Source organism: Micromonospora sp. NPDC005171 (assembly GCF_040608575.1).
Taxonomy (GTDB): domain Bacteria; phylum Actinomycetota; class Actinomycetes; order Mycobacteriales; family Micromonosporaceae; genus Micromonospora.
Map to the genome: position 1 here is coordinate 1 of NZ_JBEXIM010000024.1, position 54,630 is coordinate 54,630.

General features: G+C 72.1%; 60 protein-coding genes, 1 tRNA gene and 1 pseudogene (1 of these 62 only partly in view). 25 read left to right on the forward strand and 37 right to left on the reverse strand.

Going from position 1 to position 54,630, the window contains the following annotated elements:
• Positions 1–85 precede the first annotated feature (85 nt).
• The 5 genes from ABZU74_RS23695 to ABZU74_RS23715 all read right to left on the reverse strand — a co-directional run bounded on the left by ABZU74_RS23695 (position 86) and on the right by ABZU74_RS23715 (position 5,417).
• Complete coding sequence (locus tag ABZU74_RS23695) at positions 86–541, reverse strand: DUF4383 domain-containing protein (protein WP_355427696.1); 456 nt, start codon at positions 539–541, stop codon at positions 86–88.
• A 100-nt stretch (positions 542–641) separates the two neighbouring features.
• Entirely contained in the window at positions 642–2,447 is a 1,806-nt protein-coding gene (locus ABZU74_RS23700; protein WP_355427699.1) for an ABC-F family ATP-binding cassette domain-containing protein, read from the reverse strand.
• Positions 2,448–2,567: 120 nt separating this feature from the next.
• On the reverse strand, positions 2,568–3,515 hold the full coding sequence (locus tag ABZU74_RS23705; protein ID WP_355427702.1) for a 4-(cytidine 5'-diphospho)-2-C-methyl-D-erythritol kinase: 948 nt from the start codon (positions 3,513–3,515) through the stop codon (positions 2,568–2,570).
• 86 nt (positions 3,516–3,601) lie between these two features.
• On the reverse strand, positions 3,602–4,471 hold the full coding sequence (gene rsmA / locus ABZU74_RS23710; RefSeq protein WP_355427705.1) for a 16S rRNA (adenine(1518)-N(6)/adenine(1519)-N(6))-dimethyltransferase RsmA: 870 nt from the start codon (positions 4,469–4,471) through the stop codon (positions 3,602–3,604).
• Positions 4,472–4,517: 46 nt separating this feature from the next.
• Positions 4,518–5,417: a TatD family hydrolase gene (locus ABZU74_RS23715; protein WP_355427708.1), complete on the reverse strand. Its 900-nt coding sequence runs from the start codon at positions 5,415–5,417 to the stop codon at positions 4,518–4,520.
• Positions 5,418–5,650: 233 nt separating this feature from the next.
• Here ABZU74_RS23715 and ABZU74_RS23720 point away from each other — a divergent pair, with 233 nt between their 5' ends.
• Entirely contained in the window at positions 5,651–6,898 is a 1,248-nt protein-coding gene (locus ABZU74_RS23720; protein ID WP_355427711.1) for a hypothetical protein, read from the forward strand.
• 43 nt (positions 6,899–6,941) lie between these two features.
• On the opposite strand, the gene metG is transcribed toward ABZU74_RS23720, so the two are convergent.
• Positions 6,942–8,744, reverse strand: a complete 1,803-nt coding sequence (gene metG / locus ABZU74_RS23725; RefSeq protein WP_355427714.1) for a methionine--tRNA ligase — start codon at positions 8,742–8,744, stop codon at positions 6,942–6,944.
• 158 nt (positions 8,745–8,902) lie between these two features.
• Between metG and ABZU74_RS23730 the strand changes: the two genes are divergently transcribed.
• Entirely contained in the window at positions 8,903–9,952 is a 1,050-nt protein-coding gene (locus tag ABZU74_RS23730; protein WP_355427717.1) for a hypothetical protein, read from the forward strand.
• 31 nt (positions 9,953–9,983) lie between these two features.
• Here the strand turns inward: ABZU74_RS23730 and rsmI are convergent, their stop codons facing one another.
• Positions 9,984–10,832, reverse strand: a complete 849-nt coding sequence (gene rsmI / locus ABZU74_RS23735; RefSeq protein ID WP_355427720.1) for a 16S rRNA (cytidine(1402)-2'-O)-methyltransferase — start codon at positions 10,830–10,832, stop codon at positions 9,984–9,986.
• An 84-nt stretch (positions 10,833–10,916) separates the two neighbouring features.
• Between rsmI and ABZU74_RS23740 the strand changes: the two genes are divergently transcribed.
• The 3 genes from ABZU74_RS23740 to ABZU74_RS23750 all read left to right on the forward strand — a co-directional run bounded on the left by ABZU74_RS23740 (position 10,917) and on the right by ABZU74_RS23750 (position 15,053).
• Positions 10,917–12,626 (forward strand): phospholipid carrier-dependent glycosyltransferase, encoded by a 1,710-nt coding sequence (locus ABZU74_RS23740; RefSeq protein ID WP_355427723.1) that lies wholly within the window; start codon positions 10,917–10,919, stop codon positions 12,624–12,626.
• A gap of 367 nt (positions 12,627–12,993) precedes the next feature.
• Positions 12,994–14,271, forward strand: a complete 1,278-nt coding sequence (locus ABZU74_RS23745; RefSeq protein ID WP_355427725.1) for a VWA domain-containing protein — start codon at positions 12,994–12,996, stop codon at positions 14,269–14,271.
• Positions 14,271–15,053, forward strand: a complete 783-nt coding sequence (locus ABZU74_RS23750) for a peptidase (protein WP_355427728.1) — start codon at positions 14,271–14,273, stop codon at positions 15,051–15,053. The genes ABZU74_RS23745 and ABZU74_RS23750 overlap by 1 nt, the downstream gene beginning before the upstream one ends.
• A 44-nt stretch (positions 15,054–15,097) precedes the next feature.
• On the opposite strand, the gene ABZU74_RS23755 is transcribed toward ABZU74_RS23750, so the two are convergent.
• Complete coding sequence (locus tag ABZU74_RS23755) at positions 15,098–15,367, reverse strand: hypothetical protein (RefSeq protein WP_355427731.1); 270 nt, start codon at positions 15,365–15,367, stop codon at positions 15,098–15,100.
• Between the two features lie 198 nt (positions 15,368–15,565).
• Between ABZU74_RS23755 and ABZU74_RS23760 the strand changes: the two genes are divergently transcribed.
• Both ABZU74_RS23760 and ABZU74_RS23765 read left to right on the forward strand, forming a co-directional pair.
• Positions 15,566–16,222 carry a 4'-phosphopantetheinyl transferase superfamily protein gene (locus ABZU74_RS23760; protein ID WP_355427734.1) on the forward strand — a complete coding sequence of 219 codons (657 nt, stop codon included), beginning with the start codon at positions 15,566–15,568 and terminating at the stop codon, positions 16,220–16,222.
• Positions 16,223–16,424: 202 nt separating this feature from the next.
• Positions 16,425–17,195, forward strand: coding sequence for a DUF4352 domain-containing protein (locus ABZU74_RS23765; protein ID WP_355427737.1), 771 nt, complete (start codon positions 16,425–16,427; stop codon positions 17,193–17,195).
• A 54-nt stretch (positions 17,196–17,249) separates the two neighbouring features.
• Here the strand turns inward: ABZU74_RS23765 and ABZU74_RS23770 are convergent, their stop codons facing one another.
• Positions 17,250–17,627 (reverse strand): hypothetical protein, encoded by a 378-nt coding sequence (locus ABZU74_RS23770; RefSeq protein WP_355427740.1) that lies wholly within the window; start codon positions 17,625–17,627, stop codon positions 17,250–17,252.
• 29 nt (positions 17,628–17,656) lie between these two features.
• The gene (locus ABZU74_RS23775) at positions 17,657–18,742 is read right to left on the reverse strand and encodes a Gfo/Idh/MocA family oxidoreductase (protein ID WP_355427743.1); all 1,086 of its coding nucleotides are present in this window, start codon (positions 18,740–18,742) and stop codon (positions 17,657–17,659) included.
• Positions 18,743–18,801: 59 nt separating this feature from the next.
• On the opposite strand from ABZU74_RS23775, the gene ABZU74_RS23780 reads away from it, so the two are divergent.
• Positions 18,802–19,530, forward strand: coding sequence for a hypothetical protein (locus tag ABZU74_RS23780; RefSeq protein WP_355427746.1), 729 nt, complete (start codon positions 18,802–18,804; stop codon positions 19,528–19,530).
• Between the two features lie 57 nt (positions 19,531–19,587).
• Here the strand turns inward: ABZU74_RS23780 and ABZU74_RS23785 are convergent.
• From ABZU74_RS23785 to ABZU74_RS23810, 6 genes are all read right to left on the reverse strand, one after another.
• Positions 19,588–19,661 (reverse strand) — tRNA-Ala (locus ABZU74_RS23785).
• 253 nt (positions 19,662–19,914) lie between these two features.
• Positions 19,915–20,697 carry a hypothetical protein gene (locus tag ABZU74_RS23790; protein ID WP_355427749.1) on the reverse strand — a complete coding sequence of 261 codons (783 nt, stop codon included), beginning with the start codon at positions 20,695–20,697 and terminating at the stop codon, positions 19,915–19,917.
• Between the two features lie 201 nt (positions 20,698–20,898).
• Entirely contained in the window at positions 20,899–21,549 is a 651-nt protein-coding gene (locus ABZU74_RS23795) for a GNAT family protein (RefSeq protein WP_355427752.1), read from the reverse strand.
• A 112-nt stretch (positions 21,550–21,661) separates the two neighbouring features.
• Positions 21,662–22,975: a gephyrin-like molybdotransferase Glp gene (gene glp / locus ABZU74_RS23800; protein ID WP_030329151.1), complete on the reverse strand. Its 1,314-nt coding sequence runs from the start codon at positions 22,973–22,975 to the stop codon at positions 21,662–21,664.
• Positions 22,972–23,934 (reverse strand): UTP--glucose-1-phosphate uridylyltransferase, encoded by a 963-nt coding sequence (locus ABZU74_RS23805; protein ID WP_355427755.1) that lies wholly within the window; start codon positions 23,932–23,934, stop codon positions 22,972–22,974. The genes glp and ABZU74_RS23805 overlap by 4 nt, the downstream gene beginning before the upstream one ends.
• A gap of 9 nt (positions 23,935–23,943) precedes the next feature.
• Positions 23,944–26,286, reverse strand: coding sequence for a diguanylate cyclase (locus tag ABZU74_RS23810; RefSeq protein WP_355427758.1), 2,343 nt, complete (start codon positions 26,284–26,286; stop codon positions 23,944–23,946).
• 85 nt (positions 26,287–26,371) lie between these two features.
• Between ABZU74_RS23810 and ABZU74_RS23815 the strand changes: the two genes are divergently transcribed.
• Positions 26,372–27,049: a 5-formyltetrahydrofolate cyclo-ligase gene (locus ABZU74_RS23815; protein WP_355427761.1), complete on the forward strand. Its 678-nt coding sequence runs from the start codon at positions 26,372–26,374 to the stop codon at positions 27,047–27,049.
• A pseudogene (locus ABZU74_RS23820) lies at positions 27,046–27,252 on the forward strand (FmdB family zinc ribbon protein); the annotation flags it as partial. The gene ABZU74_RS23815 and the pseudogene ABZU74_RS23820, both read left to right, overlap by 4 nt.
• Positions 27,253–27,266: 14 nt before the next feature.
• Here ABZU74_RS23820 and ABZU74_RS23825 read toward each other — a convergent pair.
• Positions 27,267–27,470 (reverse strand): hypothetical protein, encoded by a 204-nt coding sequence (locus tag ABZU74_RS23825; RefSeq protein WP_355427926.1) that lies wholly within the window; start codon positions 27,468–27,470, stop codon positions 27,267–27,269.
• Positions 27,471–27,787: 317 nt separating this feature from the next.
• Between ABZU74_RS23825 and ABZU74_RS23830 the strand changes: the two genes are divergently transcribed.
• Positions 27,788–28,108 (forward strand): hypothetical protein, encoded by a 321-nt coding sequence (locus ABZU74_RS23830; protein WP_355427763.1) that lies wholly within the window; start codon positions 27,788–27,790, stop codon positions 28,106–28,108.
• Positions 28,109–28,238: 130 nt separating this feature from the next.
• Here the strand turns inward: ABZU74_RS23830 and ABZU74_RS23835 are convergent, their stop codons facing one another.
• Positions 28,239–28,421, reverse strand: a complete 183-nt coding sequence (locus tag ABZU74_RS23835) for a hypothetical protein (RefSeq protein WP_112581848.1) — start codon at positions 28,419–28,421, stop codon at positions 28,239–28,241.
• A 105-nt stretch (positions 28,422–28,526) separates the two neighbouring features.
• On the opposite strand from ABZU74_RS23835, the gene ABZU74_RS23840 reads away from it, so the two are divergent.
• Entirely contained in the window at positions 28,527–29,033 is a 507-nt protein-coding gene (locus tag ABZU74_RS23840; protein WP_355427766.1) for a hypothetical protein, read from the forward strand.
• 80 nt (positions 29,034–29,113) lie between these two features.
• Here the strand turns inward: ABZU74_RS23840 and ABZU74_RS23845 are convergent, their stop codons facing one another.
• Complete coding sequence (locus tag ABZU74_RS23845) at positions 29,114–29,596, reverse strand: DUF2231 domain-containing protein (RefSeq protein WP_355427912.1); 483 nt, start codon at positions 29,594–29,596, stop codon at positions 29,114–29,116.
• A 202-nt stretch (positions 29,597–29,798) separates the two neighbouring features.
• On the opposite strand from ABZU74_RS23845, the gene ABZU74_RS23850 reads away from it, so the two are divergent.
• Both ABZU74_RS23850 and ABZU74_RS23855 read left to right on the forward strand, forming a co-directional pair.
• Positions 29,799–30,227 (forward strand): Fur family transcriptional regulator, encoded by a 429-nt coding sequence (locus ABZU74_RS23850; RefSeq protein ID WP_196920954.1) that lies wholly within the window; start codon positions 29,799–29,801, stop codon positions 30,225–30,227.
• Between the two features lie 77 nt (positions 30,228–30,304).
• Positions 30,305–31,162, forward strand: coding sequence for an oxygenase MpaB family protein (locus ABZU74_RS23855; protein ID WP_355427769.1), 858 nt, complete (start codon positions 30,305–30,307; stop codon positions 31,160–31,162).
• A gap of 21 nt (positions 31,163–31,183) precedes the next feature.
• Here ABZU74_RS23855 and ABZU74_RS23860 read toward each other — a convergent pair whose 3' ends face one another.
• From ABZU74_RS23860 to ABZU74_RS23910, 11 genes are all read right to left on the reverse strand, one after another.
• Entirely contained in the window at positions 31,184–32,104 is a 921-nt protein-coding gene (locus ABZU74_RS23860; RefSeq protein ID WP_355427772.1) for a PD-(D/E)XK nuclease family protein, read from the reverse strand.
• Positions 32,105–32,147: 43 nt separating this feature from the next.
• A complete protein-coding gene (locus ABZU74_RS23865; protein ID WP_091394729.1) occupies positions 32,148–32,762 on the reverse strand; it encodes a MarC family protein in 615 nt (204 codons plus the stop codon).
• 41 nt (positions 32,763–32,803) lie between these two features.
• Positions 32,804–33,676: a PHP domain-containing protein gene (locus ABZU74_RS23870; RefSeq protein WP_355427775.1), complete on the reverse strand. Its 873-nt coding sequence runs from the start codon at positions 33,674–33,676 to the stop codon at positions 32,804–32,806.
• Positions 33,677–33,730: 54 nt separating this feature from the next.
• Positions 33,731–34,993 carry a hypothetical protein gene (locus ABZU74_RS23875; RefSeq protein ID WP_355427778.1) on the reverse strand — a complete coding sequence of 421 codons (1,263 nt, stop codon included), beginning with the start codon at positions 34,991–34,993 and terminating at the stop codon, positions 33,731–33,733.
• Positions 34,990–35,772 carry a SigE family RNA polymerase sigma factor gene (locus tag ABZU74_RS23880; RefSeq protein WP_355427781.1) on the reverse strand — a complete coding sequence of 261 codons (783 nt, stop codon included), beginning with the start codon at positions 35,770–35,772 and terminating at the stop codon, positions 34,990–34,992. The genes ABZU74_RS23875 and ABZU74_RS23880 overlap by 4 nt, the downstream gene beginning before the upstream one ends.
• Before the next feature lie 103 nt (positions 35,773–35,875).
• Complete coding sequence (locus ABZU74_RS23885; protein ID WP_355427784.1) at positions 35,876–36,751, reverse strand: PH domain-containing protein; 876 nt, start codon at positions 36,749–36,751, stop codon at positions 35,876–35,878.
• 6 nt (positions 36,752–36,757) lie between these two features.
• Positions 36,758–36,916, reverse strand: a complete 159-nt coding sequence (locus tag ABZU74_RS23890) for a hypothetical protein (protein WP_007455302.1) — start codon at positions 36,914–36,916, stop codon at positions 36,758–36,760.
• Between the two features lie 116 nt (positions 36,917–37,032).
• Positions 37,033–37,779: a DUF6758 family protein gene (locus ABZU74_RS23895; protein ID WP_355427787.1), complete on the reverse strand. Its 747-nt coding sequence runs from the start codon at positions 37,777–37,779 to the stop codon at positions 37,033–37,035.
• Positions 37,754–38,413, reverse strand: a complete 660-nt coding sequence (locus tag ABZU74_RS23900) for an RNA methyltransferase (RefSeq protein WP_355427915.1) — start codon at positions 38,411–38,413, stop codon at positions 37,754–37,756. Before ABZU74_RS23900 ends, ABZU74_RS23895 begins: the two co-directional genes overlap by 26 nt.
• Before the next feature lie 51 nt (positions 38,414–38,464).
• Positions 38,465–39,001, reverse strand: coding sequence for a hypothetical protein (locus tag ABZU74_RS23905; RefSeq protein ID WP_355427790.1), 537 nt, complete (start codon positions 38,999–39,001; stop codon positions 38,465–38,467).
• A gap of 94 nt (positions 39,002–39,095) precedes the next feature.
• On the reverse strand, positions 39,096–39,611 hold the full coding sequence (locus ABZU74_RS23910) for a MaoC family dehydratase (RefSeq protein ID WP_355427793.1): 516 nt from the start codon (positions 39,609–39,611) through the stop codon (positions 39,096–39,098).
• Positions 39,612–40,159: 548 nt separating this feature from the next.
• Here ABZU74_RS23910 and trxA point away from each other — a divergent pair.
• From trxA to ABZU74_RS23925, 3 genes are all read left to right on the forward strand, one after another.
• A complete protein-coding gene (gene trxA / locus ABZU74_RS23915; RefSeq protein ID WP_007455291.1) occupies positions 40,160–40,522 on the forward strand; it encodes a thioredoxin in 363 nt (120 codons plus the stop codon).
• Between the two features lie 154 nt (positions 40,523–40,676).
• The gene (locus ABZU74_RS23920) at positions 40,677–41,117 is read left to right on the forward strand and encodes a hypothetical protein (RefSeq protein ID WP_112673919.1); all 441 of its coding nucleotides are present in this window, start codon (positions 40,677–40,679) and stop codon (positions 41,115–41,117) included.
• The gene (locus tag ABZU74_RS23925; RefSeq protein ID WP_355427797.1) at positions 41,114–42,091 is read left to right on the forward strand and encodes an HTTM domain-containing protein; all 978 of its coding nucleotides are present in this window, start codon (positions 41,114–41,116) and stop codon (positions 42,089–42,091) included. Before ABZU74_RS23920 ends, ABZU74_RS23925 begins: the two co-directional genes overlap by 4 nt.
• Here the strand turns inward: ABZU74_RS23925 and ABZU74_RS23930 are convergent.
• Positions 42,055–42,474, reverse strand: coding sequence for a DUF393 domain-containing protein (locus ABZU74_RS23930; RefSeq protein WP_355427800.1), 420 nt, complete (start codon positions 42,472–42,474; stop codon positions 42,055–42,057). The genes ABZU74_RS23925 and ABZU74_RS23930 overlap by 37 nt on opposite strands.
• Before the next feature lie 93 nt (positions 42,475–42,567).
• Between ABZU74_RS23930 and ABZU74_RS23935 the strand changes: the two genes are divergently transcribed.
• On the forward strand, positions 42,568–44,634 hold the full coding sequence (locus tag ABZU74_RS23935; protein ID WP_355427802.1) for an intein-containing Rv2578c family radical SAM protein: 2,067 nt from the start codon (positions 42,568–42,570) through the stop codon (positions 44,632–44,634).
• A 19-nt stretch (positions 44,635–44,653) separates the two neighbouring features.
• A complete protein-coding gene (locus tag ABZU74_RS23940) occupies positions 44,654–45,061 on the forward strand; it encodes a CoA-binding protein (protein WP_355427805.1) in 408 nt (135 codons plus the stop codon).
• 121 nt (positions 45,062–45,182) lie between these two features.
• Here ABZU74_RS23940 and ABZU74_RS23945 read toward each other — a convergent pair whose 3' ends face one another.
• Positions 45,183–46,379 carry an acyl-CoA dehydrogenase family protein gene (locus ABZU74_RS23945; protein ID WP_355427807.1) on the reverse strand — a complete coding sequence of 399 codons (1,197 nt, stop codon included), beginning with the start codon at positions 46,377–46,379 and terminating at the stop codon, positions 45,183–45,185.
• Between the two features lie 177 nt (positions 46,380–46,556).
• On the opposite strand from ABZU74_RS23945, the gene ABZU74_RS23950 reads away from it, so the two are divergent.
• A complete protein-coding gene (locus ABZU74_RS23950; protein ID WP_355427810.1) occupies positions 46,557–47,096 on the forward strand; it encodes a DUF4190 domain-containing protein in 540 nt (179 codons plus the stop codon).
• A gap of 17 nt (positions 47,097–47,113) precedes the next feature.
• Here the strand turns inward: ABZU74_RS23950 and ABZU74_RS23955 are convergent, their stop codons facing one another.
• Entirely contained in the window at positions 47,114–48,019 is a 906-nt protein-coding gene (locus ABZU74_RS23955) for an SDR family NAD(P)-dependent oxidoreductase (RefSeq protein ID WP_196920937.1), read from the reverse strand.
• 118 nt (positions 48,020–48,137) lie between these two features.
• On the opposite strand from ABZU74_RS23955, the gene ABZU74_RS23960 reads away from it, so the two are divergent.
• Positions 48,138–48,668, forward strand: coding sequence for a DUF4190 domain-containing protein (locus ABZU74_RS23960; RefSeq protein WP_355427813.1), 531 nt, complete (start codon positions 48,138–48,140; stop codon positions 48,666–48,668).
• 75 nt (positions 48,669–48,743) lie between these two features.
• Here the strand turns inward: ABZU74_RS23960 and ABZU74_RS23965 are convergent, their stop codons facing one another.
• Positions 48,744–49,700 (reverse strand): CoA ester lyase, encoded by a 957-nt coding sequence (locus ABZU74_RS23965; RefSeq protein ID WP_355427816.1) that lies wholly within the window; start codon positions 49,698–49,700, stop codon positions 48,744–48,746.
• 125 nt (positions 49,701–49,825) lie between these two features.
• Here ABZU74_RS23965 and ABZU74_RS23970 point away from each other — a divergent pair, with 125 nt between their 5' ends.
• Together ABZU74_RS23970 and ABZU74_RS23975 are read left to right on the forward strand one after the other, a co-directional pair.
• Complete coding sequence (locus ABZU74_RS23970) at positions 49,826–50,650, forward strand: SDR family NAD(P)-dependent oxidoreductase (RefSeq protein WP_355427918.1); 825 nt, start codon at positions 49,826–49,828, stop codon at positions 50,648–50,650.
• Entirely contained in the window at positions 50,643–50,930 is a 288-nt protein-coding gene (locus tag ABZU74_RS23975; protein ID WP_355427819.1) for a hypothetical protein, read from the forward strand. Before ABZU74_RS23970 ends, ABZU74_RS23975 begins: the two co-directional genes overlap by 8 nt.
• A 148-nt stretch (positions 50,931–51,078) precedes the next feature.
• Here the strand turns inward: ABZU74_RS23975 and ABZU74_RS23980 are convergent, their stop codons facing one another.
• Positions 51,079–52,035 carry a DMT family transporter gene (locus ABZU74_RS23980; protein WP_355427821.1) on the reverse strand — a complete coding sequence of 319 codons (957 nt, stop codon included), beginning with the start codon at positions 52,033–52,035 and terminating at the stop codon, positions 51,079–51,081.
• Positions 52,036–52,144: 109 nt separating this feature from the next.
• On the opposite strand from ABZU74_RS23980, the gene ABZU74_RS23985 reads away from it, so the two are divergent.
• Entirely contained in the window at positions 52,145–52,864 is a 720-nt protein-coding gene (locus ABZU74_RS23985) for an HAD family hydrolase (protein WP_355427824.1), read from the forward strand.
• 8 nt (positions 52,865–52,872) lie between these two features.
• On the opposite strand, the gene ABZU74_RS23990 is transcribed toward ABZU74_RS23985, so the two are convergent.
• Both ABZU74_RS23990 and ABZU74_RS23995 read right to left on the reverse strand, forming a co-directional pair.
• A complete protein-coding gene (locus ABZU74_RS23990) occupies positions 52,873–53,403 on the reverse strand; it encodes a hypothetical protein (RefSeq protein WP_355427827.1) in 531 nt (176 codons plus the stop codon).
• Positions 53,404–53,415: 12 nt separating this feature from the next.
• Positions 53,416–54,285, reverse strand: coding sequence for a PhzF family phenazine biosynthesis protein (locus tag ABZU74_RS23995; protein ID WP_355427830.1), 870 nt, complete (start codon positions 54,283–54,285; stop codon positions 53,416–53,418).
• Between the two features lie 33 nt (positions 54,286–54,318).
• Here ABZU74_RS23995 and ABZU74_RS24000 point away from each other — a divergent pair, with 33 nt between their 5' ends.
• A protein-coding gene (locus ABZU74_RS24000; RefSeq protein ID WP_355427833.1) for a CBS domain-containing protein crosses the window boundary here: on the forward strand, positions 54,319–54,630 show its start. The gene runs 975 nt beyond the window's last position; 312 of the gene's 1,287 nt are visible here — the first part of the coding sequence; its start codon is at positions 54,319–54,321; its stop codon lies beyond the right edge, outside the window.

Consider the following 54,630-nt stretch of genomic DNA (forward strand, 5'->3'; position numbering starts at 1 on the left):
GCCCGAGCTGCGCAGGGATCAAGCCTGACCGCCCGGAGCAGCTCGGGCTCCGGCGAAAACCCACGGCCGCAACCAGAGAAAAAGCTCAGAGAACGAGCCGAGCCTTCTGGAACGCCTCCGCCTCGTCCTCCGTGCCGACCTTGCCGTACATGCCGACCATCAGCAGCACCAGGGCGGCCGTCATCACCACGATCACGGTGGTGATGCTGAAGTTGAAGATGTTGGCGTCGGTCCGGATGAACGCGAGACCGGCCAGGCTGACCACCATGAGGCCGTACGCCAACCACTGGTTGATCGCCACGTCGATGTTGCGGCCGAGCGCGGTGCCGACCAGCACGACGATCCCGAGCAGCACGCTGAGCAGCGAGAAGCCCAGGTTCGTGCCCTGGCCGAGGACCCGGGTGTCGTCCTGGGCGAGGATCTCGTTGCCGGTGCTCGCGATGATGCCGAGCACACCGAAGACGACCAGGTACAGACCGGTCAGCCCGCCGATCGCCCGGTAGATCGGCCGCGCGGGGTGGTTGACGGGGGTGTGTGCCATGTCTGTGTCTCCAACGCCGTGGGGTAGGTGTCGCCGACGATTGTCTCGCACGTGGTGATGTGACGCCGCACACGGGGCCTGGGCCGGCGCGCCCGGCCGGTCAGCTCTCGGGCAGGTCCTCGGCGAGGGTCATCCAGCTCTCCTCGATCCGCTCCCGTTCGGCGCGCAGATCCTTGAGCTGGGTGTCCAACTCGGCGACCCGGGCGTAGTCGGTGGCGTCCGCCGCGAGCTGATCGAGCAGCGTGGTCTCGCGCTGGTCGAGCTTGCCGAGTTGCCGCTCCAGCCGGGTCAGCTCCTTGCGGGCCTGGCGCACCTCGGCGGCGGACATGCCGCCTCCCGAGGGGGCAGCGGGCGCGGAGGTCGAGGTGACGCCCGCCCGGGAAGAGCCGGCCCGCTCGGCGGTCCGCGCGAGGTATTCGTCCACGCCGCCCGGCAGGTGCACCAGCCGACCGTCGCCGAACATCCCGTACGCCGTGTCGGTGACCCGCTCGATCAGGTACCGGTCGTGGCTCGCCACGATGATCGTGCCGGGCCACGAGTCGAGCAGGTCTTCCAGCGAGGCGAGAGTGTCCGTGTCCAGGTCGTTTGTGGGCTCGTCGAAGAGCAGCACGTTGGGCTCGCCCGCCAGCAGCCGCAGCATCTGCAACCGGCGGCGTTCCCCACCGGAGAGGTCACTGACCGGGGTCCAGAGTCGGCGGTCGTCGAAGCCGAACACCTCGGCGAGCTGCGAGGCGGAGACCTCCCGGTCCCCGAGCTGAACCCGCCGGGCGACCTCCTCCACCGCTTCCAGCACCCGCAGGTGCCCGGGCAGCTCGGTGAGCTCCTGGGAGAGGAACGCCGGCCGCACGGTGGAGCCGGTGTTGAGGCGGCCACCAGCGGGGCGGGTGATGCCTGCGAGCATCCGCAGCAGGGTGGTCTTGCCGGCGCCGTTGGCCCCGAGAATGGCGATCCGGTCGCCCGGGCCGACCAGCCAGGTGACGTCGCGCAGGATCTCCTTCGGCCCGGCGTGCAGCTCGACGTTCTCCAGCTCGTACACCTGCTTGCCGAGGCGCGAAACCGCCATCCGCTGCAACGACATGGTGTCGCGCGCCGGCGGCACGTCGGCGATCAACGCGTTCGCGGCGTCGATGCGGAACTGCGGCTTGGAGGTCCGGGCGGGCGGACCACGGCGCAGCCAGGCGATCTCCTTGCGGAGCAGGTTCTGCCGGCGGGCCTCGGTGGCGGCGGCGACCCGCTCGCGCTCGGCGCGGGCGAGGGTCCAGGCGGCGAAGCCACCCTCGTAGGCGCGGACGGCCTGGTCGGCGACCTCCCAGGTGGTGGTGCAGACAGCATCCAGGAACCACCGGTCGTGGGTGACCACGACCAGGGAGCCCTTGCGCCCGACCAGGTGCCGGGCCAGCCAGTCGACACCGCCGACGTCCAGGTGGTTGGTGGGCTCGTCGAGGATGAGCAGGTCGGAGTCGCGCACGAGCAGCGCGGCGAGCGCCACCCGCCGTCGTTCGCCACCGGACATCGGGCCGACCGGCTGGTCAAGGCCGAGGTGCGGCATGCCGAGGCCGTCGAGGATGGCGCGAACGCCTGCGTCGCCGGCCCACTCGTGCTCGGCGCCCATGCCCTCACCGAGCCAGGCGGTGCCGAGCACCACGTCCCGGACGGTCGCCTCGGGGGCGAGGGTGAGCTGCTGCGGCAACCAGAGCACGCGCAGGTCACGGCGGTGGGTGACCCGGCCGTCGTCGGGGTCCTCCTGCTTGGTGAGCAGCCGCAGCAGGGTGGACTTGCCGGCGCCGTTGAGGCCGACCACGCCGATCCGGTCGGCGTCGTCCAGGCCGAGCGAGACGTCCGTGAGCAGCCGCCCGGCGGCGCCGTACCCCTTGGACACCCGGTCCAGATTGACGATGTTCGCCACGTTCCACCCTTCATGATCAAAGCGTCCGGGTGCCGGCGGGCACCTGGACGCCTCTCCCAAGGGTACGCGGACGCCCCGAACGCCCGCGCCGCGTGCCAGCAGCCCCGGTGGGACGCGTCGTCAGCCGATGCGGGCGCCGGCGACCGGGCCGTGCGCGACCCGCGCCTCCCGGCAGACACCAGCGGCGGTCAGCTCGGCGGCGATCCGCTCCGCGGCGGCCGCGTCCGCGGCGAGGAACACGCAGGTGGGTCCGGAGCCGGAGACGATGCCGGTGAGCGCGCCGGCCGCCTCGCCGGCCTTCAACGTGTCGGCCAGCGCCGGGCGCATGGCCAGCGCGGCGTCCTGGAGGTCGTTGCCGAGCGTACCGGCGAGCACCCGGGGGTCACGCTGACGCAACGCGCCGAGCAGGGCATCGGTGCTGCCCAGCGGGGCGCCCGCGGCACCGGAGTCGCGGAGCCGGTCCAGCTCCCGGTACGCGGTCGGGGTGGACAGGCCGACGTCGGCGATCGCCACCACCCAGTGCCAGGTGGTGGGGCGGGCCAGCACGGGGCTGATCGCCTCACCCCGGCCGGTGCCCAGCGCGGTGCCACCGTAGATCAGGAACGGCACGTCGGAGCCGAGGTCGGCGGCGATGCCGGCCAGCTCGTCGCGGGACAGCCCGGTGCCCCAGAGCGCGTCGCAGGCCACCAGCGCGGCGGCCGCGTCGGCGCTGCCACCGGCCAACCCACCGGCGAGCGGGATCTGCTTGCGCAGGTGCAGTCGGGCGTGCGGCAGCACCCCCGCGTAACCGGCGAGGGCGTGCGCGGCGCGGATCACCAGGTTGGTGTCGTCCAGGGCCAGCTCGCCGGTGCCTTCACCCTCCATCGTCAGGGCGAGGGTGTCGCCCCGGCGGGCGGTCAGCTCGTCGTAGATCGAGATGGCGTGGTAGACGGTGTTCAGCTCGTGGTAGCCGTCCCGGCGCAGCGGGCCCACCCCGAGGTGCAGGTTGACCTTCGCGGGCACCCGCACCCGCACCGGGCCGGCGGCCCCACGTCGCTCGTCGTCGTCCGGTCGCCAGGCCTCGGTCACCGGGTGATGTCCCACAGGTGCAGGCGGATGTCGAACGGCTTGGCCACGATCAGCTCCTCGGCGTCCTGGGCGGGCACGGCGTCAGCCTACTTTGCGGCCGGCGTACCGACCGGAGCCGACGCGGCGATGGCGGCGAACTGCTCGACGGTCAGTGACTCGCCACGGGCGCCGGGATCGACGCCGGCCGCGGTGAGCGCCGCGGCGGCCCGGTCCGCGCCGCCGGCCCAGCCGGCCAGGGCGGCGCGCAGCGTCTTACGGCGCTGCGCGAACGCCGCGTCCACAACGGCGAAGACCCGCTCCCGGGGTACGTCGGCGCGGGGCGGCTGGTGGCAGGTGAAGGCGACCAGGCCGGAGTCGACGTTTGGCACCGGCCAGAACACGTTCGGCGGCACCTTGCCGGCGCCCCGGGCCTGGGCGTACCAGGCGAGCTTCACCGACGGGATGCCGTACACCTTGGATCCGGGACCGGCGACGAGCCGGTCGGCGACCTCCTTCTGCACCATCACCAGGCCGTGTCGCAGGGTGGGCAGCACGGCGAGCAGGTGCAGCACCACGGGCACGGCGACGTTGTAGGGCAGGTTCGCCACCAGCGCGGTCGGTGGCGGGTCGGCCAACTCGGCGGGGGCGATGCGCAGCGCGTCCGCGCGGTGCACGGTGAGCCGGGCGGCATCGGCCCCGGCGTGCCGCGCGACGGTCTCCGGCAACGCCCCGGCGAGCACCGGGTCGATCTCCACGGCGTGCACGTGCCCGGCGACCGGCAGCAGCCCCAGGGTCAGCGAGCCGAGCCCGGGCCCCACCTCCAGGGCCACGTCGTCGGGGGTCAGGCCGGCGGCGGTGACGATCCGACGCACGGTGTTCGGGTCGTGCACGAAGTTCTGGCCCAGCTTCTTGGTGGGCGCGACGCCCAGCCGGGCGGCGAGTTCCCGGATCTCCGCCGGGCCGAGGAGACCGGTCATGGCTGGCAGCGTAGCGACGACGCCGGAACCGACCGTCGGGCCGGGCTCACCACGGGCCGAAGGCCCGGTCGCCGGTGGCGGAGATGGCCGCGCACAGCTCGTCCAGATCGCTGCCGGTGGTCGCGGCGAGCGCGCGGACGGTGAGCGGAATCAGGTACGACGCGTTCGGCCGGCCCCGGTAGGGCATCGGGGTGAGATACGGGGCGTCGGTCTCCACCAGCATCTGATCCACCGGGGTGAGCGCGGCGGCCTCGCGCAGCGCCGTCGCGCTGCCGAAGGTGACGGTGCCGGCGAAGCTCAGCAGATAGCCGCGGCGGACGCACTCGCGGGCGAAGTCGGCGTCGCCGGAGAAGCAGTGCAGCACCACCCGGTCGGGAGCGCCTTCGTCGTCGAGGATCCGCAGCACGTCGGCGTGCGCGTCGCGGTCGTGGATGACAAGCGTCTTGCCGTACCGCTTGGCGATGGCGATGTGTGCCCGGAAGCTCTGCTCCTGCGCGGCACGCCCCTCGTCGCCGGTCCGGAAGAAGTCCATGCCGGTCTCGCCGATCCCCCGGACCCGGTCGCGGGCGGCGAGTGACTCGATCTCCCGCAACGCCTCGTCGAGGTCGCTCAGCCGGGGCGCCTCGTTGGGGTGCAGCGCCACGGTGGCCAGCACGGCGGGGTACCGGTCGGCGGTGTCTGCGCCCCACCGGGAGGAGGCGACGTCCACGCCCACCTGAACCAGTCGGTCCACGCCGACCTTCGTGGCCAGCGCGACGGCCACGGCAACCGGGTCGTCGGCCGGCCCACCGCCGGGCACACCGGCCTCGCTGACAGTGATGTCCAGGTGGGTGTGGCTGTCCAGCACCGCCCTGGGCAGTGGCTCGGGGGCGGGCGGAAACTCTCCGGCCCGCCGGGCGGCACGCTCGCGGCGGGATTCAGTGGGTTCGCTCATCAGCGACAGCATCACACACCGGGCCTGTCCATCTGCCCGCCACCCGACGTTCACCCCGACTACGCGGCGCGACTCTACCGTCGCCACCGAGCGAGCGCGGCGAGCTACCGGCAGGCACGGCAGCGTGGCGCGAAGCGACGGCACGGAGCGAAGCGGAGCGCTGGCAATGAGCGGACTGAATGCGCCACCGGGCCGACGCGAGCGCGTGACGGCACCCATCTCATCGAACAGCGGGAGGTGACGGCATGAGCGTCACCCCCCAGGCCGGTGGCACCGCGGGCGAACGGACCGGCCTGCACGTGGCGTTCGGCGGCGGCGTGTACCCGGCCGAGGAGATCGCCCGGGGCGCCGCGTACGAGTTGTTCAGCGCCGACGAGGTGGCCGGCTTCGAGTGGGCGCCCCGCCCGGGCAGCAGCCTGCCGTGGCGCCGTTTCGTGCACGTCACCGAGGTGACAGCGGTGCACGGGGCGACGGAGCCGGTCGACGAGCCGGAGACGCCGCTGCTGATGCCCGCCCATCGCGAGCGGGGTTGGGCGTACCTGCACCAGCTCAGCCAACAGCCGGCGGCGGCGGGCGACCCGATGCTGGCAATGGCACGCGCGTCGGTGATGGTCCGGCGGGGCACCCGGATGATGAAGGTGCTCTCGGTCCAGCAGGTCGCCGGCTACCTCCGGGGGTGGCTGCCGCACGGTTTCTGCTACCGGGAGCACGACGTGGCGCACCTGCGCACGCCGGCGACGACGACTGTGCTGCGTACCGACGGTGACGCCGGCCGGGACGGCCCGGACGTGGCGTACGCGCTGCGCTGGCGCGCGTCCGACCCGGGCGACTACGACGTGCCGGTGGGCCCGGCACACCGCGGCCTGACCGCACTGCCCTCCCGGGACCGGCTCGGTGCCCCGGTGCTCGGCACCGGCTTCGTGCCCAGCAACGGTCAGCTCATCCCGGAGTTCATCACCCGGGACTTCGCCGACCTGCCGATGCCGGCGAACGCCGCCCTCATCGCCTACCCGGCGGAGGGGGTGGAGGTGGTGCTGTACACCTACCAGGCCGAGCAGCGCGGGTGGCTGCGGATGGTGGGCCCGCAGTGGCGGCACCTGCTGGCCGCGGTGCCGGGCCTCTCCCCGGACCAGGAGTACGTGCCGAACGCCGACGTGCCCCGCTCCACCCAGCTCGTCGGCATGTACGGCGACAGCGAGTACGAGGCGGTCGCCGACCTGCCCGGCGGGTTCCGGGTGCTGGCGATGACCCGGGCGGCCCGTTACCCGGTGGAGGCGGTGGCCCGCCGGGTCCGGTTCGCCGCGTGGCGGGGGGTGCTGTGCCTGGTGCTGCGGGAGGAGGCCGGCTGGCTGCGGGTGCGCCTGCGCTACCCGAACCCGGACACCGTGGTCGCCACCGGCGCGCAGTGCCAGGAACGTGGCGTCTACGAGGCGTGGGCACCGAGCGCCGAGGTGACCGACGACCAGGTGATGGACACCCGGTACGCGATGTGACGGCGCGCGGCGGCAGGGCATCCCGCCGCCGCGCGCCGTGCGGTCAGTCGGCCAGCCGGGCCAGTTCCTCGTCGACGATCGACGGGTCGAGCTTGCGGAACACCGGCTTCGGCACGGCCAGCGGGCGGCCCGCCTCGATCGACACCGACTCCCAGCGCGCGCCGACTGTGTAGTCCCCGGTGAGCACGGGATACGCCGGACCGCCGTCCAGGTCGTCGACCTGCTCGATCACCGGCATCGGCGCGTGTACGCCGGTGCCCCCGAGCAGCTCGTGCACCTGCTGCGCGGAGTGTGGCAGGAACGGGGTGAGCAGCGTGTTGGCATCGCTGATCACCTGAAGGGCGACGTGCAGGATGGTGCCCATCCGAGGCTTGTCCGCCTCGTCCTTGAGCTTCCAGGGCGCCTGCTCGGAGAGGTACCTGTTGGCCTCGGCGACCACCTTCATGGCCTCGCCGATCGCCTGCTTCTGCCGGTGCCGGCCGATCAGGTCGCCCACGGTGGTGAACCCGGCCCGGCTGACAGCGAGCAGCGCCTCGTCGGCCTCGGTGAGCCCGGCCGGGTCGACCGGCGGGATCGCCCCGAAGTTCTTCGCGGCCATCGAGACGGACCGGTTGACCAGGTTGCCCCAGCCGGCCACCAACTCGTCGTTGTTGCGGCGAAGGAACTCGGCCCAGGTGAAGTCGGTGTCGTTGCTCTCCGGGCCGGCGGCGGCGATGAAGTAGCGCAGCGCGTCGGCGTCGTAGCGCTCCAGGAAGTCGCGAACGTAGATGACCACCTTGCGGGACGACGAGAACTTGCGCCCCTCCATGGTCAGGTATTCGCTGGAGACCACCTCGGTGGGCAGGTTGAGCCGACCCAGCTCGCCCGGCTCACCGTCGCGGGAGCCCTCGCCGGAGTATCCGGAGAGCAGCGCCGGCCAGATCACCGAGTGGAAGACGATGTTGTCCTTGCCCATGAAGTAGTAGGACTGGGCGTCCTTACCGGCACCGTCGGTGGACCACCACTTCCGCCACGCGTCGGGGTCGCCGGAGCGGCGGGCCCACTCGATCGAGGCGGACAGGTAGCCGATGACGGCGTCGAACCACACGTAGATCCGCTTGTCCGACCTGTCGCGCCAGCCGTCGAGCGGGATCGGTACGCCCCACTCCAGGTCACGGGTGATCGCCCGGGGCTGGAGGTCGTCGAGCAGGTTGCGGGAGAACCGCAGCACGTTGGGCCGCCACCCCTCGCGGGTGTCCAGCCACTGCCGCAGCACGTCGGCCAGGGCCGGCAGGTCCAGGAAGAAGTGCTCGGTCTCGACGAACTTCGGAGTCTCCCCGTTTATCCGCGACTTCGGGTTGATCAGGTCGATCGGGTCGAGCTGGTTGCCGCAGTTGTCGCACTGGTCACCGCGGGCGCTGTCGTACCCGCAGATCGGGCAGGTGCCCTCGATGTAGCGGTCGGGCAGGGTGCGCCCGGTGGACGGGGAGATCGCGCCCATTGTGGTCTTCGGCACGATGTAGCCGTTGCGGTACATCCCCTCGAACAACTCCTGCACCACCGCGTAGTGGTTGCGGGTGGTGGTGCGGGTGAACAGGTCGTAGGAGAGACCGAGGCCGTGCAGGTCCTCGACGATCACCCTGTTGTACCTGTCGGCCAGCTCGCGCGGGGTCACCCCGTCGGCGTCGGCCTGCACCTGGATGGGGGTGCCGTGCTCGTCGGTGCCGGAGACCATGAGCACGTCGTGGCCGGCCATCCGCATGTACCGGGCGAAGACGTCGGAGGGAACGCCGAAACCGGAGACGTGGCCGATGTGGCGGGGGCCGTTGGCGTACGGCCAGGCCACTGCCGCGAGAACGTGACTCATGAGCAGTGAGCCTAGTGACCCGTCCGGGGCGTTCGCGAACCAATGGGGGGTGCCCGACCGGCGGACCGGGCCGATCACCCCGCCCATTGGTCCGATTTGTCGTCGACACGCGGCTCAGCTGCCCGTTTCGCCTCCTGAGGCGGTGTGCAATGAACGTCGTGACGGGCAGAGGAGCGGCACGGGACCACGAGGACCGTCCCACCGGGCCGGCGGTCGGCGACGACAGTGGGCCCGAGCCGGCCGCGCCCCGGGCCTCCGGGGTCGCGCCGCAGCCCCGGCTGGTGCCCACCGCCGACAGGGGTGCGCAGCGGCCCACCCCGGCGGGGAGGTCCGCCTCCCCGGCCCGTCCCACGCCGGCGGCGCCGTCACCCACCCCGACCCGCCCGACCCCGGCGGCACCCGTACCCAGCCCGGCCCGACCCGGCTCGTCCGGCCCGCCGGCCGGCGCGGCGCCCGCCGACGGGGAGTCCGTCGAGGTGGAGCCGACCACCGGCGCGCCGGTGGACGCGGTGCCGCGTCGGGTGCCGGTCCGACAGCAGGGCCGCCGGCAGCGAGACCACCGGCCCGACGGCGGCCCGCCGGACGACGGCGGCGCTTTCTGGGCACCGATCGAGCAGGTGCACTGGGACGGCACCCCGATCCGCAAGGACCCGGCACCGGCGCGGGTTCGCGGCCTCCGGTTGGCGTGGCGCCGGGCGCCGGGCCGCACGCCCCCACCGCCGGATCCGCTGCCCGGGCTCGCCGCGCTGGTGGGGCTGAGCCTGGCCGCCGCCTTCTTCGCCTGGGTCAGCGCCGGCCCGTTCTGGCTCGCGGTCGGGCACGCCCGGACGGGCACTGTGGTGATCGACGACTGCTCCGGTGGCGGGCTCACCCAGCGGTGCCGGGGAATCTTCACGGCCGACGACGGGCGGTTCATCGCCCATGGTGTCCGGGTCAGCGGGGTGCCCGCCGAGGACAGCGCGGCCGGCACCCCGCTGCCGGCGCGGATGACCGGCCCGGACAGCGCCACCGCGTACGCGGACGTCGGCGTGGGCCGGCACCTGCGGTGGCTGCCCGGTCTGCTGGTGGTGCTGGGCTGCACCGCCGGCATCGTCCGGTGGACCGGATCGTCCCGGCTGCCCGGTCGCCGGCACCGCCGCTGGGCGATGGCCGCCGCCATCGCCGGCCCCACGCTGATCACCGTCGGCTTCCTGGCCGCCGCGTGGTGATCCCGCCGTCAGGCGAGCCCGACCACCTCGGTCAGCTGTGCACGATCGTGTAGACGTCCCGGCGGCGCAGCGCGTACTCGGTGGCGACGTCGGTGATGGCGTCCCGGCGGGACCGGCCGGCGGCCTCCCGCTCGGCGACGGCGGCGCGCAGGGTGTCGTCGTCGGGGCGTTCGGCGGCGGTGACCGGAGCTCCGGCCACCACCAGGGTGATCTCTCCGCGCGGGTCTCCCTCGGTGGCCCACCGGGCCAACTCGCCGAGGGGGCGGCGGAGCACCTCCTCGTAGGTCTTGGTGAGTTCGCGGCAGAGCGCGGCCGGCCGGTCCGCACCGAACGTGTCGGCCAGGTCGGTGAGTGTCGCCCCGATCCGGTGTGGCGCCTCGAAGAAGACCAGGGTGCGTTCCTCGGCGGCGAGCGCGCGCAGCCGGGATCGGCGGCCGCCGGGGGTACGGGGCAGGAAACCCTCGAAGCAGAACCTGTCGCACGGCAGCCCGGAGACGGCCAGCGCGGTGGTGACCGCGCTCGGCCCGGGGGCGACGGTGACCGGGGCTCCGACATCCAACGTGGCACGGACCAGCCGGTAGCCAGGGTCGGAGACGCTCGGCATCCCCCCGTCGGTGACCAGCGCCACCACGTACCCGGCGAGGATGGCCTCGACCAGTTCGGGGGTCCGCCGCTCCTCGTTGCCCTCGAAGTAGGAGACGATTCGACCGCCGACGGTGAGATCGAGATCGCGGGCCAGCCGGGTGAGCCGGCGGGTGTCCTCGGCGGCGACCACGTCGGCGCTGATCAGCACCTCCCGGAGACGGGCCGAGGCGTCGGCGGGGTTGCCGAGCGGAGCACCGAGCAGAATCAGGCGCCCAACTTCGGACATTTCACCCACGGAATCGTCTCCTTCATTGACTGGCTATACCGGTATCAGGGACGACGGACGCCACCGGACACCTTGGCAGCCTACGATCGCCGGGTGACGAGTGCGTCGACAGCGCAGAGCCCGAGCGCCGATCCGGACAAGATGATCCAGGTGACGGCCGAGGCGAGTGCCCCCCAGGAGCCGACGGCACCGAGCGCCGAGGGTGGCGGGGTGTCCGCCGCGGTCCGGCGACGGTTCGCGACCGTCGACAGCCAGGTGGACCGGTTCTCCTGGCTGGCCACGGCGGTGGTGGTGGCCATCGCGGCGATCGTCCGCTTCGTCGGGCTGTCCGGCCCGAGGGGCAAGATCTTCGACGAGACGTACTACGCCAAGGACGCCTACGGGCTGATCTCCCGTGGCGTGGAGTGGAACTACAAGGACAACGTCCCGTCGTACGTCGTGCACCCGCCGCTGGGCAAGTGGTTGATCGGCGTCGGCGAGTGGGCCTTCGGCTACCAGGACGCGGATTCCAAGGTCTCCGTCCCCGGGCACCTGATGACCACCGCGCCGGAGTTCGGCTGGCGATTCTCGGCGGCCGTGATCGGCACCCTGTCGGTGCTGTTGCTGGTCCGCATCGGTCGGCGGATGTTCCGCTCGACGGTGCTCGGCTGCGCGGCCGGCCTGCTGCTCGCCCTGGACGGCTTCCACCTGGTGCTGTCCCGGGCGGCCCTGCTCGACATCTTCCTGCTCTTCTTCGTGCTGGCCGCGTTCGGCGCGCTGGTGCTCGATCGGGACGCCCGCCGCCGGCGCTGGGCCCGGGCGCTGGACGACGGACTCGATCCGAGCCAGCCGGGCCGCGCCGGCCGGCCGCCGACCGGTTGGCGCACCTGGCCGTGGTGGCGGCTGGCCGCCGGGGTGCTGATCGGCTGCGCCTGTGCGGTGAAGTGGAGCGCCCTGTATTTCGTGCCGGCCTTCGCGCTGCTGGTGCTCCTCTGGGAGGTCGGCGTCCGCCGCTCGGCGGGGGTCCGCCGGCCCTGGCGGGACACACTTGTCGACGAGTTGCCGTGGCTGGTGCTCGCGGGTGTGCTCATGGTGGGCACCTACCTCGCCACCTGGTCGGGCTGGCTGCTCACCGACGACGGTTACTACCGCCTCGCGTCGGCCTACCCGAGCGCCCCGCTCAGCGACCGCCCGGTGATCGGTCCGCTGATCAACCTCTTCGAATACCACCGCGCGGCGTACGGCTTCCACGCCCAGCTCGACGACGCGCACAAGTACCAGTCGTGGCCGTGGCAGTGGTTGCTGTTGGGCCGGCCGGTGGCGTTCCACTACGCCAGCGACGGCGTCTGCGGCGCGCCGACCTGCGCCTCCGAGATTCTGCTGCTCGGCACCCCACTGCTCTGGTGGTCGTTCCTGCCCGCCCTGGTGGCGCTGGTCTGGCTGGGTGTGGCCCGTCGGGACTGGCGGGCTGGCGCCATCCTGCTCACCGTGGCCGCCGGGCTGCTGCCGTGGTTCTGGTTCGCCCTCGACGGCCGGACGATGTTCTCGTTCTACGCCGCGCCGGCGGTGCCGTTCCTGGTGCTGGCCGTGGTCTACGTGCTGGGCGCACTGATCGCGCCCGCCGGCGGTGACGTGGGCACGGTGGCGCCGCTGGTGCCCGGTGACCCGAGTTATGAGCGCCGACTGGTGGGCAGCATCGCGGCGGGGGCGTACGTGCTGCTGGTGGCGGCCTGCTTCGCGTACTTCTATCCGATCTTCGTTGGCCGGGTGATTCCGTACTCGGACTGGCTGTCCCGGATGTGGCTCGACGGTCGGTGGATATAAGCATCGACAGGCGACGCGCCGCACAGCGCGACGGAAGAAGGGCCCGCACGCCGAAGCGTGCGGGCCCTTCTTGACAGAGACGCGCGCCCCGATCGCCTGCCACGGGGGAAGCGGGCGATTGGGGCGCGCAAGAAGAGCTTAACCACCGCGCACCACCGGCACAACGGGTCGACTTGGGTCAGATTTCCGACGGATGCTGGCCGAGCCGACACCTTTCCTCGCACAGTTGACCGAGGGTGACCCGCCGTGGACCCTGAGCGCGGGCGCGGCCCGGCCCGAGGTGGCTTCCCGACCCGGCCGGTGTCGTCGGCTCCAGCCCCTCCCACCCAAACGATCATCCAAAGTGGATCTCACTACACTGCGGACCGTGATCAACTTCAGACGATCGACGGCGGTCCTTCTCGGCCTGCTGGCGACCACCGCGCTTGCCGGGCCGGCGCAGGCCGACGAGGAGCCGGCGCCCGAGCCGCCCCGGGTCGAGCTGGTGCTCGACGTCAGCGGGTCGATGCGCGCCGCCGACATCGACGGACGCACCCGGATCGCGGTCGCCCAGCAGGCCTTCAACGAGGTGGTGGACGCGCTGCCCGAGGAGACACAGCTCGGCATCCGGGTGCTCGGCGCGACCTACCGCGGCAAGGACAAGAAGGTCGGCTGCCAGGACACCCAGCAGATCGTGCCGGTCGGCCCGGTGGACCGGTCCGCCGCCAAGGCGGCGGTGGCGACACTCCGGCCGACCGGTTTCACCCCGGTCGGGCTGGCGCTGCGCTCCGCCGCGCAGGACCTGGGCACCGGGGCCACCACCCGACGGATCGTGCTGATCACCGACGGCGAGGACACCTGCGCTCCGCCGGACCCGTGCGAGGTGGCCCGGGAACTGGCCGCCCAGGGCACCAGCCTGGTCGTCGACACCCTCGGCCTGGCCCCCGACGAGAAGGTCCGCCGGCAATTGCTCTGCATCGCCAGCGCGACCGGCGGGACCTACACCGCGGCGCAGAGCGCCGAGGAGCTGACCGACCGGATCAAGCAGCTCGTCGAGCGGGCCGGCGACACGCACACCCGTGCCCCGACAGTGGTCGGCGGCACGAACGCGTGCGACTCGGCGCCGCTGCTCGCCCCCGGCGTCTACGCCGACCGGGAGGCGTTCTCCGAGCACCGCTACTACCGCGTGCCGATCCGCCCCGGGCAGGAGCTGCGGGCCTCGGTGAGCATGGCGTTGGACCGGCCGGTGAACCGGGACTACGGGGTGCTGCTGCGGGCCACCGCGGCCGACGGCCGGGAACTCGTCCGAGGCGCGGACGCCGGCAGCGGGCGGGCCGACGTGCTCTCCGCCGGGCTGCGCTGGTCGGCCACCGCCGACGACGAGGATGCCGCCGAGACCGAGGAGAGCTCCGCGCCGGTCGTCGAGCCCACCACCGTCTGCCTGGTGGTGAGCAACTCGTTCGCCCCGCGTCCGGGCACCGCGGCGACCCCGGGCATGCCGGTGGAGTTGACCATCGACGTGGTCGCCGCCGCACCGGCACCTGACGGACCGGACCTCGGCCGGGGCTGGGTGCTGCTCGCCCTGCTCACCGTCGCCGGGCTGATCACCGGCCTGCTCGCCGGCCTGCTCACCCGCTGGTGGGTCGCCACCTGGAGGGAGAACTGATGCGCACCGCACTGTTCCGGTCGATGGCGGCCCTGCTCGCCGCCGGCGGGGCCGCCCTGCTCCCCGCCGCAGCCGTCGCCGCACCGACCCCCTCCCCCGGTGCCACGCCGGTGAACCGGGCCGGCACGTCGTTCCTCACCGCCACCCCGATCACCGCCGGACAACCGGTACGGGTGGACGCCTCGATCGGCGACCACCTCTACTGGTCGTTCCCGGCGACGGCCGGCCAGGTGCACGAGATCACCGCCACCGTCACCTTCCCCAAGGGACGCAGCGGCGCCTCCACCTGGACCGTGGACGTCTTCGACGGGCTACGCCGACGCCAGGCGTGCACGGCGGGAGCGCAGACCCCGACCGTGGACGCGAAGGCGTCGAACGTGGTGCTGGGCTGCACGCTGCGCGAGGTGCGCCCGTGGGCGGAGCCCTGGTCGGCCGATCCACTGCCCGGCGCGTACGTCATCCGGCTCTCCGTGATCGACCTGCCGGAACCGGATCTGGGTGCGCCGGTCGACGTCGACCTGCTGGTCGGCACCATCGCCGACCGGGGCGCCTCGGCCGACGACGGCGAGTTGGCCGCGCCGCTGGTGCCGAACACCAAGGCCGGCACGGTGCTCAACGCCGTACCCCCGGTGGACGCGGAGGCCGACGACGAGGGCGACTCGCTCGCGGACTGGTTGCCGGATCTCGGCTCGCGTTGGGTCTGGACCGGCATCGGCGGCGCGCTCGCCGCGGTGGCCGGCGTGTGCGGCTTCGCAGTGACCCGGCGGCCTCGACGTCGCTGAACGCCCGTCCGGTGGCCCCGCCCGACGGCGGGGCCACCGGAGGCTCAGCTACGCCGGGAGCCGCGCGGCAACCAGCCGATGAACCGGTCCTGGAGCGACATCACCGGAGCGGCGCGCAGATCCTCGGTGGCGGCGGCGAGGCAGGAGCCCAGATAGACGCTGAGCATGGCGCGATCACCCCCGTACTCCGCCAGCAGCCGGGTGCGCTTCGTCGCGCACGGCCACTCGTCTCCGCAGGAGCCGCAGCTCCAGCAGGGGGTCTTCGGGGCGTGCTCGTCAGCCCGCACCCCCGGCCGTTCCGCACCATCGGTCATCGCACGTCCTTCCAGATGTCCACGGGACTGGCGGCTGCCGTGCCGGCCAGCATTGATGGTGGTCCCCCCGGAGCCATCAGGGAGGGCACTGCTCGTCCCTCCGGTGTTACATCTTTGCGGTACTTTCAGCGGTCGTGGGAGTCGGAAAGTTGACGGTTGACCCGATGTGCCATTCCTACCGACCAGTAGGTCGCCGGAATGCGTGACCTGCTGCCATCGACGGTCGCGGTCGCCGTCGCCGGACCCGAGGACTGGACGGGCGAGTTGCTCCCCGCTGAGCAGGCATGTCTCGGTGAGCAGGCGGTGCAGACCCGTCGGCGGGACTTTGCCGCCGGGAGGATCTGCGCCCGCAGGGCGTTGCGCGACCTCGGCCTGCCGACGACCGCCGTGCCGGCCGCCGCCGACCGCGCGCCGGTCTGGCCGGCCGGGGTGGTCGGCAGCATCACCCACACCGCCGGCTACTGCGCCGCCGCGGCGGCGCAGACCACCGACATCCGGTCCGTCGGGATGGATGCCGAGCAGCACCGCGACGTCAATCCGGGAATACGCCGACTCGTGCTGCTGCCCGAGGAGGAGGCCGCCTGCGCGCGGCTACCCAGCGGCATCTACTGGCCGCTCGTGCTGTTCAGCGCGAAGGAAACCGTCTACAAGGTGTGGTACCCGGTGGTCCGCGGTTGGTTGGACTTCCACGACGCCCGACTCGACATTGATCCGGATGCCGGCACGTTCACCGCCCGGATCGCACCGGCCCGGGTGGACGCGGCGGGGGTCGACGACCCACCAGCATCGATCATTGGCCGCTTCGTGATCGCCGACGGACTCGTCCGCACCGCCGCCGTGCTTCCGCTGCGCTGACCTCGCCTGGTTACTCATAGCGATGGATGGGATACCGATCCACATTGACGTCCGGTGACCGGTCGAGCACCGTCCATGCTGGCCAGTGCCCTGTCGCGCATCCTCGGTGGGACAACCGCCGGCGTGGCGACTGGGCGCTCCACCACCAACGGTAACGTCGAAGCGTTCCCGCACCGCACGTACCGAAGCGTCAAGGAGTACGGTGACCCACCCCCAGCCCTCCGTCAGGCCGCACGACCCTCAACAGCCGAACCCGCAGCCGCCGAACCGTCCGTTCGCGGCGACACCGCAGCCGCCGTTCTCGGGGGCTGCGTACCCGGCAGCTGGCGGGTACGCGGAAGCCGGCGGCGGATATCGGGCACCCGGTGGCGCGGGCTACCCGATCATCGCACCACCACCGGCGCAGACGGATCGCGCCAAGAAGTCGGTCGTTGTCGTCGCCGTCACCGCTGCCGTCCTCACCCTGCTCTCCTGCGCCGGTGGCATCGTGGCGGTGGTCATCGGCACCAAGGGCACCTCGACGACTGTGAGCGAGGCGCGGGCCACCCCGTCGTCGCCACCGCCGGTGAACCGCGGCGCCCGCGACCTGTCACCCGGCGACACACTGGTCGTCAACGGTGACGCCGGCACCGTCGAGATCACCGTGACGAAGTTCAGCAGTGCCACCAAGCCCTGCAAGTCCCACGGACTGAAGCCCGGCGAGGGCATGTACGTGATCGCTGACGTGACGGTGGCCGTCACCAGGGGCACCGCGTCGACGAACCCGCTCTACTTTCAGTGGGTCGCCGCCGACGGCACCAAGACCACAGCGATCGGTGGGGCCTTGTCCGGCTGCGGCAAACCGATTCCGGCCGTCGACGACCTGACCGCCGGCACCAGACGTACCGGGAGTGTGGTGTTCGACGTGCACGACACCTCAGGCGCGTTGGAATACCAGGACCAGTTCCAGACCGCCGGTTCCTGGAGGCCGTGAACGTCCGGGCGCGGGGCTGGCCCAACCGGTTCAGCCCCGTCTCCGGCGTCGTCACTAAGCGAATCGGGCGAGCAGGTACACGCTGAGTCGCTTACCGTCGCGCACCGCCACCACGTTTCCGGTCACGACGTCCCCCTCGCGCCGGTGGACCTCGTACGACGGCGCGTCGAAGCGCCACCCGATGGTGTCCGGAATGGTTGCGGCGGGAAGCGGGAACCCCTGATCGGTCGGCGCCATCGTCGGCGGCTGCGCCGGTACGGCGGCCCAGCCGTCGAGGATCCGGTCCAGGCACCCCCGGGACGTGGTGAAGTGCCGAAGAACCCGTCCGGGTGCCGGTAGGGCCGCGGCCCCCAGAAGTGCGCGGGCGGGTAGAGGGCCGGCGATCACCAGCCCGATCGCTCCCCAACGCCACAGCCGATTGTTGAGTTTCATGGTGCTTCCCCCGTTCCCTCCCGATGGCGCTACCGCCCCCACGCCTCGGTGGCGGTGACGACGGGCCGGCCTGTGCGCACCGATTCTCCGATGGCGAGGCTTATCAGGTGGTCCTGGCAGGCCTCGGCGAGCGGATACGGTGCCGGGCCCTCCTCCCGCGCCCACGCCCCGGCGCGGGCGACGATGTCGGCCACCGCGATGTCGTCGTCGGACATCCCGCTGCCGACGAACGGGTTGCGGTAGACCACGTCGCCGTCGAAGCTGATGTGCTTCAGGTCGAGCCCCTCCAGGTTGAGGTCGAGACCCGTCTGGCGTCGCACCAACGAGGACTCCACCGGCGTGGTCGGGTCGACCAGGCGGACCACCCGGTCGTCCACCAGCTCACCGCGCGAGCCCCGCACCACCAACCGGCGGGTACGCAGCGGGTTCCACCACTGGTTGTCGGTGAAGTCGTACAACCCCATCCGCCCGCCGAAGTCGATGGTCGCGAGGGTGGTGCTGAGCTGCTGCGGGGTGTCGTCGCCGCTCCAGCCGGCAGGCGAGAGCGGGTTGGCCAGCGGCGCGACGAAGGCACGCGCGCTGACCTCGGCGCTCTCGTGACCGACGCCGAGCAGGCCCCGGATCAGCGACACCGCGTGGTATAGGTGGGTCGACGAGATCTGGACCGAGGTCGGCTCGCCGAGTACGCCGGCGCGGACCAACTCCAACCGCGCCGCGTGCCCGGGCATCAGCAGGTACTGCTCGGCGACCTGCACCAGACCGCTGCCTCCGACGTCGGCCCAGAGCGAGCGCAGACCCGCCAGGTCGGCGGCGGGCGGCGTCTCGGCGAGCACCGGTACGCCGGCCGCGACCAGCTCCCGGGTCGCCTCGGGGGTCACCGGCCACGGCACCGACACGATGACGAAGTCCGGTCGCTCGTGGGCGAGCAACTCCGCCGTCGTGCGGAAGGTCCGCACGCCCCAGTCGGCAGTCACGGCAGCTCCCCGCGATTCGGTACGCGTCACCACCCCGGTCACCCGGAACCGCTCGGGGAGCAGCCGGGCCAGGCGAAGGAAGAACTCACCTCGCCAACCACTGCCGACAATGCCGAACCGGGTCTGGGCCACCGCAGTCATCTGGGCTCCTCACGTAGAGGTCCGGATGCTAACCGTTCCCCTTCGCTACTGTGGTGCCGATGACCACCGACCCGATGCGCGCCGTACCCGTGCTGGCGCCTGACGCCCGAGCGCCCCTGGACTACTACCTGGTCCTACCTCGACTCGCTGACCCGGCCACCACTGTGGAGGGAATCGTCGTCGAGGAGTTCACCCGCCACCACGACTTCACCACGACGGGGCTGGACAGCGCCGGCTGGACGCCGGAGGCCGGCTGGTGGAGTTCCGCCGCGCTGAGCCGTGGCATGCGCATCGACCCCGAGGTGCTGGCGCGGGTGGTCCCCAGCTCCCGTCCGGAGGCCGAGGAGGTCTACCGCGTGCTCGGTGGTGGGCAACTGCCGGACGAGTCCGTGCTTCGTACGCACTTCCTCGACCATCAACCGATCGCGAGCGCCCCGCCGCTGCGGCTCGGCCCCGCCCAGCCGCCGGCCGGCTTCCACGAACGGCGGGTGTACCGCGTCCTCTTCGCCAAGGATCTCCGCGCCGAGCAGGTGACGAGCCTCCGGACGGCCTGGTCGACACCGGCGGGCGGCACGAGCGCGTCCGCCGCGAGCCGGCGTCTCGACAAGCAGGGCGACCAGTTCACCTGGGACCTGCGGCGGGTCGGCCACACCCTCGCCTGGGCTCTCGACGTGACGGTTCTGCTGAGCACCGAAGCGGCCCAGGCGGTGGGCCCGACCCTGACCGGCCTGACCAACGTCCTGCGCGAGCACGGCCTGATACCGGTGACGACCGAACGCTTCTCCTAGTGCGGGAAGATCGAAAAAGGCCGTTTCCGAAGTGCGGAAACGGCCTTTGACCTGGGGTGGAGCTGAGGGGATTTGAACCCCTGACCCCCTCGATGCGAACGAGGTGCGCTACCAGTCTGCGCCACAGCCCCCCGCCGGCGAACCGGCTTCGGTCCCACCCGGCTTACACCGGGCGGGCCGGCAGCAAGGCTAACAGGTCGCCGGCCCCCACCGCGAATCCGCCCCCGGTGCGGCACTCCGGCCCTTCCGGAGATCCACTCGCGTTCCTGGAAACCGGGGCATCCCGGACGCCACGACCACCCGACTTCCAGGAACCCGAGTCGATCAAGCCGGGCCACCGCCACGGCACGGCCACGGCATCGCCACGGCCAGGAGACGGGCGCGTCAGGCGCCGCGGCCGGCCTCGTAGGGGCGGCCGCGGAGGCCGCCCGACCGCCGGTACGAGACCGATCCACCGTTGACCGCCGCCGGTAGGTCTCCCGATCGGTCCAGGCCCATGGCGGCGCGGCGTACCCCCTCGCGCTGGGCGGCCAGGCGGCGCTGCGCCTCCCGGCGGGCAGCGGCCCGGCGGGCCTGCTCCCGGCGCACCTCGGCCTGACGGGCGGCCAGCCAGGCGGCCTCCCGGGCTCGGGCGCGACGGCGGCGACGTCCGGCGAGGGCCTGACCCCGCAGATGGACGACGTACAGGGCCAGGAGCAGGAAGGTGACGCCGAAGCCGACCCAGAAGCCGGGGCTGACGAAGAGCACGCCGATCAGCTCGACGACGTTGAGGAGCAGCAGGGCGGCGAGCACCCGGCGACGCCGGTACACGGCGGGGGTGTGCTGTCGGCGCGGCGGCGGGCGGCGACGGGACCGCTTCGATGCGGCGGGCACGGCGCGCAGCCGACCGGAGCGGCGGGCGGCCGGGGGCGCGGAGACCGGCGCACCCAGCGCGCCAGTAGTCGCATTCTCACTGAGGGTGACGATCAGTGAGCGCGGCGGGTGGACGGGTCGCCGTCCCGGCACAGTGCGGCGCCGTCGGCGGCGCTGGAGCACCCGCGCCGTCGACTGCGCCCGCTCCGCCACCAGCCGCTCGGTGGCGTCGTACCGGCGAACCAGCGCCGGGGCCAGGGCGAGCAGGCCGGCGGCGGCGAGGACGGCGAGGAGCACCGAGGTCGGCACCCTCACCCCTCCCGTCACCGAATTCGAAGCAACCGCTCTCCAACCGCAGGATCTTCCACCGATCACGCCTGGGCGCGTGGATCGTCCGGCCGGGGAGCGCTTGCCGCAGCTTGCAGTTACTTGAGGTTACGGCGCACCGACCGGGATGCCACCGCGCCGCGCCGATCCCGTCCGTGGGACGGCTCGGGAGGATGGCAGGAAATCCTCCTACCGCGCGCTGGCGCGTACCCGGTGCCAGCGGGCCAGCAGGCCACCCTCGGCGGCGATCTCCTCACTCGTCATCGCGTACCCGATGTGGTCCCGCCAGGCGCCGTCGATGTGCATGTAGCGCACGTGGTACGACTCCTCGCGGAAGCCCAACTTCTCCACCACCCGCCGGGACGGCCGGTTCTCCGGACGGATGTTGACCTCCACCCGGTGCAGCCCGCCCGGGCCGAACGCGTGGTCCACGGCGAGCGCGAGCGCCGTCGGGATCACCCCCTGGCCGGCGACCCGCGCGTCCACCCAGTAGCCGACGTAGCCGGAGCAGAGCGCCCGCCGCACGATGCTGCCCACGTTGATGTGCCCGACCAGCCGGTCCCGGTCGGCCTCACGCAGGCAGACCGCGAACGGCATGCCCTCACCCTCGCGGGCCGAGCGCCGCTGGTCACGGTGGACCCAACGGAACGCGGCCGGCGAGTTCATCTCGTCCCAACCGCCGGGCAGCGACGACTCCCAGGGCGCCAACCAGGCCCGGTTGGCTCGCCGTACCTCCGACCACGCCGCCGCGTCGGAACGCCGGTAGGGCCGCAGCAGCACCGGGCCGTCAGCCAGCTCCACCGGCCAGCCCGGTGCCCGCGCGGGTCCGAAGAGACTCACCCGCACAGTCTCCCGCGCGGGACCGTGTCGCGCGCAAGTGGCCCCGCCGCGGTCACCGCACACCCTCGGACGACCAGCCGACGCGGGCCGCGAGCGGACCGGCCGGGACAGGTCACCGGCGGCGGTCCAGCAGCAGGACGTCCACCGTGGAGCCGGCCGCGGCCGTGGTGACCCGCTCGCCGAGCACCAGCAGCCCGTTGGCCTCGGCCAGCCCGGAGAGGGTGAACGGCCCGCCGCTGAGAGGCTGGACCGTGTACCCGCCGCCGCGTCGCTCGGCGACGTGCGCGGGACGGAACTCGCGCAGCCCCGCCGGCGACGACACGGTCTCCAGCAGGTGTGCCCGCACACTGGGTCGGAACACCGGCTCGGCGCCGGCGAGCAGTTGGATGGCGGGACGGGCCAGCACCTCGAAGCCGATCAGCGCGGCGCCCGGGTCACCGGGTAGGCAGACCACCGGCACCTCCTCGGCGCCGACAGTGCCGAACCCGAGCGCGGTGCCGGGGTAGAGCGCCACGTCGGTGAAGGTGACCGGCCCGGCGCGACCGCCCTCGCGGCGGGAGAGGATCCGGCGCACCATGTCCCCCGGGCCGGTGCCGGTGCCCCCGGTGGTGATGATCAGGTCGGCGCGCAGCGTCTGGTCCTCCAGCAGCCCGCGCAGCCCCTCCGGGTCGTCGTCGCAGATTCCCACCCGGTACGCCAGTGCGCCCACCTCGGCCGCCGCAGCGGTCAGCGCGTGCGAGTTCGCGTCGACCACCTGGCCGGGCTGACTGCCCCGGCCCACGTCGACGAGTTCGTCACCGGTGGCCACGATGACCACCCGTGGACTGGGCCGGACCACCACGTGCCCGATGCCGGTAGCCGCGAAGACGGCGACCAGGGCCGGGGACACGTAGGTGCCCGCCCGAGCCAGCAGGGTGCCGGCGGGTAGCTCCTCACCGGCTCGGCGTACCCCGTACCCCCGTTTGGGGGTTCGGAAGATCTCCACAGCGGCCATGCCCTGGTCGGTCCACTCCACCGGGACCACGACGTCCGCGGCGACCGGCAGCGGCGCCCCGGCGGCCACCGAGAAGCACGAGCCGGGGGTGAGCCGGACCGGCCGCCAGCTCGCGGCGCCGAGGTCGCCGACCACGTTGAGTCGGATGGTGCGGCCGCCGGGCGTGCCGGAGGGGGCCGGGACGTAGCTCGGCCCCCGCCCCCCTCCGGAAATGTCCTCCCAGCGCGCGGCGTAGCCGTCCACGGCGGCCTGGTCGAAGGCCGGGAAGGCATGCGGCGCGACGACGTCCTCGGCGAGGACGTTGCCGTGCGCCTGGGTGAGGTCGAGGTCGAGTGGCGGCAGCGCGCGCAACCTGCGCAGCACGCTGCCCAGGTAGTCGGCGAGCGGCGTCAACTCGTTCGCGGCCGCCTCGGCGTCGGCCGTCGCTGTCATGTACCAGATCCGCCTGCCGCGTCGGCCTTGACGAAGTCGGCCAGCCAGGACCGGAACTCGGCGCCCAGGTCGTCGCGCTCGGCGGCGATCTGCACCACCGTCTGCAGGTACCCCAGCGGCATGCCGGTGTCATAGCGGGTGCCCCGGTAGACGATCGCGTGCACCGGGGTGCCCTCGGTGCGCAGCAGCTCCATCGCGTCGGTCAGCTGGATCTCGCCGCCGCTGCCCGGCTTGGTCCGCCGGATCGCGTCGAAGATCTTGCCCGGCAACACGTAGCGGCCGAGCACCGCGAGGTTGCTCGGGGCGTCCTCGGGCTGCGGCTTCTCCACCATGCCGGTCACCTTCACGACCTCACCGATGTCGGTCAGCTCCGACTCGGCCGGCTCGACGGAGGCGATTCCGTACCGCTTGGTCTCGGCCGGGTCGACCTCGAAGAAGGCGAGCACCACACCGCCGGTGCGGGCCTGCAACTCCAGCATCGCCGGCAGCAGCGGCTCCGCCGGCTTGACGAACTCGTCGCCGAGCAGCACCGCGAAGGGCTGGTCTCCGACGTGCGACTCGGCGTACCCGACGGCGTGGCCGAGCCCGAGCTGCTCGGGCTGCCGCACTGTGTAGATTTCGGCCAGCTCGCTGGGCCGACGCACCGCGGCCAACCGCTCGGAGTCGCCCTTCTCCGCCAACCTGGCCTCCAGGTCCGGGCGACGGTCGAAGTGGTCCACCATCGACGTCTTACCCCGACCGGTGATCAGCAACACGTCACCGATGCCAGCCTGCGTGGCCTCCTCGACGATGTACTGCAGCACCGGCCGATCCACCACCGGCAGCAGTTCCTTGGGCACCGCCTTGGTGGCCGGCAGGAACCGGGTGGCCAGTCCGGCGGCCGGGATGACGGCCTTGACCGCCAGGGGACGGCCAGTTGCGGCGACCGTCGATGAGGGGTTCGCTGAGTGCTCCGACATGCCGCGAGACTATCGGCCACGGCTCTGCCGCGGCGGGTGTGGCCCAGAAGACGCGCCGCCACCTGACCCCGGCCGCGCCGCGTCCGGGCCGGCGCGCGCCCCGCCCGTCGCGCTGCCCGGCGTGTCGTCGTCCGAATCCGGCCGGGCGTGCGCCGGGCCCGCCAGCGACGATTCCGGTACGCCCACCGCCGGGTCGGACCGGGCGGGCCCGCCCGGCTCCCGGGTGGCCTGCACCGGCTGGCCGGCGCGCGGCAGCCCGTCGGGTGGGCTCACCGCACACGCGAGCACCGGAATCTCCCGGGTCGGCAGGTCCGAGCGCACCTCGGCGACCCGGTACGTGTCGCGGCCCGCCGCCTTGGCCGCGTAGAGCGCGTCGTCGGCGGCCTCCAGCACCTCCCGCCCGGTGCTGCCGTGGTCCGGGAAGACGGCGATGCCCACCGACACTGTCACCAGGACCGGCCCGGCGTACGCCTCGACGGCGATGGGCGTGTCGCGGACCGCCGCGCCGAGCCGCTCCGCCACGATCGCCGCGCCCCGCGCGTCGGTCTCCGGCAGCAGCAGCACGAACTCCTCACCACCCTGACGGAAGGCCAGGTCGACCTCACGAATCTCCCCACGCACCCGGCGGGCGAACTCGGCCAGCACGGTGTCCCCCGCGGCGTGCCCGTACGTGTCGTTGACGTCCTTGAACCGGTCCAGGTCCAGCGCGAGGACGCTGAGCATCCGCCCGAAGCGGCTGGCCCGTTCCACTTCCCGCCGGATCGACTCGCGCAGGTAGCGGTAGTTCCACAGGCCCGTGAGCGGGTCGGTGAGGGAGAGCCGCTGCGCCTCCTCGTGCACCCGGACGTTGTCCACCGCCACGGCCGCGTGGCCGGCGAAGGTGCGCAGGGTGGCCAGGTCGTCGTCGTCGAACTCGTCGGCGCCCAGCCGGTCGTAGAGGGCCAGCACGCCGAGCGCGGCTGCCGCGCCAGCGTCCTCGGTCGGCCCCGAGGGTCCGCCGAGGGTGGTCGTGGCACCGCCGGCCGGGGCGGCGAACGGAACCGCGACGTACGTGCGGCAGCTCGGCTCCCCCGTTGGCGCGTCGGTCGGCTCCGCCCGGCCCCGCTGCGGTTCCCCGGTGGCGGCGACCGCACCGACCACGCCGACGCCGACCGGCACCCGGAGCGTCTGCGGCCCGTCCGCCTCCTCGGTCGGCCAGCGCCCGTCCAACCCCTCGGTGCACTGCGCGACGAGCACCCCGCCCGTCTCGACCAGCAGCACGGCGCCGGCACGTGCGCCGGTGGCCCCGATGGCACTGCGCAGGATCACTCGCAGGATGCGTTGCAGGTCGTGTGTGCTGGCCAGGGTGTCGCCGAGCACCGCGAGGTGCCCGCGCAGCTGATCCCGGTTGCTGGTCAACGCCGCGACGTAGGAGCCGGTCTCCCGGGTCATCCGGTTGAACGCGGCGGCCAACCGCCCCAGCTCGTCGCGACTGCGCACCGGCACCCGGGCGGTCAGGTCGCCCTGGGCCACCCGGTCGACCGCGCCGGCCAACTCCGCCAGCGGTCGGGTGGTCACCCGGGCCAGCCGCCAGGCGGTCAGCACGGCGAGCAGCCCGGCCAGCACGACCACCCCGACCAGCGTGGCGTGCAGCCCCGGTGGCCGTTCACTGGGCACGGACAGCACCAGCGGCAGCGGCTGCGCGTCGGAGGGGCCGAGCCGGCGCACGTACCGGCCCTCGTTGGTCTCGGTGACCTGGTCGCCCCGGACGTTGACGGCGGCGGCCAGCACCGCGTCGCGTACGTCACGGGACTCGGTCGTGTGGGTGACCTGCGCGGCGCCCGTCCCGCTGTCGAGCAGGGTGACCGCCACCCCGGTCACCGCCGCCAGTCGGGCCACGAAGGCCGGGTCGACACGTTGCGCGGCGGTCACGGTGCCCAGCCGGGTGCCAGCGCGATCGTGCAGGTCGACCTGGGCGGCCAGCGCACCGACCGGGCCGGCCGAGGTGCCGTTCGCGCCCTCGGTGGAGCCGGCGCAGTGTTGCCACGGGGCGGACGGCGCACCGGGCGAGAGGTATTTGACCTGACCGGCCACGTCGGTGATCAGCACCGCGGCGGCCAGACCCCGACCGACCAGTTGCGCGGCGGCGACGGCCGGGTCGGCGGTGAGCGCCACCGCGTCGGCGGTGGCGCGTAGCTGCTGGCAGAGCGCGTCGACCGAGGTACGCACTGTGGACGCCGCCACGGCCAGGCGCTCGGTGGAGCGGCTGCGGTCGACCGCCGCGAGAGTGGAGGCGACGAAGAGCGCGCCGAGCAGGACCGGCCCGAGCACCACCACGAGGAAGGCTGCTGTCAACCGCCCGCGTAGCGTCACTCGGTCCCCCCGGAAGTTCCGCCTCCGTTGCTTGCGATGCTGACACAGTGCAACCGTGGGAGAGGCGTTGCGTCAGGAGTGTTGCGTGCCGGAATTTTCTGATGAAGCGGAAGTGACCCGGACGGCGAAGCGGGACACCCGCGTTGAGCTGCTCGCTCGCCGCCGGTCGCTGTCCGCCGCGACGAGGGCGGTCGCCGCCGGGCGCGTGCAGGCCGAGCTCGTCGCTCTGGTACGCCGGCTGCGCCCGAACCAGATGACGGCGTACGTGCCGGTCGGTTCCGAACCAGGCGGCGCCGACCTGCCCGAGGTCCTGCGGGCGGCGCTGCCGGCGGACGCCGAGTTGCTGCTGCCGGTGCTCCTCCCCGACCTGGATCTGGACTGGGCGGCGTATACCGGGCCGGATGCCTTGATCGCGGCGGGTCGGGGTATCCGAGAACCAGCCGGTGCCCGCCTCGGGCTGGCCGCCGTGGCGCACGCGGAGCTGGTGGTCGTACCGGCTCTCGCTGTCGACAAGCACGGTCGACGGCTCGGGCGCGGCGGCGGCTCGTACGACCGTGCCCTCGCCCGGGTGCCCGAGGCAGCCCTGACGGTGGTGCCCCTGCACGATGGTGAGCTGGTCGAGGCGCTGCCCGCGGAGCCGCACGACCGCCGGGTGCGCACGGTCGTCACTCCCGCCGACGGGGTGCGTACGCTTGACGGCGGCCCGGGTGCGGCGCACGGTGTCGCGCCCCACACGTCCGCTGGACGAACCCGGGGCGAATGACGCACCATTGGCACTCGAATACGTCGAGTGCCAACTGGCTGAGCCCAGATCCGGAGGAGAACGTGCCCACGTACCAGTACGCCTGCACCACGTGCGGTCACCAGCTCGAGGCGGTGCAGTCCTTCTCTGACGAGCCGCTGACCGAGTGCCCGGCGTGTCAGGGGCGGCTGCGCAAGGTCTTCAACTCGGTCGGCATCGTCTTCAAGGGTTCGGGCTTCTACCGCACCGACTCCCGGGCGTCCGGCTCCGAGACGACGGCCGGCGGTACGGCCACCAAGCCGGCGAAGTCCGAGTCGTCCTCCGGTGACAGCTCGTCGTCCTCGTCGTCCTCTTCGGGGTCCTCGTCCTCGTCCGGGTCGTCCTCGGGCTCGTCGGGGTCGTCTTCCGGGTCGTCCTCTTCAGGTGGATCGGGCAGCGGCAAGGCGGCTGCGGCAAGCTCCGCGTCCTGATCGACGAAGGCCCGACCCCCACGGGTCGGGCCTCGATCAACTCCGGTTCTTGATCCACTCGGGTTTTAGGAAGTCGGCCTTTCCCCGCCGCTCTGACCACCCGGATTCCTTGATCGCGAGTCGATCAAGGCGGCTGCCCTAGCAGACCGAACCGACGGATGGGCGTTATCCACAGGCAGCGCGGTTGTCCACAGGGCCGGCCAGAAGGTCGGTCGAGGCGGCGAGAAATGCCTAGCCTGCCGTCCATGGGTGCCACTGCGGCGCTCAGGGACAGGAGGCGGCAGAGGCGATGCTCGATCCGGACTCCGCGCGGGCGTTGCGCCCGCTGCGCCAGCTCAACCTGCCCGGCGGGCGCACCCTGCTTCGGGCCGGTCTGGTCGCCGCCCTACTCGGCCTTGCCGCCGCAGTCCTGCACACCCCGGCCGGATGCCCACCGGCCGCTGTGCCCTCCGACGCACCGTCGGTGGCGGACGACACGGCCCAGCAGGTCGAAGGCAGTCGATCGGCCGAACCCAGCAGGACAAACTCCCCCGACATCCCCAGCTCAAGCAGCAACCCGGACGACTCGGCCGCAGAACCCGGCCGCGTAGGCCCCGGCCCGCCGACGTAGGGCCGGGTCGGCGTCGTGGGCCGGATCGGCGACGTAGGGCCGGACCGACGTCGCGGACCGGACCGTCGACGCGAGCCGGGTCGACGTCCCGGGCCGGGCCTTCTTCCCGGGAGAACTGGCCGAGCTGGGGTCAGTCCCAGTGCGGGGGGCGTTCGGCGAGCAGCCAGTCGTCGTTGCCGCCGGACCGCTCGCCCCAACCACGGTCGGTGTCGTCAGAGGTCTGCTCGGGCAGCACCACGAAGTCTTCGCTCAGGTCGACGGCGCGGTCATCGTCTCCACGTACGCCGTGCGTGCCGGGGTCCTCGGTGCTCACGAACGGCAAGACTAGCGCAGTCGACGTCGGTGGACCGGGCCCTCGACCGTGGCACGCCGGCCAGAAGCGGCCGGCCCGCCGGTGGCGTTGGTAGCGTCGGACGGCGTGACGACCCCCAGCGGTGGCAGCACCCCGGACGACTACTGGCGACGGCCCGACAGCGGTGACGACGCGGTGACGGACCAGCCTCCCGCCGCGCCCGCCGCCACACCTCCGACCTGGCCCAGCAACCCACCCACGACCGGGCCCAGCACCCCACCCGCGAGCGGGCCCACCGACGCGCCACCGGCCGGGCAGGCCAGCCCAGCATCGACGGGGCAGCCTTCCGGCGGGCAGGCCGGCCCGCCACCGGCCGGGCAGGCCGGCCCAGCATCGACCGGGCGTCCTTCCAACGGATACTCCGGTCCGCCGCCGAGCGTGCCGCCGCCGGCGGGTTGGCGTCCACCCGTACATCTGCAACCGGCGCCGCCGCGACAGCTGCCGCCGCAGGACATGGCCGACCTGGACGCGGCCGAGCAGCGCTCGCAGCGGGTCACCTATGGCTTCGGCGCGGCGGCCGGGGTGGTGCTGCTGGTTCTACTCTGCCTGCTCTGCTCGCGAGTGATCTTCTGAACCTCGCCTCCGGGGCAGCGGCACGACGACAGCAGCGCAACGACAGCAGCACAAGGGCAGCAGCGAAGAGGGACGGCAGCTCAGAGGGTGGTACCCCAGACGGTCTCGGCACCGGAGTGGCCGGTCAGGTAGACGTAGATCAGGGCGGCGATGGCGAGCGCCACGGCCGCTACCGACAGCACCGGGGTGACCAGCGCTGGCAACTGCGGCACCCGGGGATGCCCACTCGTCGCCACGAGCAGCAGGATGGCCACGATCCCGAGCGGCACCACGATGCGGAACAGGATGTCACCGTAGCGGGAGTGCTCGAAGATCTGATCGAGGATCGGTCCCTGGAAGCCTCGGGCTACCAGCGCGTCGGTGAGTGCCTCACCCGACTTGACCGCGACGTAGGCGGTCACCGGCGCGGCCACGGCGAGGAGGCCCAGGGCCCAGTCCAGCCGGTGCCGCCACCGCGGCAGCCCCACGTACGCGATGGCCAGCACCGCCAGCAGCGGCACGAACACGACGACCGCGTGGATTACCAGGACGTGTACCGGTAGACCCAGGATCTCCTCGAACATCGAACCCTCCAGGTGGATCATGGTCAGGGGTGGCCAGCCTATGGTCCGCCGATCGTCCCCAGGCTCTCGACCGGACACACGCGCGCAGCGTCGATGGGGTTCACCCGCTGGGGCCGTACTCTCGATCTTGCCTGGCTGTGTCGGCGGCCACCCGAAGCGGGCGACGGTTGTCGATGCGGACCGGGCGTGCTGTCATTGGCCAATGTCCGGTGCCGAGGAGCTGCTGCGGTCGAGGGGCCTGCGGGTGACGCGGCCACGCCTCGCGGTGCTCGACGTGCTGGCCGACGGTGGCCACCTGGAGGTCGACGAGATCACCCGGCGGGTCCGCGAACGCCTCGACTCGGTCTCCACCCAGGCGGTCTACGACGTGCTGGGTGCCCTGTCCCGGGCCGGGCTGTCGCGCCGGATCGAGCCGGCGGGCAGTCCCGCCCGCTATGAGGCGCGGGTGGGCGACAACCACCACCACGTGGTCTGCCGGGGCTGCGGCGAGATCGCCGACATCGACTGCGCGGTGGGCAGCGCCCCGTGCCTGGAGCCGAACACGGCCCACGGGTTCGAGGTGGATGAGGCCGAGGTGACCTTCTGGGGTCTCTGCCCGGGCTGCCGGGCCCGTCGCTCCGCCGACGTCTGACCGGCGGCACCAGGGGCAGGCGCGGCACCGGCGGCACGTGACCGGCGAGGTCGGCCCGCCCGTGGCACTCTTGAGCGGTGGACTCCGATGACCTCGGCCTTTTCGGTCCGGGTTCGGTCACGTGGAAGGTGCACGAGGAGCCGATCCTGATCGTCGCCGGCCTGCGCTCGCTCTACCTCCAGGCGTTGCACCCTCGGGCCATGGCCGGGGTCGCGCAGAACAGCAACTACCGCACCGACGCCTGGGGCCGACTGGTCCGCACCGCCACCTACGTGGCGACCATCGTGTACGGGACGACAGCCGAAGCGGAAGCCGCCGGGGCCCGACTGCGCCGTCTGCACGAGCGGCTGCGGGCCACCGACACGCTCACCGGTGAGCAGTTCCGGATCGACGAACCGGACCTGCTGCGTTGGGTGCACGTGACCGAGGTCGAGTCGTTCCTGACCACGGCCCGCCGCGCCGGGCTGCCGCTGAGCGACGACGAGGTGGACGGCTACTACACCGAGCAGCGCCGCGCCGCCGCCCTGGTCGGCTTGGACCCGGCCACCGTTCCGGGCACCGCCGCCGAGGTCGCGGACTACTACGAGGCGGTACGGCCACAGTTGCGGATGACCCGGGAGGCTGCCGAGACGGCGGTGTTCCTCACCGCCCCGCCGCTGCCGTGGAAGGTCAGCCTGCCGGTCCGGTTGGGGCTCACGCTGGGTCCACCACGTTGGGCGTACCTGGGGATCGCCGGCACCGCGTTCGGGCTGCTGCCGGGGTGGGCGCGCCGGATGTACGGAGGTCTCGGCCTACCGACCACCGCGCTGTCGGCGGACCTGAGTGTGCGCGCGCTGCGGCTCGCGTTGGCTGCCGTCCCCCGCCGCTACCTCGAGGGGCCGTTGATCCAGGCAGCCAAGGAGCGGGCCACGCGCCACGCCGCGCTGACCGGCTGACCGGCCCCTCGGCACGGGGGATCAACCGTCGGCGGGCCGGTCCATGGCCGCCCACGGCTCCTTGCCCGGGGCCTGCGCGCCTGCCGGGCAGTGCCGCCGGAAGTCGCACCAGCCACAGCGCGGGCTGGGCGCCACCGGGAAAGCCTCGTCCGCGTCGGCGCCGTCGGCGACTGCCCGTTCGGCGGCCATGATGTCGCGGGCTGTCTCTTCCGCGCGGCTCAGTTGTCGGGCCAGGGACTCGACCGTGTGGTCGTGGCCGGCGACAGTGCCGGTTGGCAGGTGGTGCAGCTCCACCCGGCGGCACGGCCGACGGAACACCCGCTCGGCGGCGTACGCGTAGAGCGCCAGCGCCTGCGAGCCCCTGGCGTCGTCCGTGTCCAGCCCGGTGCGGCCGGTCTTGTAGTCGACGATGACCAGCTCCGGCCCCTCCGGGCCGGGCCGCGAGTCGATCCGGTCGGCGCGCCCGTTGAACGCCAACACCGCGGTCTTGACCGCCACCACCCGCTCCACGCCGAGCGGGTCGGAATCCGGCTCCAGCGTCTCGACATACGCCTCCAGCCACCCCAACGCCCGCCGGTATGCGGCCCGCTCCTGCTCGTCGTCGCGGTAGCCCTCGCGGACCCAGGTGCCCTTGAGCAGCGTGGCCAGCGCCTCGGGGCGCCGCCGGTCGGCGGGCAACGCATACCAGTTCTTCAGGGCGGTGTGCACGCTGGCGCCGAGTGAGTTGTGCGCCCACGGCGGGCCCTTGGGTGGGGCGGGCCGGTCGACGTAGGAGTAGCGGTAGCGACGCGGGCAGTCCGCGTACGCGCCGAGCTTGCTCGGGGTGCAGACGAACAGCCGCTCCGGCATGCCCTCGAAGCCGAGCTGCTCGGCGTCGCCGGCGCGCTGCCGAGGGGCCCGGCCGCCGGCGGCCGGCCGCCCCGCTGATGAGGATCGTCGCACGCCTGCGATCCTGCCATCCGCCCCCGACATCGCGCGCGTGCCGTCAGGCCATGTTGACGTACTGCGTGACGAAGGCGGCCACCGCGTCGGCGATGAGCTGCACGGCGATCGCGGCCAGCAGCAGGCCGGCGATCCGGGTCAGCACCTCGATGCCGCCCGGCCGGAGGATTTTCACGATGCCGCCGGAGAAGCGCAGGACGATCCAGACGGCGACCATCACGGCGAGGATCGCCACGGCGATGGCGCTGAACTCGCCCAACCCGTCGGCCTGCTGGACGAAGAGCATGGTGGCCACGATGGCGCCCGGGCCAGCCAGCAGCGGCGTGCCCAGCGGCACCAGCGCGATGTTGGAGGTGACCTGTTGGCTCGGGTCGTCGGCTTTGCCGGTCAGCAACTCCAGGGCGACGAGCACGAGCAGCAGCCCACCGGCCGCCTGTAACGCCGGCAGGTCCACGTGCAGGTAGTCGAGCAGGGTCTGCCCCGCCACCGCGAAGATCACGATGACGCCGAGCGCCAACGCGACGGCCTGCCAGGCTGCCCGGTTACGGTCGCGGGCCGGCAGCGGGCCGGTCAACGCCAGGAAGATCGGCATCATGCCCGGCGGGTCGGTGATCACCAGCAGGGTCACGAAAACCTCGCCGAACAACTTCAGATCCACGTGATCAACCTAGCCGCGCCACGATGGGCGAAATACCCGGATCAACCCGAAGCGACCTCGGTCACCCCCTCGGCGACGATCCGCTCGTACGCCTCGACGCTGGTGCTGAACGTGCCGAGCTGGACGGTCTTGTGGGTGCCGTGAAAGTCCGAGGAGCCGGTGACGAGCAGGCCCAGCGCGGCGGCGAGTGCCCGGACGTGTTCCCGTTCGGCCGGGGTGTGGTCCTCGTGGTCGGCCTCGAGCCCGGCGAGCCCGGCGGCGGCCAGCTCGACGATCAGCTCGTCGGGCACCACCCGGCCCCGTCGGGTCGCCCGCGGGTGAGCGAAGACCGGCACTCCTCCGGCCGCCCGGACCAGTCGAACGGCCCGGAACACGTCGATGTCCTCCTTGGGCAGGCGGTACCGCTCGCCCAGCCAGTCCGGGCCGAACGCCTCCCGGACGCTGCCGACCAGGCCGGCGCGGATGAGCGCTTGCGCGAGGTGCGGGCGTCCGACGGTGCCGCCACCCGCGCCGGCCAGGATGTCCGGCCAGTTCACGTCGATGCCGTCGGCCCGCAGGAGGTCGACCATCCGTTCGCCGCGCTCTTCCCGGGCGGCCCGGACCCGAGCCAGCTCGGCCACCAGCTCCGGGTGGTCCGGGTCGAACAGGTACGCGAGCAGGTGCAGCGGCACCGCCGGCTGGGTGCCGGACCAGCGACACGACAACTCCGCACCCCGGATCAGGCGCAGCCCCGGCGGCAGCGCGCGCACGGCGGGCGCCCAGCCGGCAGTGGTGTCGTGGTCGGTGATCGCCAGCACGTCCAGCCCGGCGTCGAAGGCCGCGTCGACCAGCTCGGCCGGGGTCAGCGTGCCGTCGCTGGCCGTGGAGTGGGTGTGCAGGTCGATCCGGGGGGCGGAGCCGGTGCGCGAGGTCACACCGCCCGACGTTACCGAGGAAACAGCGAGCCCGGCTCACATGGGCCACCCGGGTCAGAAGCCCTTCACCAGGATCGGCCGGTCGCCGGGTGGCACACCGGGCACCGCAGCGGGGCTGGCCGGCCTTCCCGCACGCACGTGGCCGACGTCGACCCGGACCAGCTTCCCGGCGCCGTCGAGGTAGGCGGCCTGGGTCTCGTTGCTCCACACGACCGCCCCGGTCATCGGCGGGCCGGCCGCAACGGCGCTCACACCCGGCCCGAGCCGCTGCAGGTCGACCAGCAGGGACCGGCCGGCCTTGCCGGTCCCACCGTTCACCAGCAGCCACCGCCCGTCCGGCGAGACGCCGCCGATGCCGTCCCGGCTCAGGTCAGGACCGCAGCCGGTGCGTACCGGATCCAGGTGACGTGTCGGGGCGAGGACGGCGAGGCAGGTCCGGGCCGGATCGGTCGTGGTCACCTGGGCGACGAGCCGCCCGTCGGGCAGCCGTCCGTAGACGTTGAGGCTCTTCTGCTCGATGGTTTCGGGCAGCGGCCCCGCGCCGGGCCGCCAGAGGGTGTGACCGGCGCTGGCCGGGTCGAGTCGGACCAGCACGCTGTCGGCGACGAATCGGACGGGCTCCGCCGTCGCGGGCACCGGGGTGCGCACCGCCCCGATGAGTTGGGTGCCGACCACGCCCGCCACCAGCAGATCGCCTCCGTCGCGCCAGGCGACCTGGAGGCTGTCCGGAGCCAGGACGATCGCCCCTGCCCCGGCCAGCAGCACCTGCACCAGGCCGTCGTCCTGCACCACCCACAGGGAGCGTCCCGCGGTGCTCGGCGCGCCGACCACCAGCCAACCGCCACCGCTGGGCAGGGGCTGGACGCGTTCGGCCGGCCCGACGTCGGGCAGCACCAGCCGCCGCCCGTCGGGGTTGACCAGCGTCTCGCTGACGAGGAGAGCTGTCGACGTCTCGGGTGAGGGTGCGGGGCCGGGAATGCTGGCCGTCGGGAGCGGCCGGTTGGTCGGGTCCGGGTCGCCGATCACCACGATGGGTGACCCGTCCCGCCTGGTCTCGGCCCCGAATTGGGCCATGCCGGCGCTGAGCAGCACGGTGGTGGCAGCCGCGAGGGCCAGGCCGACCGCGGTGCGTCGACGCCGGATTCGGTTCGCGCGGCGGATGGCCTGGCCCGCCGGATCGACGCTCAGTGGGCGGGCAAGAGCGACCCGGTGCGAGAGGGTCTCCCGCACCGCACCTTCCAGCTCGTCAGGCCGCACCTGGTAGGAACGCCGTGGGCCGTCCGTCAGGTTGTCGTGCCGGCCCGGGAACTCGCTCACTGCTGCTCCCCGGAGCCCGTGCCGACGGGCACGGCCGCCGGGGCGGTGGGCAGCACGACCTGCGGGGTGATCGGACGCGGCACGGCGGGGCGCGCAGCGGCCGGGCGGGGTACGGGTCGGCCTGCCGCCTGCCCCGGCCCGGGTGTGGCAGCCGCGCCGGTGGCCGGGGCCCGGCCGGGCCGGGAATTCGGGCCCGTCGTCCGACCGGCGGCACCGGTCCCGGCTGATGCAACGGCGGCAGCGGCCGACCGGCCGGTCACGCCAGCTGCGGCGGCGAGGTCGGGTGCGTCCGCACCCAGTCGCCGGCGGAGCGTGGCCAGCGCCCGGGAGGTCTGGCTCTTCACCGTGCCCGGTGAAATGTCCAGCATCGCGGCGGTCTGCGCCTCCGACATGTCCTCGTAATAGCGCAGCACCAGCACTGCCCGCTGCCGGTTGGGCAACTGGCGGAGATGCCGCCAGAGCAGGTCACGGTCGAGTTGTTGCTCGATCTCGTCGACACCGGCTCGTTCGGGCAGCACCTCGGTCGGGCGTTCGCCGTGCCAGCGCCGCCGCCACCAACTGGTCGACGTGTTGACCAGCACACGCCGGGCGTACGGCTCGACCGCCTCGATTCCGCCGAGCCGCTTCCACGCGAGGTAGGTCTTGGTGAGCGCCGTCTGGAGCAGATCCTCGGCCGTGGCCCAGTCTCCGGTGAGCAGGTAAGCGGTGCGCAGGAGCGCGGCGGAGCGGGCCGCAACGAACTCGCGGAACTGCTCCTCCAACGAGTCCTTGCTCGCCACCGCCCACCTCCACACCCCTGCCGTCCTGGCAGAGTGCCACGTCAGGGGCGCTCTGGTCCATGACGAAAGGTGCGCACTTGCTCCGATGTTCGGTCGGAAACCTTCACGCCCCGTCGTCGGCCTTGGCCTCGTCGGCCTCCTTGCCGAGCCGCGCCTCGACCGCCTGCGGCTCGTACATTTCCTCGACGACGCGCAGGTAGAGCTCGTTCGGGTTGGGCAGGTTCTTGATCTCGCGGAGCGCCTGCTCCTGACCGGCGGACTCCAGCACGAAGGTGCCGTAGTTGAGCGCTCGGCCGGTGGGGGTCTGCTCGTACTTCATGTCGGTGACCCGGACCAGCGGCATCATCGCCACCTTGCGGGTGACGATGCCGTTGACCACCATGACCCGCTTGTTGGTCAGGATGAAACGGTCGTACCACCAGTCGGCGACTTTCCACGCCACCCAGCCCATCACCGCGAACCAGAGCAGCACGGCGATGGTGGTCAGCGCGCCGACGTCCTGGCCGGCGAGGAAGCCGGAGAGGTAGCCGAGCACGAAGGTCGCCGCGACGCCGATCAACAGCGGGTTGGTGAGGTGGATCCAGTGCCGCTTCCACTCGCCCCGGTAGCGCTCGGTGGGGAAGAGGTAGCGGGCCACCAGCGAACTGGGCTCGTCTTCCAGTGGCAGCACCCGTCGAGGGGTCGCGCCGGTCGCATCGGCGCGCAACCCGGCCAGCTCATCCTCGGAGATCTGCGGCGGCTGGTAGCCGGCCTCCGGATCACGGATCCACCCCCGACCGGAACGACCCTGGCCGGCATAGCCGGGCCCGTCGCCATAGCCGACATCGTCCGAAAGAGACGGACCGTCGGACAGGCCGGGACCGGCCCCGTAGCCCGGGCCGTCATCAGGCCCGATCCGCGGGATCGGCTCGGTGTCACGCTCGCGGCGTTCCCGGTCGGGGTCGTCCGGGTCGAAGGGTGGACCGGAGGGGCTGCCCATCGGCGGCTAGGCGACGAGGCTGGTGAAGAAGTCGCCAAACCCCTGGGCGATATCCATGATCCCGCCGCCGAGCGACTTGAACACGTCCGCCGCAGAGTTTGGCCGGTAGGCGACGAAGAAGATCAAGAATGCGATTCCGGCCCAGGTGAGGACCTTCTTGACCATGGCGGGCCATCCTCTCGCGCGGCGCCGGGTCCCATTACCGCAGCGGCACCCAGAGTATCAGTGTGGTGTCGTACAGTGAATATCTGCGTCCGTTCTCCGTCAACCCGGGAGAGTTGTCAAGCTCTACCAGGTAAGTACGGAGACGGTGCGCCGTACACGAGCTCGGGCGGAGTCCACTCGGTCAGGTCGTGTAGCACGACATCTTCCGCGAGCAGGTGACCCGCACTCGCCGGCCAGGCTATCGCATGGAGCCACATTCCCCGAGCCTCGCCGGCGTACGCGCTTCGATCCGTTGGTGAATTCACCAACCACAGTGGAGTAGGGTGCCCGCCGACCTTGATCTTCGCCTGTCCGACGTGGTCAGGATGACCCGGCCCCGGGTCGGTCAGCGCGTCGACCAACTCCGGTCCCGGATCCGGGCCGGTCAGCCCGGCGAGTCGGGTGCCCAGGCCGACACCGGGTTCCTCGGCCACGAAGACCAGGTCGGCCGGACCACCGCCGAGCGGCGCCGGGCCCGCGCAGGCCACCGCGGTCGCCCGCACTCCGGTCCGGTCGTCCCCGGCGTAGGCCACGCCGGTGAGTGTCCAACCGGGCAGCAACGGCCACGGGCACCACAACGGCGTCACCGGCGGATCGCCGGTCGCGGTGATCTGCTCCACCACGCTCGCCACGATCTCCGCTCCGATGTGCTCGGGCACGTGCAACGGCGGCACCGGGCCGCACTGCACACACCTGGAGTCGGTGTTCATCAGATCCGGCGCCCGTACCGGGCCCCCGCATCTCGGACAACTCACCGCGACACTCACAACCCCACCGTCTCCCCGGACCGCCGGCACGTCAAGCCGGAACGTCCGATTCGGCACCGTACGGGGGTTGGTCCGGTGGCGTTCCCGCGTGCGCACGGATCCAGGCGTGCATGGCGATTCCGCTGGCCACACCGGCGTTGATCGACCTCGTCGAGCCGTACTGGGCGATGGAGTAGAGCTGGTCGCACGCGGCGCGGGCCGGCGCGGAGAGGCCGGGCCCCTCCTGGCCGAACAGCAGCACGCAGTCCCGCGGCAGGGTGCCGGTCTCCAGCGGACGCGACCCGGGCAGGTTGTCGATGCCGAACACCGGCAGGTGCCGCTCGGCCGCCCAGGCGACGAACTCCTCGATCGTCTCGTGGTGCCGAACGTGCTGGTACCGATCGGTCACCATCGCGCCACGCCGGTTCCACCGTCGCCGTCCGACGATGTGCACCTCGGCGGCGTTGAACGCGTTGGCGTTGCGCACCACAGTGCCGATGTTGAAGTCGTGCTGCCAGTTCTCAATCGCCACGTGGAAGCCGTGCCGGCGCCGGTCCAGGTCGGCGACGATCGCCTCGTGCCGCCAGTAGCGGTAGCGGTCGACGACGTTGCGCCGGTCCCCCTCCGCCAGCAACTGCGGGTCGTAACGGCTGTCGTCCGGTGGGTCCCCCGGCCAGGGGCCCACGCCCACCTCAAGCTGGTCGTCGGTCACGGTCATCAGAGGGTACGGACCGCGTCGGCGCTCGGCGCGACGACCTGCCGGTCAGCCCAGGTCGAGGGCGGCACCGAGCCGGTCCAGGAAGCGCCGGTCCGCCGGGCTGGCCGGTGGGTCCGCCCGGCGCGCGCCGGTGCCGGGCACCGCGCGGCAGACCCGGGCCGCGACCGACTGCACCCACTGGCGGTACGCGGCCGAGTCGGCGGGGTCGGCCCGCCGCCGGAGGACCCTGCTCGCCGCCCGACAGGCGGCCAACAGGTCCACCAGGTCGGTGAGCCGCTCGGCGGGTTGCGGGGTGCCGTCGTGGCGGGCGTAGATCGTGGCGACCACCGCGCGGACCAGGTCGCTGTCGGAGGCCCGGCCCGCGGCCACGGCGTCCAGGCCGGCGAGGCTGGCCATGACGCCACGCTCCGTCCGGCCGGGACCGGGCGCCGCAGCGGCCACGAGGACCCGACCGGGCAGGCTGGTGAGCAGGTCCCACTCGGCGGCGGAGTAGACAGCGGTGGTCAAGGGTGCGGCTCGGCGGCCGGCAGAGGGCGGCTCTCCGGCGACGGAGTGGCTCATCGGAACCTCCGGCGTCAGCATATGCCCCGAGACGGGAACAGGGCCCCTTCCCCAGCAGACCCGCGACTGGGGAAGGGAGCCCGGTGCTCGTCGACGGTCGAGCCCGCCGCGACGGTCAGCGCGGCTCGGGGAAGCTGGGCCGCTCCGGGTCCACTCCGTCGGGCGCCGCAGCCTCCGCGTACTCCCGCTTGGGGACCATGACCTTGCGTCGGAAGACGCAGACCATCGTGCCGTCCTGGTTGTAGCCGCGAGTCTCCACCGACACCACGCCCCGGTCGGGTTTCGAGCCGGACTCACGCTTGTCCAGCACTGTGGTCTCGCCGTAGATGGTGTCGCCGTGGAAGGTCGGCGCGACGTGCCGCAGCGACTCGACCTCCAGGTTGGCGATCGCCTTTCCACTCACATCGGGCACCGACATGCCGAGCAGCAGCGAGTAGATGTAGTTGCCGACCACGACGTTGCGCTTGAACTGGCTGGCCGTGGCGGCGTAGTGCGCGTCCATGTGCAGCGGGTGGTGGTTCATGGTGAGCAGGCAGAAGAGGTGGTCGTCGTACTCGGTCACGGTCTTGCCCGGCCAGTGCCGGTAGATCGCGCCGACCTCGAACTCCTCGTAGTAGCGACCGAACTGCATGCTGGTCCCTTCGACGGGCGGCGATGGAGTTCGACACAGCATGCCTTACCGATGGTTAAGGCGACCCCCGGGGCGCGACGGCGGCGGAAATGTCACACCGGTCACTCGCCTGGGGGGAGACGCAATGAGCGGCGGGGCCCTCCCCGGCACCCGCCGCCCACGCTCTGATGTGAGGAATTCTGCCCTACGCCTGCGTAGGTTCAACAGAGATCGGGGTCACATTTATCTTTTTGTAACACTACTGTCCGTGACGAAGAGGAGGTTGATCAGCGATCTCCGCAGGCCGGATACCTCCTTGTCAATGCCCAAGTTACCGATTCGTAGAGCTCAATCGGGTGGATCTCCCTGGAAACGCTCCCATCACGGCAGGTCACGCAAGTGCGTCGTGCACTTGCGTTCCGCAGGTCGGGTATGAACAGACGTGTGTCGATGACCGGCGGCACCCCTCGGCAGCCCCGAGCACGTTTCGTGCCCCACCGCCCGGGAATTCGATACGGTCAGCCCTGGTTCTACGGGACGTAGATAAACCGCGGTGATCGGAGAGTGCAATGGCAACCGTTGAGCTGACCTCGACGAACTTCGACGAGGTGACCGGCAACGACGGCATCGTCCTGGTCGACTTCTGGGCCGACTGGTGTGGTCCGTGCAAGCGGTTCGCCCCGGTCTACGAGCGCTCCTCGGAGAAGCACCAGAACATCGTCTTCGGCAAGGTCGACACTGAGGCTCAGCAGGAGCTGGGCGCCAAGTTCGACATTCGCTCGATCCCGACGATCATGGCGATCCGCGACGGCGTCATCGTCTTCGCCCAGCCGGGCGCGCTTCCCGAGTCCGCGCTGGAGAACCTGATCGAGCAGGTCGAGGCGCTGGACATGGACGACGTCCGCAAGCAGCTGGCCGAGCACAACCACTGAGTCGTCCGCAGGACGACACGGAAGGCCGGGCCCGATGCGGGCCCGGCCTTCGTCGTACCCCGACAAAATCCCGCATGATCACCTGCCCGGTCAGGCCGAACTGGCCGTCGGAGGGACCCGGGGCAGTCGGTACATCCCGTATCGTCACGACCCGATGGAGAACCTGACCACCCGCGGGCGCGTGACCCGACTGGGCGCGACCGCACTCGGTCTCGTCCTGCTCGTCGTCGGCACCTTCTGGGGCAGCGACGACGACTTCCCGTTCGGCCCGTTCCGGATGTACTCCACCTCCAACCCGCCGAACGCACCCGCACCCGACACCCGGGTCGAGGGAGTGAACAGCTCCGGGGCGGTGATCGACCTCGACCAGAACGCGACAGGCATCCGCCGCGCCGAGATCGAGGGTCAGCAGGCCCGGTACGCCGCCGACCCGACGCTGCTCACCGAGGTCGCCGACGCGTACGCCGAACGCCACCCGGACGCCCCCGCGCTGGTCGAGGTCCGCATCGTCATCCGCTGGCACGGCATCCGCGCCGGTCGACCTACCGGCCAACACACCGACCAGACCGTCGTCCGCTGGCAGGCCACCCGATGAACCGCTGGCTGACCGAGGCCGTACCCCGGGGCCGGGTGGCCGCCTTCCGCACCCTGATCTACCTGTTCGTCGCCGCCGATCTGGTGATCTTCACCCCCTGGGTACGCACCCGGGTCAGCGTGCCCGGCGACCTGTACCGGCCCCTCCTGATCGGCCGCCTGCTCCCACTGCCGACGCCAACCGAGACGCTGGTGACGGTGATCTTCTGGGCGTTGCTGCTGCTCGCCCTCCTCGCCGCCACCGGACGGGCGCCCCGGCTGCTCGGCTGGGCGGTGTGCGCGCTGTACCTGGAATGGATGATCATCGCGATGAGCTACGGGAAGGTCGACCACGACCGGTTCGGGCTACTCGTCGCACTGGCCGTGCTGCCGACCGCCGGTCGCGCCCGACACGGCGACACCACCCGCACGGAGGCCGGTGGCTGGGCCCTACGCGTCACCCAGATAGCGGTGATCTGCACGTACTTCCTGGCCGCCTTCGCCAAGCTGCGCTTCGGCGGTCTGGACTGGCTGACCGGCTCGGTCCTGGCCCGCGCGATCATCCGACGCGGCACCGACCTGGCGGACCTGATCGCCCAGGTGCCGCACCTGCTGATCGTCGCCCAGTTCGGCATCGTGGCGTTCGAGCTGCTGAGCCCGGTGGTCTTCCTGCTGCCACCCCGCTGGCGACTCGCCATGGTCGGTTTCTTCTACTCGTTCCACGCGGTCACCATCGCGACCATCACGATCTCGTTCGCGCCACACCTGGCCGCGATGACCAGCTTCCTCCCGCTGGAGCGGGTGCGCCCGCTGGTCTGGGCGCGCCGGCTCGTCGGCCGCGACACTGCCAGGTCAACGACCACGGATGCCCCGGAACCGCGCCCGGCGGGCGTCGACCCAGGGCCGGTGTCGCCCGAGCAGGGCACGGTGGGAGCCGGCGCGGAGCGAGCGCTCGACGATCAGGCGCCGGTGGTCGGGCGACCGGTCGGGCCGTAGAGCCTCTCCCGGGCCTCCTGGGGCAGGGAACAGGCCGCCGTGCCACCGGGGAGCCGGTGCCGGTTGCGCGCCACCCAGCGGTACAACGGCCAGGCCGCGGCGCGCGCCGGCGGGAACCGCAGACCCGCGCCGGCGACCCGCCAGAGCGGGCCACTCGCGGTGAGCAGCTTCGCGATGGCATCCGGACCCGCGGCGCGTGAGCCGTCCGCGCCGACCCACTGCACGGCCTCCTCGCACTCGGCCACGGTGAGGCCGAGTGCGTCCAGATCGGCGAACTGCCAGGGCACCACCCGCGCGGCGGTGGGGATGCGGCGCTCGATGAACTGCGCGCAGCTCGTGCAGAACGCGCAGTCCCCGTCGTAGACGAAGGTCGACGTCTCCATGGTGCCCATCCTCCCCTCTGCGACCACCCGTACGCCCGCCGGTGTACGGCGGGTCACTTGCGCTTGCCTCGTACACGTGTTCGAATGATGGCTATGCGCTGGGACAACCTCACCGCTCCCCCGGTCGAGGGAGACCCCGAGCGGGCAGCGCCAGCGACGCCACCCCTGCCGCTGGCGCTGCCCGGCGCCGTCGCCCGCACCTTCGACACCCCCGAGTTCGCCGGGATGACCTTCTACGAGGTGCAGGCCAAGTCCATCCTCAACCGGGTGCCCGGGCAGTCCCGCGTCCCGTTCGAATGGACGATCAACCCGTACCGGGGCTGCTCTCATGCGTGTGTTTACTGCCTGGGTGCGGACACCCCGATCCTCATGGCGGACGGCCGCACGAAGCCGATCAGCGAACTGGAGCCGGGCGACCGCATCTACGGGACCGAGCGACGGGGCGCGTACCGCCGATACGTGATCACCACCGTCCTCGACAAGTGGTCCACGGTGAAGCCGGCCTACCGGGTCACCCTGGAGGATGGCACGACCCTCATCGCCAGCGGGGACCACCGGTTCCTTTCTGAACGTGGCTGGAAGTACGTCACCGGGGCCATGAATGGCAACGCCCGACGCCCCTACCTGACCACCAACAACCGCCTGATCGGCACCGGTCGTTTCGCCGTTGGGCCCAAGGAGTCACCCGACTACCGCCGGGGCTACCTGTGCGGCATGGTCCGCGGAGACGCGCACCTGGGCACATTCTCGTACTCGTACGGGACGGTGCACCGGTTTCGGCTGGCGTTGGCCGATGACGAGGCATTGAGCCGCAGCGAGCGCTACCTCGCGCTCGAAGAGATCAAGACACAGCGCTTCGATTTCACCCCGGCCAGTCCCACACGACGCGCAGTGGCCGCCATCCGAACCTCTAAGCAGCGGGACATCCTGGCGATCACCGAACTCGTTCGGTGGCCGGTCGAGCCCAGTGACGAATGGCGGCTCGGCTTCCTGGCCGGCATCTTCGACGCGGAGGGCAGTTGCAGCAGAGGCGTCCTGCGCATCAGCAACAGCGACGACGCCATCCTCGACCAGACGACGGCAGCATTGCGCCATTTCGGTTTCGCCTGCGTGCGAGAAGACCGCGGCCTACCCAACCGTGTGCGGGCAATCAGGCTGACCGGGGGTCTCGCCGCCCGGCTCCGGTTCTTTCACCTGACCGACCCTGCCATCACCCGGAAGCGGTCGATCGAGGGTGGCGCACTGAAGCATCAGGGCGCCCTCCGGGTTGTCGGCATCGAGGCACTCGGGCTGGAGCTGCCGCTCTGGGACATCACCACTGGCACCGGGGACTTCATCGCCAACGGAGTCGTCAGCCACAACTGCTTCGCCCGAAACACGCACACCTATCTCGATCTTGATGCCGGTGCGGACTTCGACCGGAAGGTGATCGTCAAGGTCAACGCCGGGGAGCTGGTCCGGCGGGAGCTGGCCGCCCCGCGCTGGCGGGGCGCGCACGTGGCGATGGGCACCAACGTCGACTGCTACCAGCGCGCCGAGGGCCGTTACCGGCTGATGCCGCAGATCATCGGTGCCCTGCGGGACTTCGCCAACCCGTTCTCGATCCTCACCAAGGGCACGCTGATCCTGCGCGACCTGCCACTGCTGCGTCAGGCCGCCGAGGTGACCACTGTGGGCATCTCGTTTTCGGTGGGGTTCGTCGACGAGCACCTCTGGCGCACCGTCGAGCCGGGCACACCGGACCCACGCCGCCGGCTGGACGCCGTCCGGGCGCTCGCCGACGCCGGCTTCTCCGTCGGCGTGCTGATGGCCCCGATCCTGCCCGGCCTCAGCGACAGCGACGAGTCGATCGAAGCCACCGTCTCGGCGATCGCCGCCGCTGGTGCGACAAGCGTGACCGCCCTGCCCCTGCACCTGCGACCCGGCGCCCGGGAGTGGTACGCGCACTGGCTCGCCCGCGAGCACCCACACCTCGTGCCCCGCTACCGCGAGCTCTACCGAGCCGGCGCGTACGCCCCGCAGGCGTACCAGCGGGAGTTGACCGCGCGGGTGCGGATCGCCGCCCGCCGGCACGGGCTGCACCGCGGCGAGCGGGGCGACAACCGCAGCCTGCCCGAGCCGCCGCCACAGTCGGCGGCCGAGCAGCTGACCTTGCTGTAGTCGGAGCTACAGTCGGCGGGTGCGTACCGCTCAGCAGATCCTCGCCGACTCCGCCGTGATCGCCGTCGTGGGCGCGTCCCGCGACCCGTTCAAGGCCGCGCACGGCGTGCCGTTGCAGATGCAGCAGTACGGCTGGCGCATCATCCCGGTCAACCCGACTGTCGACGAACTGTTCGGGGAGCGGGCCTACCCGACCCTCGCCGACATTCCGCACCCCGTCGACCTGGTGGACGTGTTCCGACCGGCGGCCGACGCCGTGCAGGTGGTCCGGGACGCGGTGGCGATCGGCGCCCCTGCGGTCTGGCTGCAACTGGGCATCGTCTCGGCCGAGGCGCGGCGGATCGCCGAGGAGGCCGGCATCGACTACGTCGAGGACCGCTGCCTCATCGTCGAACGCGCCGCCGCCAACCTGACCCGCCTGACCTGACCCGACCTGAGCCGCCCGCCCGCCCCGCGATGTTGCACCTGCTGTCCCGGCATAGCCCACACAAGGGTCATTGGGGCACCCGAAAGTGCAAGATCGCGAGGGCGGGGCGGGCAGGTACGGGTCAGAGCTTGTATTCCTTGAGGAGGCCTCGGGAGATGATCGTCTTCTGGATCTCCGAGGTGCCCTCGCCGATGAGCAGGAACGGGGCCTCCCGCATCAGCCGCTCGATCTCGTACTCCTTGGAGTAGCCGTAGCCGCCATGGATGCGGAACGCCTCCTGGACGACCTCGGCGCAGTATTCCGAGGCGAGCAGCTTGGCCATCCCGGCCTCGACGTCGTTGCGCTGACCGGCGTCCTTGAGCCGGGCGGCGTTGACCATGAGGGCGTGCGCGGCCTCGATCTTCGTGCCCATCTCGGCGAGCTTGAAGGCGATCGCCTGATGCTTGGCGAGCGGCTGACCGAAGGTCTTGCGCTGCTGGGCGTAGCTGACCGCCAGCTCGAAGGCGCGGATGGAGATGCCGCAGGCGCGGGCGGCCACGTTGACCCGGCCCACCTCGATGCCGTCCATCATCTGGTAGAAGCCGCGGCCCACCTGGTCGGCGCCGCCGAGGATCGCGGAGTCGGGCACGGTCACGCCGTCGAGCACCATCTCGGTGGTCTCGACGCCCTTGTAACCCATCTTCTCGATCTTGCCCGGGATGGTGAGGCCGGGGGCGGTCTCGCCGAACCCCGGCTCCTTCTCCAGCAGGAAGGTGCTCATGTTGCCGTAGACGGAGTCCGCGCCGGTGTCGGTCTTGACCAGGGTGGCCACCACCGAGGAGTACGCCCCGTTGGTGAGCCACATCTTCTGCCCGTTGAGCACGTAGCGGTCGCCGTCCCGGACGGCGCGGGACTTGATCGCGGAAACGTCGGAGCCGGTCTCGGGCTCGGACATGGAGAACGCGCCGCGCACCTCGCCGGTGGCCATCTTCGGCAGCAGGCGGGTCTTCTGCTCGGCGGAGCCGTGCTGGGAGATCAGGTACGCCACGATGAAGTGGGTGTTGACGATGCCGGAGATCGACATCCACCCTCGGGACAACTGCTCCACCACCAGCGCGTAGGTGAGCAGTGATTCGCCGAGCCCGCCGTACTCCTCCTCGATGGTGAGGCCGAAGAGCCCCATCTCGCGCATGCCGTCGAGGATGTCGGTGGGGTATTCGTCGGCGTGCTCCAGCCGCTGCGCGTGCGGGATGATCTCCTTGTCGGCGAAGTCCCGAACGGTCTCCAGGATCGACTGTTGCACATCGGTCAGGCCGGGCGTCTGGGCTAGTCGGGCCATCTCAGCCTCCGGGGATCCGCGCACTACTCGTGGGTAACTGAACGCTGGGTCAGTATCGGTCTCGCGGGTCGGCGAGGCCAAGGTGACCAGTCCACACAACCGCTGTGAAAAGGTTCACCGCTGCGGGTAGCGTCCGGCAAGAGGGACTTTTCCGGCACCGGCAGGAGGAGTGCAGCTGTGAGCTACCCGCCGCCGTCGGGACCGCCCGAGGACGAGCAACCGCCGTCACCCTACGAGCCGCCCAAGGACCAGTCGCCGTACGCGCCACCACCGGCCGGCCAGCCGCCGTACACGCCGCAGCCGGACCAACCGGCGTACGAGCTGCCAACGGAACGATCACCGTACGGGCCGCCGGCGGGCGAACCGTCGCCGTACGGCCACCAGGGGCCGCAGCAGTCGGCGCACTGGAGCCAGCAGCCGCCGTACCCGCCGCAGGGCCCCTACGGTCAGTACGGCCCACCGCCGGCCGGGCCGGGTCGGGGAACGAACGTGCTGGCGATCCTGTCGCTGGTGTTCGCCTTCGTCTTTCCGCCGGCCGGCGCCGTCCTCGGCCACGTGGCCAAGCGGCAGATCCGCGCCAGCGGCGAGGAAGGCGACCAGCTCGCGACCTGGGGGCTGATCCTGGGCTACGTCTTCACCGGGCTCACCGTGCTGGCCTGCTGCGGCTGGCTGGCGCTGGTGGCGTTCGGCAACACCGGCGACAGCGGCGGCTACTGACCGACGGGCCGGCGCGATCAGCGAAAGCGGGCCTCGCGGACGCTGTTGCCGCCGTCTACCACCAGCATCTGCCCGGTGATGTACGAGGCGGCCGGCGAGCAGAGGAAGCTGATCGCCGCGGCGACCTCGTCCGGCGTGCCCGGTCGCCCCACCGGGGTGCCCAGCCCCTGCTTGATCTCCGCCATGGTGGACGCCGCGGTGTAGATGGTGCCGGGCGCCACCGCGTTGACGGTCACGCCGTCGGCGATCATCTCCATGGCCAGGGCCCGGGTCAGCCCGACGACCCCGGCCTTCGCCGCGGCGTACGCGGCCTCGGTGGGCAGGGCGTTGACCGGCCCGGCCGTGGCCGAAAGGTTGACGATCCGACCCCAACCCCGCTCGGCCATCCCCCCGATGAACGCCCGGCTGCACAGGAACGCGGTGGAGAGGTTGCGGTCGATCTCACCGCGCCACTCGTCGTAGGTCAGCTGCGCTACCGGCCGCAGCACGCCCTGGCTGGCCCGACTGGCCAGGCCGGCGTTGTTGACAAGCACCTCGACGTCGCCCAACTGCTCGGCGACCGCGTCGGCCAGCGCGCCGACCTCGGACTCGTCGGTCAGGTCCGCGACGAAGCCGGTCACCCCCAGCTCGGTCGCCCGCTCGTGGATGCGTCGGGTGGTGGAGACGATGGCCACCCGAGCACCCAGGTCGGCGAGTCGCCGGGCGGTGGCGTACCCGATGCCGTCCGGACTGCCCGCCCCGGTGACCAGGGCGACCCGCCCGTCGAGGCGCATCGTGACCGGGTCGGCGAGCGCGACCGGCTCGTCCGGGCCGGGGCTGCCCGCCGGGGCGGCCGTCCGGGCGCGCCGGGCCGCGCCCGGACGGCTGACGTCCCGTCGGGGTCGACTGCCGGAGCGGTCCGCGGCGCGCGCGTCGAATGCCATGCCAGGGATCCTGCCCGTTACGACCGGCCCGAGCAACGCGGCACCCGGAAGCGGGGGCGTCGGGTTTGGGCGGCGATGGCTACCCTGTCTCCGCACCCCGACCTGACGGAGAGTTCGCATGACAAATCCCCCGCCGCCCGGCAACTGGAGCGATCCCACGTGGTCGACCCAGCCGTCGAGCCCCGCAACGGACCCGACCCTGGTGGCCGGTCAGCCGGTGCCCCCACAACCTGGCCCGTACACCCCCGACCCGTACGCCCCGGTCGACCCGTACGCCGGCGCGCAGCCGCCAGCGACCCAGCCGATGCCCGGCTACGCCCCGCCCGGCTACGCCCCGGCCGGCTACCCGCCGCAGTACCCCGGCTACGGCTACCCGCAGCCGCCGAAGACCAACGGGCTGGCCATCGCGGCGTTCGTGCTGGCCCTGATCGGTTTCACGTCCTGCATCACCGCGCCGATCGGCGCGATCCTCGGACACGTGGCGCAGAAGCAGATCCGGCTCAGCGGCGAGGGCGGCGCGGGGATGGCGAAGGCCGCCATCATCGTCGGCTGGATTCTCACCGGGCTGTTGGTTGTGGTGATCGCCATCTACGTCGCCGCGATCATCTACGCGATCGCGACGAGCGACAACAGCAGCAGTAGCTACTGACCGGCGGGCGGGCCGACGTACCGCCGATTGTCGAGCCGGATCGACAGCCGGCGGCTGTCGTCCCGGCCCGGCCGGTCACTGCGCCGGTGGGGTGAACGACGAGGTACGGCTCATCCCGGCGGCCCGGCCCTTGGCGGCGACCACCAGCGCCATCTTGCGGGACGCTTCGTCGATCATCTCGTCGCCGAGCATCACGGCGCCCAGCCGGCCGCCGGCCTCCGAGGTGTAGTGCTCGTACGCGTCGAGGATCAGCTCGGCGTGGTCGTAGTCGGCCTGCGCCGGCTGGTAGACCTCGTTGGCGGCGTCGACCTGGCCCGGGTGCAGCACCCACTTGCCGTCGAAGCCCAGCGCGGCCGAGCGCTTGGCCACCTCGCGGAACCCGTCCACGTCGCGGATCTGCAGGAAGGGGCCGTCGATGGCCTGCTTGTCGTGCATCCGCGCGGCCATCAGGATCCGCATCAGGATGTAGTGGTACGGGTCGCCCGGGTAGTCCGGGATCAAGCCGCCGACCACCATCGACTTCATGTTGATCGACGCCATGAAGTCGGCCGGGCCGAAGATGATCGTTTCCACCCGCGGCGAGGCGGCCGCGATCGCGTCCACGTTGACCAGACCGGCAGCGTTCTCGATTTGCGCCTCGATGCCGATCCGGCCGACCTCCAGGCCGATCGTCTTCTCGATCTGGGTGAGCGTCAGGTCCAGCCACTGCACCTGGGCGGCGGTCTGCACCTTCGGCAGCATGATGCAGTCCAGGTTGGCGCCGGCGCCCTCGACGACCTCGATGACGTCCCGGTAGGTCCACGGGGTGGTCAGGTCGTTGACCCGTACCACCCGGGTCTTGCCGGCCCAGTCACCCTCGTTGAGGACGGCCACGATGTTCTTGCGCGCGTCCGGTTTGGCCAGTGGGGCGACGGCGTCCTCCAGGTCGAGGAAGACCTGGTCGGCCGGAAGCCCCTGGGCCTTACCGAGCATCTTCACGCTGGAACCCGGCACGGCGAGGCAGGACCTGCGGGGGCGACCGACTGCGGCCATGGATGCGCTCCTTCCAGCGTCCGGCGGGCATGCCGACGCCACCTGACTCCGAAGAAAACTTAACGATCCCAAAGGGCGTGGTGACGCCACGGTAACCTCGCGCCATGACCGGGGTGAATGGACCTGTGGAAGATCTCACTGGGCGCCGACTGGTGGTGGTGACCGGGGCCAGCTCCGGCATCGGGCTGGCCGCCGCCGTGCAGCTGGCCTGCCGTGGCGACCAGGTGGTGCTGGTCGGGCGGGACCCGGCCCGCCTGCAGGCCGCAGCCGTTCGGGTACGGGAGAACTCCGGTGAACGCCCGGAGCTGTTCCGGGCCGACTTCGCGATCCTCGACGACGTACGCCGGCTGGCGGAGCAGCTCCGGACCGCGTACGACCGGATCGACGTGCTCGCCAACAACGCCGGCGCGATCGCGCTGCAACCACTGAGCACCGTCGACGGCTTCGAGATGTCGATCCAGGCCAACCACCTGGCCCCGTTCCTGCTGACCAACCTGCTCGCCGACCGGGTTGGCCGGGTGGTGGTGACCGCCTCCGGCGCGCACCGCTTCGGCGCACTCGACCCGGACGACCTGAACAAACCACTGCGGGACTACCGGCCGATGGGCGCGTACGGCACCAGCAAGCAGGCGAACGTCCTGTTCACCGCCGAGGCCGCCCGGCGCTGGCCGAACCTGTCCGCGTACAGCTTCCACCCCGGAATGGTCCGCACCCGGTTCGCCAACGACAGCAGGCTGGTCGCGTTCGGGATGCGTTTCATGCCGTTCCGCAGCCCGGAGAAGGGCGCCGAAACCCTGGTGTGGCTTGCCAACCAGGAGCACTCCCGGCTGATCAACGGGGGTTACTACATCGACCGTCGACCGCGTCGGCCCCTCCGGAAGGCCGCCGATCCGCAGCTCGCCGCCCGGCTCTGGGCGGCGAGCGCCAAGGCCGTCGGTCTCGATGACTGACCGGGCGGGTGCGCTGACCCTCGTCGCGGTCGTCGAGTTCGCCGTCGGGGCCGCCGGGCAGCGCTACGAGGATGCCGTGCTGGCCCTGCTCGGACGGCACGGCGGCCGGTTGGAGCGGCGACTGCGCGGCACCGACGGGCAGACCGAGGTGCACGTGATCCGGTTCGACGGGCGGGCTGGCTACGAGTCGTTCCTCGTCGACCCGAACCGGGCGGCCCTGCGTACCGCCCTCGGCGACGCCGCCCCGACGACCCCGGTCATCGAGGTCCACGAGGCCTGACCGGCGGCGGCGGTCGTCGCCCTGGCGGTGGCATCGGACCTCCACCAGGGCGAGCCACGGATTCCCGGCAGCACCGCGCGACCTCGATGGTGGCGATCAGCTGACCAGCCTGGTCGCGGACCACTTCGCCGCGTACCTGCGAAGGCCGTCAGTCGTTCAGCGGCGTCGGGTCGGCCGGCAGGGCGGTGGGTTCCGGCCGGCGAGCGGCCCGACCGCCGCCGAGCACCACCACCGCCACCCCGGCCAGCAGCAACGCCATGCCGAGCAGCGCGTACGGGCGGGGAAGCTGACCCAGCCAGGCCCAGCCGAGCACTGCCGCGCCGGGCGCCTCCAACAGGATCAGCACGCTCACTGTGGTCGCCGGGATCTTTTGCAGGGCGTAGTTGAACATCGAGTGCCCGAGCAGTTGTGCGCCGGCCACCAGGGCCAGGATGGCCAGCCAGGTACGCCCGTCGAACCCGGTCAGCCGTACGCCGCCGACCAGGCACACTGCCAGCAGGATCAGCGCGCAGATCCCGTAGCAGATGGTGGTGTAGGTGGTGGTGCTGATGCTGGTCCGGGCCCGTTCCCCGAAGGCGGTGTAGACGGCCGCGAACAGGGCGCCGACCAACGCCAGCACGTCACCGAGGACGGCCCGACCGGAGACCCCCACGTCCACCCCGGTGGCGACCGCCGCGCCGCCGACCGCGACCGCGATGCCGATCCACACCACCCGGGGCAGCGGACGCCCCTGGGCACGGGCGATCAACCCCTGCCAGACCGGTTGGGTGGCGACCAGGGCGGTCGAGGTGGCGACCGAGGTGAGTTGGGCGCTCGGCACCCAGGTCGCGAAGTGCCCGGCCAGGACGACCCCGGACAGGACGCAGAACAGTCCCTCCCGCCGACCCGCGCCCATTGTCAACCTGCGGAACTCGGCACGACGCCGGACCAGCGCGAAGGGGCTCAGCACGGCCACCGCGAGCAGGTTGCGCCAGAACGCGATGGCCAGCGCGGGGGCGGCGGCGTACGCGATCAGCGGAGCGGATGACGACACGGCGACCACGGCCAGGCCGACCGCGCCGGTGGTCAGTGGATCCACTGTCGGCCGGGGTGAAGGTGGTGGCACGGGACGTAATCCTCACACGTATGACGGTCAGCACGGAGGGTCATCGCTCCGTTACGATCACGCGGTTCCGCGCCGGCGACCCCCTCGACCGCCCGGAGGCGTTCCCCTCATGCCCAGCTACCAGGCGGTGCTGTTCGACTTCTTCGGCACACTGACCCGTTCGGTGCAGCGCGGTGTCGCACACCTCGGCACCGCCGAGCTGCTCGGTTGCCACACCGACACGTTGACCGAGGTGCTGGACCGCACCTACTACGAGCGGGCCACCGGCCTTCTCGGCAACGCGGAGGCGACCCTACGCTGGGTGTGCGCCCAGGCCGGCGTACACCCCAGCGACCAGGCGGTGCGGGCGGCGGTGGCGTCCCGGCACCAGGCGGTCCGCGCGGACACCTGGCTGCGGGCCGACGCGGTGCCGGTGCTGGCGGCCCTGCGCCAGCGCGGCCTGCGCACCGGCGTGATCAGCGACTGTACGCACGAACTGCCCGCCTTCCTGCCGCAGCTCGCGATCGCCCCGCTGCTCGACGTACGGGTCTTCTCGGTGCAGGTCGGGCGGTGCAAACCAGATCCGACGCTCTACCTGACGGCCTGCCAGCGGCTCGGGCTCGCGCCGGGCGACTGCCTCTACGTCGGTGACGGCGGCAGCCAGGAGTTGACAGGCGCCCAGCGGGCCGGGATGACCGCCGTCCGGCTCGCCGCACCGGATCTGGCCACACACCTGGTGTTCAACGCAGAGCGGAACTGGCGCGGCCCGACCCTCGGCACCCTGGGCGAGGTGCTCTCCCTCGTCGACGCCGACGCCGACGTCGCGGGCGTCGGCGGCCGGTGCGACTGATCAACTGATCAGCGGCGGCGGACCCGGTGCAGCCGGAACGGCTTGCGGGTGGCCCGGACCGCCGGAGTCGGCCGGGGCGGCTCGGCCTGCGCGTCGGCCGGCAACTCCTCTCCGAACAGCGGCGTACCGGCCGGGGCGAGCCGGTTCACCGCGCATCCGTCGGCGACCCACCGGGCCACCAGGTCGGCGGTCGGACCGGGCGCGTTGAGGCGCTTCGCCGCCACCAGCGGCGCGATGGTGTCCCACGCCTCGGTGCCCGGCAGCAACCGGCTCACCCGGGCCGGCCAGGTGACGATCCGACCACCGTGGTCGCCGCGCAGGGTGACCTGGGCCTCGGTCGCGTCGGCCAGACCCGGCGCGGCCTGCTCGCCCGGCCCACTGACCACCAGGAGCGCGCCCTCCAGCGGGACGCACCAGAGCGCGAGCGCCGGCCCACCGGCAACACTGACCCAGGCTACGGCGGCCTTCTTCATCGCCTCGTCGACCAGGGGGGTGCCCCCGGGGGCGTCCTCGTCCGTCACACCCGCATCCTCCCGCATCGGCGCCTCCGCTCAGCCCACGAACGGCGGCACGGCGATCTCGCCCCGCGCCACCGGCATCACCTGACCGGCGACCGTCGCGCCGACCGCCACACCGTTCGCCGCGGTGACAGTGCAGGCCAACGCGGACGGGCGGTTCATCTCCACGCCCTGACGGACCGCGTACTCCGACCGCCCCTCGCCGGGCAACAGACCACTCTCCACCAGCCAGACACCGAGGCCGAGCGCCGCCGAACCGGTCGCCGGGTCCTCCGGAACACCCATCCCCGGCACGAAGACCCGGGCGTGCGCGGTTTGCGCGGCGGCGTCCCAGGAGAAGACGCTGACGTGCGACACCCCGTACCGCTGCGCCGCCGCCGGGTTCACCCGGGCGCGGGCCACCGACTCCGGCCGCACCGGCAGGTACGGAAACTCCAGCCCGCAGCCGGCGACCCGGGGGGCCGGCCCGACGTGGTCGTCGGCGACCAGCCCGGCGATCTCCAGCAACGGCTCCGGGTCCAGCTCCGGCCCGAGGGTCGGAGCGCCACCGGTAAGCGTCGCCCCGGACGCGGTCACCTCGATCGGCAACACACCGGCCCGGCACTCCTGGGTGACCTGCCCCACACCGAACATGCCCCGCCGGCACGCGGTGACCGCCGCGCCGACGCTGGGATGCCCGGCGAACGGCAACTCCTCCACCGGAGTGAAGATCCTGGCCCGGTAGGTGCTGCCGACCTGGGTCGGCGGCAGCACGAACACCGTCTCGGACAGGTTGAACTCCAGCGCGAGCGCCTGCATCTGCTCGGTGGCCAGCGCCTCCGCGCCGAAGACCACCGCCAGCGGGTTGCCGGCGAATGGGCGATCGGTGAAGACGTCCACGATCTCGTAGGCCAAGGTCGACATGTTGATAAACACTAGGCGCTTAGGCTGGTGCCCGTGAGTACGCCGACCCGGGTCTACATCGCCCGCCTCGCCGGAGTCGCCGTCTTCGACCCGAACGGCGATCAGGTGGGCCGGGTTCGTGACGCCGTGGCTCGGCTCCGCGCGACGAAGCGTCCGCCCGAGGTGGTGGGACTCGTCGCCGAGATGCCGATGCGGCGTCGGATCTTCCTGTCCATCAACCGGATCACCTCCATCGACGCGGACGCCGTCGTACTCGGCTCCGGCACCCTCAACCTGCGCCGGTTCGAGAAGCGCCCGAACGAGCTGCTGGTGCTCCAGGAACTGCTCGACCGGCGGGTGCAACTC

Coding starts and splice junctions, on each gene's coding strand:
- ABZU74_RS23695 (WP_355427696.1), bottom strand. CDS start 541: ATGGCACACACCCCCGTCAACCACCCCGCGCGGCCGATCTACCGGGCG.
- rsmA (WP_355427705.1), bottom strand. CDS start 4,471: ATGACCGGTCTCCTCGGCCCGGCGGAGATCCGGGAACTCGCCGCCCGG.
- ABZU74_RS23715 (WP_355427708.1), bottom strand. CDS start 5,417: ATGCTGTCGCTGATGAGCGAACCCACTGAATCCCGCCGCGAGCGTGCC.
- ABZU74_RS23720 (WP_355427711.1), top strand. CDS start 5,651: ATGAGCGTCACCCCCCAGGCCGGTGGCACCGCGGGCGAACGGACCGGC.
- metG (WP_355427714.1), bottom strand. CDS start 8,744: ATGAGTCACGTTCTCGCGGCAGTGGCCTGGCCGTACGCCAACGGCCCC.
- ABZU74_RS23750 (WP_355427728.1), top strand. CDS start 14,271: ATGCGCACCGCACTGTTCCGGTCGATGGCGGCCCTGCTCGCCGCCGGC.
- ABZU74_RS23755 (WP_355427731.1), bottom strand. CDS start 15,367: ATGACCGATGGTGCGGAACGGCCGGGGGTGCGGGCTGACGAGCACGCC.
- ABZU74_RS23760 (WP_355427734.1), top strand. CDS start 15,566: ATGCGTGACCTGCTGCCATCGACGGTCGCGGTCGCCGTCGCCGGACCC.
- ABZU74_RS23770 (WP_355427740.1), bottom strand. CDS start 17,627: ATGAAACTCAACAATCGGCTGTGGCGTTGGGGAGCGATCGGGCTGGTG.
- ABZU74_RS23775 (WP_355427743.1), bottom strand. CDS start 18,742: ATGACTGCGGTGGCCCAGACCCGGTTCGGCATTGTCGGCAGTGGTTGG.
- ABZU74_RS23780 (WP_355427746.1), top strand. CDS start 18,802: ATGACCACCGACCCGATGCGCGCCGTACCCGTGCTGGCGCCTGACGCC.
- glp (WP_030329151.1), bottom strand. CDS start 22,975: ATGACAGCGACGGCCGACGCCGAGGCGGCCGCGAACGAGTTGACGCCG.
- ABZU74_RS23805 (WP_355427755.1), bottom strand. CDS start 23,934: ATGTCGGAGCACTCAGCGAACCCCTCATCGACGGTCGCCGCAACTGGC.
- ABZU74_RS23830 (WP_355427763.1), top strand. CDS start 27,788: ATGCTCGATCCGGACTCCGCGCGGGCGTTGCGCCCGCTGCGCCAGCTC.
- ABZU74_RS23845 (WP_355427912.1), bottom strand. CDS start 29,596: ATGTTCGAGGAGATCCTGGGTCTACCGGTACACGTCCTGGTAATCCAC.
- ABZU74_RS23850 (WP_196920954.1), top strand. CDS start 29,799: ATGTCCGGTGCCGAGGAGCTGCTGCGGTCGAGGGGCCTGCGGGTGACG.
- ABZU74_RS23885 (WP_355427784.1), bottom strand. CDS start 36,751: ATGGGCAGCCCCTCCGGTCCACCCTTCGACCCGGACGACCCCGACCGG.
- ABZU74_RS23890 (WP_007455302.1), bottom strand. CDS start 36,916: ATGGTCAAGAAGGTCCTCACCTGGGCCGGAATCGCATTCTTGATCTTC.
- ABZU74_RS23905 (WP_355427790.1), bottom strand. CDS start 39,001: ATGCTGACGCCGGAGGTTCCGATGAGCCACTCCGTCGCCGGAGAGCCG.
- ABZU74_RS23910 (WP_355427793.1), bottom strand. CDS start 39,611: ATGCAGTTCGGTCGCTACTACGAGGAGTTCGAGGTCGGCGCGATCTAC.
- trxA (WP_007455291.1), top strand. CDS start 40,160: ATGGCAACCGTTGAGCTGACCTCGACGAACTTCGACGAGGTGACCGGC.
- ABZU74_RS23920 (WP_112673919.1), top strand. CDS start 40,677: ATGGAGAACCTGACCACCCGCGGGCGCGTGACCCGACTGGGCGCGACC.
- ABZU74_RS23925 (WP_355427797.1), top strand. CDS start 41,114: ATGAACCGCTGGCTGACCGAGGCCGTACCCCGGGGCCGGGTGGCCGCC.
- ABZU74_RS23930 (WP_355427800.1), bottom strand. CDS start 42,474: ATGGAGACGTCGACCTTCGTCTACGACGGGGACTGCGCGTTCTGCACG.
- ABZU74_RS23935 (WP_355427802.1), top strand. CDS start 42,568: ATGCGCTGGGACAACCTCACCGCTCCCCCGGTCGAGGGAGACCCCGAG.
- ABZU74_RS23945 (WP_355427807.1), bottom strand. CDS start 46,379: ATGGCCCGACTAGCCCAGACGCCCGGCCTGACCGATGTGCAACAGTCG.
- ABZU74_RS23955 (WP_196920937.1), bottom strand. CDS start 48,019: ATGGCATTCGACGCGCGCGCCGCGGACCGCTCCGGCAGTCGACCCCGA.
- ABZU74_RS23960 (WP_355427813.1), top strand. CDS start 48,138: ATGACAAATCCCCCGCCGCCCGGCAACTGGAGCGATCCCACGTGGTCG.
- ABZU74_RS23965 (WP_355427816.1), bottom strand. CDS start 49,700: ATGGCCGCAGTCGGTCGCCCCCGCAGGTCCTGCCTCGCCGTGCCGGGT.
- ABZU74_RS23975 (WP_355427819.1), top strand. CDS start 50,643: ATGACTGACCGGGCGGGTGCGCTGACCCTCGTCGCGGTCGTCGAGTTC.
- ABZU74_RS23985 (WP_355427824.1), top strand. CDS start 52,145: ATGCCCAGCTACCAGGCGGTGCTGTTCGACTTCTTCGGCACACTGACC.
- ABZU74_RS23990 (WP_355427827.1), bottom strand. CDS start 53,403: ATGCGGGAGGATGCGGGTGTGACGGACGAGGACGCCCCCGGGGGCACC.
- ABZU74_RS23995 (WP_355427830.1), bottom strand. CDS start 54,285: ATGTCGACCTTGGCCTACGAGATCGTGGACGTCTTCACCGATCGCCCA.